47 protein-coding genes, 1 tRNA gene and 2 pseudogenes are annotated in these 55,338 nt (G+C 70.5%); 28 read left to right on the top strand and 22 right to left on the bottom strand.

What is annotated here, in order from left to right:
- Positions 1 to 62 precede the first annotated feature (62 nt).
- The 3 genes from ACTWQR_RS43930 to ACTWQR_RS43920 form a co-directional block, all read right to left on the bottom strand.
- Entirely contained in the window at positions 63 to 359 is a 297-nt protein-coding gene (locus ACTWQR_RS43930; protein WP_443232891.1) for a hypothetical protein, read from the bottom strand.
- A 118-nt stretch (positions 360 to 477) separates the two neighbouring features.
- Positions 478 to 2,763, bottom strand: coding sequence for a 4-alpha-glucanotransferase (gene malQ, locus ACTWQR_RS43925; RefSeq protein ID WP_443232890.1), 2,286 nt, complete (start codon positions 2,761 to 2,763; stop codon positions 478 to 480).
- Positions 2,764 to 3,015, bottom strand: coding sequence for a hypothetical protein (locus ACTWQR_RS43920; protein WP_443232889.1), 252 nt, complete (start codon positions 3,013 to 3,015; stop codon positions 2,764 to 2,766).
- Between the two features lie 264 nt (positions 3,016 to 3,279).
- Here ACTWQR_RS43920 and ACTWQR_RS43915 point away from each other — a divergent pair, with 264 nt between their 5' ends.
- From ACTWQR_RS43915 to ACTWQR_RS43905, 3 genes and pseudogenes are all read left to right on the top strand, one after another.
- Complete coding sequence (locus ACTWQR_RS43915) at positions 3,280 to 3,813, top strand: PadR family transcriptional regulator (RefSeq protein WP_443232888.1); 534 nt, start codon at positions 3,280 to 3,282, stop codon at positions 3,811 to 3,813.
- A pseudogene (locus ACTWQR_RS43910) lies at positions 3,810 to 4,560 on the top strand (ABC transporter ATP-binding protein). The gene ACTWQR_RS43915 and the pseudogene ACTWQR_RS43910 overlap by 4 nt, the downstream one beginning before the upstream one ends.
- Positions 4,557 to 5,846, top strand: coding sequence for an FtsX-like permease family protein (locus ACTWQR_RS43905; protein ID WP_443232887.1), 1,290 nt, complete (start codon positions 4,557 to 4,559; stop codon positions 5,844 to 5,846). The pseudogene ACTWQR_RS43910 and the gene ACTWQR_RS43905 overlap by 4 nt, the downstream one beginning before the upstream one ends.
- 109 nt (positions 5,847 to 5,955) lie before the next feature.
- On the opposite strand, the gene ACTWQR_RS43900 is transcribed toward ACTWQR_RS43905, so the two are convergent.
- On the bottom strand, positions 5,956 to 6,492 hold the full coding sequence (locus tag ACTWQR_RS43900) for an HNH endonuclease (protein ID WP_363105386.1): 537 nt from the start codon (positions 6,490 to 6,492) through the stop codon (positions 5,956 to 5,958).
- A 272-nt stretch (positions 6,493 to 6,764) separates the two neighbouring features.
- Here ACTWQR_RS43900 and ACTWQR_RS43895 point away from each other — a divergent pair, with 272 nt between their 5' ends.
- Positions 6,765 to 7,841, top strand: coding sequence for a mechanosensitive ion channel family protein (locus tag ACTWQR_RS43895; protein ID WP_443232886.1), 1,077 nt, complete (start codon positions 6,765 to 6,767; stop codon positions 7,839 to 7,841).
- Between the two features lie 286 nt (positions 7,842 to 8,127).
- Here ACTWQR_RS43895 and ACTWQR_RS43890 read toward each other — a convergent pair whose 3' ends face one another.
- Complete coding sequence (locus ACTWQR_RS43890; RefSeq protein WP_443232885.1) at positions 8,128 to 8,415, bottom strand: ferrous iron transport protein A; 288 nt, start codon at positions 8,413 to 8,415, stop codon at positions 8,128 to 8,130.
- A gap of 432 nt (positions 8,416 to 8,847) precedes the next feature.
- Between ACTWQR_RS43890 and ACTWQR_RS43885 the strand changes: the two genes are divergently transcribed.
- The 13 genes from ACTWQR_RS43885 to ACTWQR_RS43825 all read left to right on the top strand — a co-directional run bounded on the left by ACTWQR_RS43885 (position 8,848) and on the right by ACTWQR_RS43825 (position 26,908).
- On the top strand, positions 8,848 to 10,074 hold the full coding sequence (locus tag ACTWQR_RS43885; protein ID WP_443232884.1) for an ROK family transcriptional regulator: 1,227 nt from the start codon (positions 8,848 to 8,850) through the stop codon (positions 10,072 to 10,074).
- A 234-nt stretch (positions 10,075 to 10,308) separates the two neighbouring features.
- A complete protein-coding gene (locus ACTWQR_RS43880) occupies positions 10,309 to 11,640 on the top strand; it encodes an ABC transporter substrate-binding protein (protein WP_443232883.1) in 1,332 nt (443 codons plus the stop codon).
- A gap of 4 nt (positions 11,641 to 11,644) precedes the next feature.
- Positions 11,645 to 12,604, top strand: a complete 960-nt coding sequence (locus ACTWQR_RS43875; RefSeq protein ID WP_443232882.1) for a carbohydrate ABC transporter permease — start codon at positions 11,645 to 11,647, stop codon at positions 12,602 to 12,604.
- Positions 12,605 to 12,711: 107 nt separating this feature from the next.
- Entirely contained in the window at positions 12,712 to 13,527 is an 816-nt protein-coding gene (locus ACTWQR_RS43870) for a carbohydrate ABC transporter permease (RefSeq protein WP_443232896.1), read from the top strand.
- Entirely contained in the window at positions 13,524 to 14,795 is a 1,272-nt protein-coding gene (locus ACTWQR_RS43865) for a 6-phospho-beta-glucosidase (protein WP_443232881.1), read from the top strand. Before ACTWQR_RS43870 ends, ACTWQR_RS43865 begins: the two co-directional genes overlap by 4 nt.
- On the top strand, positions 14,786 to 15,760 hold the full coding sequence (locus tag ACTWQR_RS43860) for an N-acetylglucosamine kinase (protein ID WP_443232880.1): 975 nt from the start codon (positions 14,786 to 14,788) through the stop codon (positions 15,758 to 15,760). The genes ACTWQR_RS43865 and ACTWQR_RS43860 overlap by 10 nt, the downstream gene beginning before the upstream one ends.
- A 214-nt stretch (positions 15,761 to 15,974) precedes the next feature.
- On the top strand, positions 15,975 to 17,432 hold the full coding sequence (locus tag ACTWQR_RS43855; protein WP_443232879.1) for a hypothetical protein: 1,458 nt from the start codon (positions 15,975 to 15,977) through the stop codon (positions 17,430 to 17,432).
- 14 nt (positions 17,433 to 17,446) lie between these two features.
- The gene (locus ACTWQR_RS43850) at positions 17,447 to 18,460 is read left to right on the top strand and encodes a glutamate ABC transporter substrate-binding protein (protein WP_443232878.1); all 1,014 of its coding nucleotides are present in this window, start codon (positions 17,447 to 17,449) and stop codon (positions 18,458 to 18,460) included.
- Positions 18,461 to 18,535: 75 nt separating this feature from the next.
- Positions 18,536 to 19,858: a hypothetical protein gene (locus ACTWQR_RS43845; RefSeq protein ID WP_443232877.1), complete on the top strand. Its 1,323-nt coding sequence runs from the start codon at positions 18,536 to 18,538 to the stop codon at positions 19,856 to 19,858.
- Entirely contained in the window at positions 19,855 to 22,569 is a 2,715-nt protein-coding gene (locus tag ACTWQR_RS43840; protein WP_443232876.1) for a tetratricopeptide repeat protein, read from the top strand. Before ACTWQR_RS43845 ends, ACTWQR_RS43840 begins: the two co-directional genes overlap by 4 nt.
- Before the next feature lie 12 nt (positions 22,570 to 22,581).
- Positions 22,582 to 23,997 (top strand): PP2C family serine/threonine-protein phosphatase, encoded by a 1,416-nt coding sequence (locus ACTWQR_RS43835; RefSeq protein WP_443232895.1) that lies wholly within the window; start codon positions 22,582 to 22,584, stop codon positions 23,995 to 23,997.
- A gap of 142 nt (positions 23,998 to 24,139) precedes the next feature.
- A complete protein-coding gene (locus tag ACTWQR_RS43830; RefSeq protein WP_443232875.1) occupies positions 24,140 to 25,486 on the top strand; it encodes a vWA domain-containing protein in 1,347 nt (448 codons plus the stop codon).
- Between the two features lie 138 nt (positions 25,487 to 25,624).
- Positions 25,625 to 26,908 (top strand): FHA domain-containing protein, encoded by a 1,284-nt coding sequence (locus tag ACTWQR_RS43825; protein WP_443232874.1) that lies wholly within the window; start codon positions 25,625 to 25,627, stop codon positions 26,906 to 26,908.
- 180 nt (positions 26,909 to 27,088) lie between these two features.
- Here the strand turns inward: ACTWQR_RS43825 and ACTWQR_RS43820 are convergent, their stop codons facing one another.
- Positions 27,089 to 28,069 (bottom strand): methyltransferase domain-containing protein, encoded by a 981-nt coding sequence (locus tag ACTWQR_RS43820; RefSeq protein ID WP_443232873.1) that lies wholly within the window; start codon positions 28,067 to 28,069, stop codon positions 27,089 to 27,091.
- A 214-nt stretch (positions 28,070 to 28,283) separates the two neighbouring features.
- On the opposite strand from ACTWQR_RS43820, the gene ACTWQR_RS43815 reads away from it, so the two are divergent.
- From ACTWQR_RS43815 to ACTWQR_RS43790, 6 genes are all read left to right on the top strand, one after another.
- Entirely contained in the window at positions 28,284 to 28,688 is a 405-nt protein-coding gene (locus ACTWQR_RS43815) for a globin (protein ID WP_443232872.1), read from the top strand.
- A gap of 311 nt (positions 28,689 to 28,999) precedes the next feature.
- Complete coding sequence (locus ACTWQR_RS43810; protein ID WP_443232871.1) at positions 29,000 to 29,704, top strand: FadR/GntR family transcriptional regulator; 705 nt, start codon at positions 29,000 to 29,002, stop codon at positions 29,702 to 29,704.
- Between the two features lie 395 nt (positions 29,705 to 30,099).
- Complete coding sequence (locus tag ACTWQR_RS43805) at positions 30,100 to 31,542, top strand: four-carbon acid sugar kinase family protein (protein ID WP_443232870.1); 1,443 nt, start codon at positions 30,100 to 30,102, stop codon at positions 31,540 to 31,542.
- The gene (locus ACTWQR_RS43800; RefSeq protein WP_443232869.1) at positions 31,542 to 32,405 is read left to right on the top strand and encodes a class II fructose-bisphosphate aldolase; all 864 of its coding nucleotides are present in this window, start codon (positions 31,542 to 31,544) and stop codon (positions 32,403 to 32,405) included. The genes ACTWQR_RS43805 and ACTWQR_RS43800 overlap by 1 nt, the downstream gene beginning before the upstream one ends.
- A gap of 247 nt (positions 32,406 to 32,652) precedes the next feature.
- Complete coding sequence (locus tag ACTWQR_RS43795) at positions 32,653 to 33,579, top strand: NAD(P)-dependent oxidoreductase (RefSeq protein ID WP_443232868.1); 927 nt, start codon at positions 32,653 to 32,655, stop codon at positions 33,577 to 33,579.
- On the top strand, positions 33,576 to 35,069 hold the full coding sequence (locus ACTWQR_RS43790; RefSeq protein WP_443232867.1) for a GntT/GntP/DsdX family permease: 1,494 nt from the start codon (positions 33,576 to 33,578) through the stop codon (positions 35,067 to 35,069). Before ACTWQR_RS43795 ends, ACTWQR_RS43790 begins: the two co-directional genes overlap by 4 nt.
- A gap of 41 nt (positions 35,070 to 35,110) precedes the next feature.
- On the opposite strand, the gene ACTWQR_RS43785 is transcribed toward ACTWQR_RS43790, so the two are convergent.
- Genes ACTWQR_RS43785 through ettA form a run of 3 tightly spaced genes read right to left on the bottom strand, consistent with a single transcriptional unit; the run spans position 35,111 to position 37,913 of the window.
- Positions 35,111 to 35,830, bottom strand: coding sequence for a hypothetical protein (locus ACTWQR_RS43785; RefSeq protein WP_443232866.1), 720 nt, complete (start codon positions 35,828 to 35,830; stop codon positions 35,111 to 35,113).
- A complete protein-coding gene (locus ACTWQR_RS43780) occupies positions 35,827 to 36,246 on the bottom strand; it encodes an acyl-CoA thioesterase (protein WP_443232865.1) in 420 nt (139 codons plus the stop codon). The genes ACTWQR_RS43785 and ACTWQR_RS43780 overlap by 4 nt, the downstream gene beginning before the upstream one ends.
- A 2-nt stretch (positions 36,247 to 36,248) precedes the next feature.
- Positions 36,249 to 37,913 carry an energy-dependent translational throttle protein EttA gene (gene ettA / locus ACTWQR_RS43775; protein WP_443232864.1) on the bottom strand — a complete coding sequence of 555 codons (1,665 nt, stop codon included), beginning with the start codon at positions 37,911 to 37,913 and terminating at the stop codon, positions 36,249 to 36,251.
- A 288-nt stretch (positions 37,914 to 38,201) separates the two neighbouring features.
- On the opposite strand from ettA, the gene ACTWQR_RS43770 reads away from it, so the two are divergent.
- On the top strand, positions 38,202 to 38,606 hold the full coding sequence (locus tag ACTWQR_RS43770; protein WP_443232863.1) for a pyridoxamine 5'-phosphate oxidase family protein: 405 nt from the start codon (positions 38,202 to 38,204) through the stop codon (positions 38,604 to 38,606).
- Between the two features lie 170 nt (positions 38,607 to 38,776).
- On the opposite strand, the gene ACTWQR_RS43765 is transcribed toward ACTWQR_RS43770, so the two are convergent.
- The 4 genes from ACTWQR_RS43765 to ACTWQR_RS43750 form a co-directional block, all read right to left on the bottom strand.
- Positions 38,777 to 40,183, bottom strand: coding sequence for a Cys-Gln thioester bond-forming surface protein (locus tag ACTWQR_RS43765; RefSeq protein ID WP_443232862.1), 1,407 nt, complete (start codon positions 40,181 to 40,183; stop codon positions 38,777 to 38,779).
- 264 nt (positions 40,184 to 40,447) lie between these two features.
- Positions 40,448 to 40,924: a single-stranded DNA-binding protein gene (locus tag ACTWQR_RS43760; protein WP_443232894.1), complete on the bottom strand. Its 477-nt coding sequence runs from the start codon at positions 40,922 to 40,924 to the stop codon at positions 40,448 to 40,450.
- A gap of 186 nt (positions 40,925 to 41,110) precedes the next feature.
- Positions 41,111 to 43,132, bottom strand: a complete 2,022-nt coding sequence (locus ACTWQR_RS43755; RefSeq protein WP_443232893.1) for a GTPase — start codon at positions 43,130 to 43,132, stop codon at positions 41,111 to 41,113.
- A 5-nt stretch (positions 43,133 to 43,137) separates the two neighbouring features.
- A complete protein-coding gene (locus tag ACTWQR_RS43750; protein WP_443232861.1) occupies positions 43,138 to 44,745 on the bottom strand; it encodes a dynamin family protein in 1,608 nt (535 codons plus the stop codon).
- 311 nt (positions 44,746 to 45,056) lie between these two features.
- Between ACTWQR_RS43750 and ACTWQR_RS43745 the strand changes: the two genes are divergently transcribed.
- The 3 genes and pseudogenes from ACTWQR_RS43745 (at position 45,057) to ACTWQR_RS43735 (ending at position 47,213) form a co-directional block, all read left to right on the top strand.
- A tRNA-Arg gene (locus tag ACTWQR_RS43745) sits at positions 45,057 to 45,129 on the top strand.
- A gap of 174 nt (positions 45,130 to 45,303) precedes the next feature.
- Positions 45,304 to 45,759: pseudogene (locus tag ACTWQR_RS43740) on the top strand (transposase); the annotation flags it as partial.
- Between the two features lie 227 nt (positions 45,760 to 45,986).
- Complete coding sequence (locus ACTWQR_RS43735) at positions 45,987 to 47,213, top strand: cytochrome P450 (RefSeq protein ID WP_443232860.1); 1,227 nt, start codon at positions 45,987 to 45,989, stop codon at positions 47,211 to 47,213.
- 64 nt (positions 47,214 to 47,277) lie between these two features.
- Here ACTWQR_RS43735 and ACTWQR_RS43730 read toward each other — a convergent pair whose 3' ends face one another.
- The 8 genes from ACTWQR_RS43730 to ACTWQR_RS43695 form a co-directional block, all read right to left on the bottom strand.
- Positions 47,278 to 48,558, bottom strand: a complete 1,281-nt coding sequence (locus ACTWQR_RS43730) for a cytochrome P450 (protein ID WP_443232859.1) — start codon at positions 48,556 to 48,558, stop codon at positions 47,278 to 47,280.
- A complete protein-coding gene (locus ACTWQR_RS43725; RefSeq protein ID WP_443232858.1) occupies positions 48,555 to 49,202 on the bottom strand; it encodes a GTP-binding protein in 648 nt (215 codons plus the stop codon). The genes ACTWQR_RS43730 and ACTWQR_RS43725 overlap by 4 nt, the downstream gene beginning before the upstream one ends.
- Complete coding sequence (locus ACTWQR_RS43720; RefSeq protein ID WP_443232857.1) at positions 49,183 to 49,542, bottom strand: DUF742 domain-containing protein; 360 nt, start codon at positions 49,540 to 49,542, stop codon at positions 49,183 to 49,185. The genes ACTWQR_RS43725 and ACTWQR_RS43720 overlap by 20 nt, the downstream gene beginning before the upstream one ends.
- The gene (locus ACTWQR_RS43715) at positions 49,539 to 49,958 is read right to left on the bottom strand and encodes a roadblock/LC7 domain-containing protein (RefSeq protein WP_443232856.1); all 420 of its coding nucleotides are present in this window, start codon (positions 49,956 to 49,958) and stop codon (positions 49,539 to 49,541) included. Before ACTWQR_RS43715 ends, ACTWQR_RS43720 begins: the two co-directional genes overlap by 4 nt.
- A 186-nt stretch (positions 49,959 to 50,144) precedes the next feature.
- The gene (locus ACTWQR_RS43710; protein WP_443232855.1) at positions 50,145 to 51,818 is read right to left on the bottom strand and encodes an ATP-binding protein; all 1,674 of its coding nucleotides are present in this window, start codon (positions 51,816 to 51,818) and stop codon (positions 50,145 to 50,147) included.
- A 421-nt stretch (positions 51,819 to 52,239) separates the two neighbouring features.
- The gene (locus ACTWQR_RS43705) at positions 52,240 to 52,659 is read right to left on the bottom strand and encodes a nuclear transport factor 2 family protein (RefSeq protein ID WP_443232854.1); all 420 of its coding nucleotides are present in this window, start codon (positions 52,657 to 52,659) and stop codon (positions 52,240 to 52,242) included.
- 61 nt (positions 52,660 to 52,720) lie between these two features.
- The gene (locus ACTWQR_RS43700; protein ID WP_443232853.1) at positions 52,721 to 53,527 is read right to left on the bottom strand and encodes an MBL fold metallo-hydrolase; all 807 of its coding nucleotides are present in this window, start codon (positions 53,525 to 53,527) and stop codon (positions 52,721 to 52,723) included.
- A 91-nt stretch (positions 53,528 to 53,618) separates the two neighbouring features.
- Positions 53,619 to 54,239: a DsbA family protein gene (locus ACTWQR_RS43695; protein ID WP_443232852.1), complete on the bottom strand. Its 621-nt coding sequence runs from the start codon at positions 54,237 to 54,239 to the stop codon at positions 53,619 to 53,621.
- Positions 54,240 to 54,433: 194 nt separating this feature from the next.
- Here ACTWQR_RS43695 and ACTWQR_RS43690 point away from each other — a divergent pair, with 194 nt between their 5' ends.
- Positions 54,434 to 55,036, top strand: coding sequence for a TetR/AcrR family transcriptional regulator (locus ACTWQR_RS43690; protein ID WP_443232851.1), 603 nt, complete (start codon positions 54,434 to 54,436; stop codon positions 55,034 to 55,036).
- 168 nt (positions 55,037 to 55,204) lie between these two features.
- Here ACTWQR_RS43690 and ACTWQR_RS43685 read toward each other — a convergent pair.
- The coding region (locus tag ACTWQR_RS43685) for a D-arabinono-1,4-lactone oxidase (RefSeq protein WP_443232892.1) at positions 55,205 to 55,338 on the bottom strand (134 nt) is incomplete at its 5' end.

Genomic DNA, 55,338 nt, shown 5'->3' with positions numbered 1-55,338 from the left:
CGTACACGGCCGTGTACGTATGCGAGGACGGCTCCCTCGGAAAAATTCGGAGAGGACCGAGGTCAGGAGGCCTGAACCTGGTCCTTGCCCTGCATCTTGCCCTGCGCCTTGCCCCCGGGCTTCGGCCTCGGCTGCCGGTCGGTCGATCCGTCCAGAACCCAGACCAGGCCGGCGATGACCGCGAACAGCGCGATCGGCGCCGCGACATAGAGCCCCAGCGTCTCGATGACGCTCAGGCCCGGGCCCGGGTCGTCACCGTCGTCGCGGGTCACCGCGAGCGCGGGGGACGACATGAGCAGCATCATCAGCGTCGTACCGGCAGCCAGGGCGCCGGCGCGCAGGGCGTTCTTCTTGTCCACGGTGCAAACGTAGCGAACAGCGGAACAGGCCGCGCGCCCGGGGTGCCGTATGGGGCGGGCCGGCGGGGCCTGCATTCAAGGAATGTGACAGTTATGCGCACAACTGCCACGTTCCCAGCTACACCCACCCCCCGGCTCGCCCCCGCACCACGTCGAGCAGAGCGTGCAGCCTGGGTGATGCGGCGAGTTCCTCCAGGGTGACGGGGCGGCCGTCGGCGTCTGCGATGGGCAGGCGCCAGTTCGGGTACTGGTCCCAGGTGCCGGGCAGGTTCTGCGGGCGGCGGTCGCCGACGGTGTCCGGGAGCCAGACGCCGATCATGCGGGCGGGGGTGCGCAGCAGGAAGCGGTGCAGGGCCTGGATCTCCGCTTCCTCCGTCTCCTCCGACACCCCGCCGCCGGCCCCTTCGAGCAGTCCGAGCCGGGCGAGCAGGGCCAGCCACTCCGCCGCCTCCCTGGCCGCCTCGGCCCGCTCCTCCTCCGCCGGCCGGGTCAACAGGCCCAGCCGGTCGCGGAGTTCGACGTGGTCGCCGGTGAGCCGGGACGCGGTGGGCGGCAGGTCGTGAGTGGTGGCGGTGGCAAGGCAGTCGGCGCGCCAGCGTTCGGGGGGCAGCGGCAGGCCCGTACCGTCCCAGTCGCGTTCGAACCAGAGTACGGAGGTGCCGAGTACGCCGTGCTCATGCAGCGTTTCGCGCACGCCCGGTTCCACGGTGCCGAGGTCCTCTCCGATCACCAGCGCGCCGGCACGGGACGCCTCCAGTGCGAGGACGGCGAGCATGGCTTCGGCGTCGTAGCGGACGTACGTACCCTCGGTGGCCGGGCGGCCCTGCGGGATCCACCAGAGGCGGAAGAGGCCCATGACGTGGTCGATGCGGAGGGCGCCGGCGTACCGGAAGAGGGCACGGAGGAGGCGGCGGTACGGGGCGTAGCCGGACTCGGCGAGCCGGTCCGGGCGCCAGGGCGGCAGGCCCCAGTCCTGGCCCTGGACGCTGAACGCGTCCGGGGGTGCGCCGACCGACATGCCCGCCGCGAAGTACTCCTGCTGCGCCCACGCGTCGGCGCCGCCCGGGTGAACCCCGACCGCGAGATCGTGTACGAGTCCCACGCCCATTCCCGCGTCGCGCGCGCTGCGCTGTGCGGTGGCGAGCTGGGCGTCCGTGAGCCAGGCCAGCCGGCTGTGGAAGTCGACGCGGTCCATCAACTCGGCGCGGGCGCGGGCGGTTTCGGCCGAGCGTGGGTCGCGCAGGCCCTTCGGCCACTTCTGCCAGTCGGAGCCGTACACCTCCGCCAGAGCGCACCACGTGGCGTGGTCCTCCAGGGCTTCGCCCTCCTCGGCGAGGAAGTCGCAGTAGGCGGCACGCCGTCCGGGCCCGAGCGGCACGTCCCGTACCAGCTCCAAGGCCTCGCTCTTCAGCTCCCACACGGCGTCGCGGTCGATCAACGCGCCTTTGTGCAGCACGGATTCGCGTTGCCGGTCGGCGCGCTCCAGCAGCGTACGGATGCGGTCGCGGTCGTCGGCGTACGCGAACTCGGGGATGTCCTCGACGCGCAGGTACACGGGGTCGGGGAAGCGGCGCGAGGAAGGCCGGTACGGAGAGGGGTCGGTGGGCGTGCCGGGCACCGCCGCGTGCATCGGATTGACCTGCACGAACCCGGCCCCGAGTGCCCGCCCCGCCCAGGCCGTCAGCTCGGCGAGGTCACCGAGGTCGCCCATGCCCCAGGAACGCCGGGAGAGCAGCGAGTAGACCTGGACGAGCAGCCCGTACGTACGCCCCGGCGCCGCGGGCAGCCGCGTCGGCGCGACGACGACGTGAGCGCGAGCGGTCCGCCCGTCGGGAGCCGTCGCCTCCAACTCATGTACTCCTACGGGCAGTTGCTCAGCAGACGCACGCGTCTCACCCTGCTCGGTACGGATACGGAGACGCGTTCCCGGCGGTAGCGCGGCAAGCGCGGAGGCGAGGGAGGAGTCACTCGGGAATCCGGCCGGGGCGGTGGGGACCTGATCACCCTCCACCGGCCCGGCGCTGTCGACCGCCGGCACGGGACCGTCGGCCACCGGCCCGGCGCTGTCGACCGCCGGCACGGGACCGTCGGCCGCGGAGGCCGAGCCGCCGGGCGCAAGCCCATCGCCGCTCACCGCGGACGCGGCCCCAGTCCCGGTGGTTCCCGTTGCCGTTGCCGTTGCCGTTGCCGTCCAGCACACCACCGTCGGCGGCAGCAGTCTCTCCCGTAGCTCCCGCTCGCGCGCCGCGAGGGCGGTTCGGACGGCGTCAGGTGTGCTCGCGTTGACGCCGAGCGCGGCGAGGACGGCGATGACCGCGGCATCCGAGGCCGCGACCGTGCGGCCCGGGGACGGGCTGTAGGACGTGGCGACGCCGTGCAGCGCGGCGAGCCGGGAGAGCGGCATCTAGACCCCCGACGGGTCCAGGCCCGCGGCGGCGCCCGTGGAGGTGGGCTCGCTCGTCAGGGGCGCGGCGTCGGCGAGTGGGGGTTCGCTGGTGAGGGGCTCGGCGTCCGGCAGGGGCGGCTCGCTGGTGAGCGGCGCCTCGGCGCAGGCCCCTTCGGCGCTGAAGGCGCAGAGGTGCAGGTCGGGGTCGGCGGGCAGGTCCGCCGGGCGTTTGGAGAGGGCCGGGAGCAGAAGCTGTGCCGATGCGGCCACGGGGGCCTCCTTGTCGGAAGTCGTCGGGTGTCGTACGCGGGTCAGAACAGCCCTACCCAGCGGGCGAGCCCGCAGACGTGACAGCACGGACAACGTGTCCCTGGTCACATCCTGCCTCCGATGCGCGACTTGACCAAGGGTGCCCGGTCCGGGCGAGCGGCTTCCAGTGACCACCTCGGCAGGCGCACCTGGCGGGCCGCGGTGAAAAGTTCCTTCGCCGATCACTATTCACTCACTACATATACCGAGTACATAATGAGCGGCATGAGCACCCGCCACATCCTGCTGGGGCTGCTCGCCGGAGGTCCGAGCCACGGCTACGACCTCAAGCGACGCCATGACGAACGGTTCCCGCAGGCACGCCCGCTGGCCTACGGCCAGGTCTATACGACGTTGCAGCGCCTGGTCCGCGACGGTCTCGCCGAGGTCGACGGGACCGACTCGGACGGCGGTCCGGAGCGGACGCTGTACCGGTCGACCGACGAGGGGTCGAAGGAACTCACCCAGTGGGCGGGCGAGATCACCCCGCCCGCACCCTTCGTGACGAACGAGATCTTCGCCAAGGTCGTGTGCGCGATCCTCGCCTCGGCGGACCCGGCCCACTATCTGAGCGCCCAGCGCGCCGCGCACATGGCGCGGATGCGGGAGTTCACGGCGGTGAAGACCACGCCGGGCGCCGACCTCGCGACGGTCCTCTCGGCCGACTACGCCCTCAACCACCTTGACGCCGACCTGCGTTGGATGACCACCACCACCGCACGGCTCACCAATCTGACCGCGGAGGTCGACCCAGCATGAGCAGTACGCCCGTGAGCGGTACGCGCGTGAGCAGTACGCCGAAGGCCGTGCCGATCCTGGCGGCCCGAGGCCTCACCAAGACGCACGGCAGAAACCGGGCCCTGCGCGGCGCCTCGGTCGAGCTGCGCGCGGGCGAGATCCTCGCCGTCACCGGCGCGAGCGGCAGCGGGAAGTCCACGCTGCTGCACTGCCTGGCCGGGATCGTCCGCCCGACGAGGGTTCGGTCGTCTACGCCGAGCAGCACCTCGACCGACTGCCGGAGGGGCGGCTGAGCGAGCTGCGGCGTACGGAGTTCGGGGTGGTGTTCCAGTTCGGGCAGTTGATCCCCGAGTTGACCGCGCTCGACAACGTGGCGCTGCCGCTGCTGCTCGCGGGGACTCCCGCAAGGACGCCCATGAGCGGGCGGACGAGTGGCTGGAGCGGTTCGGCGTACGGGGCCAGGAGGAGCTGCGGCCCGGGGAGATGAGCGGTGGCCAGGCCCAACGGGTGTCGCTGGCACGGGCGTTGGTGACCGGCCCGAAGGTCGTCTTCGCCGACGAGCCCACCGGCGCGCTCGACTCCCTCGCGAGCGAGCAGGTGATGACGGCGCTGGTGCACACGGCCCGCGAGTCCGGCACGGCGGTGCTGCTGATCACGCATGACGCGCAGGTGGCGGCGTACGCGGACCGTGAGGTCGGGATGCGGGACGGGACGGTCGTCTCCGAGGCCGACGCCGACGCCGACGCCGCGGTGGAGGTGTCCCGATGAGGACCGACCTGCGGCTCGCGTGGCTGCTGACACGGGGGTCGGACCGGCGGGAGTGGTGGCGGGTGACGCTCACGGCGGTGGGGGCGCTGCTGGCGACGGGGTTCGCGCTCGGGGCCGTCGCGCTCGGCTCGCTTCAGGGGCAGTACTCGGTGTCGTTCGGCAACGGGCTGCTGTCCAACCCCAATGACCGTTCCGGTGTGATCATCGCGCTGGTGCTCCTGCTCGTACCGGTGCTCGGGTTTCTCGGGCAGTGCGCCCGCATCGGGGCCGTGCACCGTGACCAGCGGCTGGCGGCGCTGCGGCTGGCCGGAGCCACATCACGTCAGGTGCGGCGGATCGCGGCGCTGGAGGCGGGCCTGGCCTGCCTGGTCGGATCGGCGGTCGGGACGGTCTTCTGCGTACTGATGATGCTGCGCGAGTGGAGTGAGCCCACCGCCCTGGCCTGGGCCGGAATCGCCTTGGTGGCGTTCGCCGTACCGGCGCTGGGTGCGCTGGTGAGTGCCCTGTCGCTGCGCCGCGTGGTGTCCTCGCCGCTCGGCTGGGTGCGCAGGGTGGGGCCGACCCGGCGCCCGGGACGCGCGTTGCTGGTGGGGGTGCTGCTGATCACGGTCCTGGCGCTGCCCGTCTTCATAAGCCCGTACCTGGACATGGGCAGGGGCAGACCGCTCCAGTTCGCCACGGCACCACTGCTGGTCTTCGCCCTGGTGCTGGTGACCGGCGTGGGCGCGGTGTGGCTCTCCGGCGCCTCGGCCCGCCTGGTGGGCCGCCGCCTCGCGGCCCGTACCGAGAACCCCGCGGTGCTGATCGCGGCGGAGCGGCTGCGCGACGACCCGTGGGCCGGTGCCCGCACCCACGCGGCCGTACTCCTGGTGACGGTCGTGGGCATGGGCTTCCTGGGTGTCCGGGAGGTGCTGCTCGACACCGTCAACGGACGGGACGAGTTCGCCGAGAACATGTCCTACTACACCACCGGCATCAACCTGACCGGCGCCGCCATCCTGGTCGCCCTGGTGATCACGCTGTCCGGTCTCGCCGTCGGCACCGCCGAGTCGCTGGCGACCCGGCGCAGGGGGCTCGCGGCGCAGATCGCCGCCGGAGTACCGCGCGCGGTACTCGGCCGCGCGCTGCTCCTGGAGACCGCGCTACCACTGGCCCCCGCGACACTGCTGGCGGGCATCGGCGGAATGGGGCTCTGCGCCTGGTACGCCACCGTCCCAGAGGGGCCCACGCACGGGGTTCCCCTCCTCCGCCGCACAGCAAACCCGTCGGAGCTGCGCTTCACGTAGCTCAAAACAGTGACTGGCAGGTTTGGGACACGCATGGCCGGCGGCGAGCGTCCCAAACCTGCCAATCGCTCCTCTCCCGGGAAGCGGGGCAAGACGAAGGCCCGGATCGTTAGGCGGAGATGCCGTCGATCCGGGCCATCGCGTCCTCCGCGCCGTACGGCTGCAGGTAGGGCAGCCAGCGCGGGTCCCTATGGCCGGTTCCGATGATGCGCCAAGCCAGCCCCGACGGCGGGGCCGGTTTGTGGCGCAGGCGCCAGCCGATCTCGACCAGGTGACGATCCGCCTTCACGTGATTGCAGCGGCGGCACGACGCCACCACGTTGTCCCAGACGTGCTGACCCCCGCGGCTGCGCGGGATGACGTGGTCGACGCTGGTTGCGACGCCACCGCAGTACATGCACCGGCCGCCGTCGCGGGCGAAGAGCGCCCGACGGGTCAGCGGAACGGGCCCCCGGTAAGGGACCCGTACGAACCTTTTCAGCCGGACCACGCTGGGAGCGGGGACAGTAACGGTCGCGCTATGCATGAAGGCGCCGGATTCCTCGAGGCAGACAGCCTTGTTCTCGAGGACGAGGACGAGCGCGCGGCGGAGCGGTACGACACCGAGGGGCTCGTACGACGCGTTGAGGACCAGGACATGCGGCACGGATGGCCTCCTTGTACGCCGGCGGCGCGTGGCTCGCGCCGGGACGATCTGTGGCCAGTGTCCCCTCATGCCTGGTGGAAGCGCCACCATGTCCCGGTAACGGGCTGGGAGTGTTTTCGACCACACCCTCTTCTTCCCCACGTGAGCACGGTCTCTCCCTCGAACATTGCAACGATCCACACAAGATGCCCCGTTAGTGTGGTGGTTCCGCCCGTCGGCACTTCACCCGATGTCCCTGCCCGGGCGGACCGCTACGCCTGGAGGTACCTGCCGTGTTCTTGTCCGTCCTGTCGGCCGCCGATCCCACCGACGAACCGACGGCGCCAACGCTCCAGGACGCCCAGGAAAGCGCGAACAACGCCGCCAGCTGGGTCGAGCAGAACTGGTCCACCTGGCTCAGCATCGGCCTGCGGGTGCTGCTGATCGTGGTGATCGCGGGAGTGCTGAGATTCGTCATCCGGCGGTCCATCACCAAGCTGATAGACCGCATGAACCGCACGGCCCAGGCGGTCGACGGCACGGCCCTCGGCGGCCTCCTGGTCAACGTCGAACGCCGCCGCCAGCGCTCCCAGGCCATCGGCTCGGTCCTCCGCTCGGTCGCGTCCTTCCTGATCATGGGCACGGCCGCGCTGATGATCCTCGGCACGTTCGAGATCAACCTGGCCCCGCTGCTGGCCTCCGCCGGTGTGGCGGGCGTGGCGATCGGTTTCGGCGCCCGCAACCTGGTCACCGACTTCCTCTCCGGCGTCTTCATGATCCTGGAGGACCAGTACGGGGTCGGGGACACCGTCGACGCGGGCGTCGCCTCCGGCGAGGTCATCGAGGTGGGCCTGCGCGTCACCAAGCTCCGCGGTGACAACGGCGAGATCTGGTACGTCCGAAACGGCGAGGTCAAGCGCATCGGCAACCTCTCCCAGGGCTGGGCCACGGCCGGCGTGGACGTCACCGTCCGCTCGGACGAGGACCTGGAACGGGTCAAGGCGACCCTCACCGCGGTCGGCGAGACCATGAGCAAGGACGAGCCCTGGAACGAACGCCTCTGGGGGCCGATCGAGGTCCTGGGCCTCGACAGCGTGCTGTTGGACTCGATGGTGGTCCGCGTCTCCGCCAAGACGATGCCCGGCAAGGCCCTCTCCGTGGAACGCGAACTCCGCTGGCGCATCAAGCAGGCCTTCGACGCCGCGAACATCCGCATCGTGGGCGGCCTCCCGGCCCAGCCGGAGGAGGCACCGGCCGCCGACCCGACGGCGGGGATGGCAGCTCCGTCGGCGTACTCGAACACGGGGTCACCTCAGGCGCAGGCGGCCTCCCCGCTGGCTCCGGCAGCGCCGCCGAATGTGACGAAGTAGGGGAGAGAGCCTTCTCATATGTGGGGGGCGGTGCCCGGGTGTTCCGGGCACCGCCCCGGTCGTCAGCCAGCTGAGCATGAACAAACCCCTCATCAGCCTTGAGACCGCGGCCCGCTGGCCCCGCCGCGCGTTAGGCCACCGAGTCCCGCCGCCCCTGTCCCGGACACGGTCGACCCCTTCAACTCATGGCGTCCGGAGGCGCCGGAGCGAAGCGGCCGACGCGTGGTGCGTACGGGCGGAGGGTCACCCGACCGGCTCCGTCGCCTCCTTGGTCAGGTAACGATGGTCAGGTGTCGGTGGTCAGGTAGCGGTCCCAGATCTCCGCACCGCGGTAGGGACCAGAGCCGTCATTGTCGACCTGGGGCTCATCGAAGCGGATCCAGTAGACCAGCTCGCCCTCCCGTGCCGACGCGTGATCCACCGGGAACGGCGGACGCAGATCGTCCACCGTTCCCCAGAACTCCACCGGCCACGGGCCGGCCCAGGCGGGATCCTGGATGACACGGACACGCGTGCCCACCGGCCAGGCGTTCGCCGGCCAGTCAGGGGAAGGCCGGTCGGCCTCCTTGTTCATCACTTGCCTCATTTCGTGGTGGTCGTGCCGAGGACGCTCTGACCGGCCGCCTACTCGTCCGCTTACGTTGCCGTCAGTGGGGCCGCTTCCGGTTCGCCGGAGCGGTGAGCTGATCCGACAAGACGGAAGAGTCGGAGCCGACGGAACCGAAGGCGCTCCTCCCACAGCACCGGCGGGAGCCGCGGCGCGGCCGCCTCAGCTCCCCGCCGGGTCATCGGCTCCCCACCAAATCATCCGAGTAACGCGCGCCCCTCACTCCGCCCCCGCAGGTAACGACTCTGTTGCCGCGGTGGCGTCCTTATTGACGCCCTCCACGCCCTGGGCCTACTTTCCTCCCACCGATAGGAAACTTTCCTAACAGTGACAGAGCAGGTGGACTTCCCGGCCGCGTGGCTGGGAAGCTGGGCAGGCGAAGGGCAGGTGTAGACACACATGGCAGGATCCGCCGGTACGCCGGGCACCCCGCGCGTCCTGCGCGCCATGAACGACCGTGCCGCCCTGGACCTGCTGCTGGAGCACGGTCCCTTGTCCCGTACGCGGATCGGCAACCTCACCGGGCTGTCGAAACCGACCGCCTCCCAGCTCCTAGCCCGGCTTGAAACCGCCGGTCTGGTCCTCGCCACCGGCACCAGCGAAGGCAGACCGGGCCCCAGCGCACAGCTGTACACGGTGAACCCCGCCGCCGCCCGGGTCGCCGGGCTCGACGTCACCCCCACCGGCATCGAGGCCGCGGTCGCCGACATCACCGGCCGCACCGTCGGACGCTTCGAACTGCCGACCCCCGGCCGCAGCGCCCAGGGCGCCATCGACCGGGTACTGCAGGCACTGGACGGAGCGGTCAAGGACGCCGGCCTGCACCGCGCCGATGTGCACCGGCTCGTCATCGGCACACCCGGCGCCCTCGACCCCACCACCGGCAACCTGCGCTACGCCAGCCATCTACCCGGCTGGCACTCGCCCCGGCTGCTGGAGGAGTTGGCCGCCGCGCTCGGCCCGGTCCCCTTCGAGGTGGAGAACGACGTCAACCTCGCCGCCGTGGCCGAGCAGCGCATCGGAGAGGCGCGCGGCTGCGAGAACTTCACCCTCCTCTGGGTCGAGCGGGGCATCGGCGCGGCGGTTGTGATCGGCGGCCGGCTGCACCGGGGCGCTACCGGAGGCGCCGGCGAGGTCGGCTTCCTCCCCGTGCCCGGCGCCCCGCTGGTGCGTCAAGTCGCCCGCACCAACTCGGGCGGCTTCGACGAACTCGCCGGGTGCCGGACCGTACTGCGGCTGGCCCGCGAGCACGGGCTGACACCCCCGCCCGGCGGAAGCCTCGCCGAGAAGGCCTCGGCGGTGGTCACCGAAGCGGCGCGTACGGCCGACTCACCCGGACCGGGGGAAGCCGTCCTCGCCGAGTTCGCCACCCGTCTCGCGACCGGACTCTCCGCGATCGTCGCGGTGGTCGACCCCGAACTGATCATCCTGGCCGGCGGGTTGATCACGGCCGGAGGGGAGCCCCTGCGCTCCCTGATCCAGTCCGAGCTGGCCGAACTGGCCGTGCCCAGACCCGCCATCCGGCTCAGTACGACACCCGACAACCCCGTGCTGACCGGAGCCCTGCAGTCCGCCCTCGCAGCCACCCGCGACGAGGTCTTCGACACCACGGGTCGCACTCCCTGACCCGCACCACTCCCTGACCCGCACCACTCCCTGACCGCACCGCGGATCGCATCCCCTGATCCGCACCACGGACAGCAATCCCCTGATCCGCGGGCATGATCCCGTCCCGCAACCCGCGGGCTCCCGTCCCCCTCAGACGCCATCCCCCACGTGGTCCCGCCTGCCTCCGGCATGCCCACGCACCGCAGTACTCGTCCCGCACTCGTTCCCGCCCCTGCCCCGAGGAGTTCCGTCATGCCCAGAATCACCCGAGTATGTCTCGCCGGTACGGTCACCGCGCTCGCTCTGACCGCCTCCGCCTGCACCGGTTCCAGCACGTCCGGCGCGACCGACGACGCGAGCAAGCCGTCCACCATCACCTTCTGGCACCCCTGGAGCGCCCCCAGCGAGGTCAAGGCGATCCAGGCCAACGTCGACGCCTTCGAGAAGGCGCACCCGAACATCACGGTCAAGGTCGTCGGCAACGTCGACGCCGACAAGGTGAACCAGGCGCTGCGCGCCGGTGGGTCCAACGCCCCGGACGTGGTGGCGTCCCCCGAGACCAGCAACGTCGGCAAGTTCTGCTCGTCCGGGGTCTTCGCCGATCTCGACCCGTTCCTCGAGAAGTCGAAGATCGACACCGAGAAGACGTTCCCCAAGCCGATGCTGGACTACACCCAGTTCGAGGGAACGCGGTGCGCACTGCCCCTGCTCGGTGACGCGTACGGCCTCTACTACAACAAGACGGCGTTCGAGGCGGCCGGGATCACGTCCCCGCCGAAGACGCTGTCCGAGTTCAAGGCCGCCGCGATCAAGCTGACCAAGTCCAAGGGCGACAGCTACTCACAGCTCGGCTTCATGCCGACCTTCCACGGCTACGAGGTCACCGTGCCGCACCTCGCGGCGCAGTGGAGCCCGGAGTACTTCACCAGCGACGGCAAGTCGAACGTCGCCAAGGACCCGGCCTTCGAGGAGCTGTTGACCTGGCAGCAGGACATGGTCAAGTCACTGGGCGGCTTCAAGAAGCTGGAGAAGTACCGCTCCACCTTCGGTGACGAGTGGTCCGCCCAGAACCCGCTGCACACCGGGCAGATCGCCATGAACATCGACGGCGAGTGGCGCGGCGGGATGATGAAGGACGCGGGCGTGGACTTCGAGGTGGGCGTCGCACCCTTCCCGGTCCCGGACGACCAGGCGGACACGTACGGCAAGGGCTTCCTGACCGGCACGATCATCGGCGTCGCGGCCACCAGCAAGAAGCAGAACGCCGCCTGGGAGCTGACGAAGTACATGACGACCGACACCGACGCGGTCGTCTCCTTCGCCAATGCCATCAACAACGTCCCCTCCACCTTCGCGGCACTGAAGTCCCCGAAGCTCGAGAACGACGCGACGATGCAGGCCTTCGTGAAGATCGCAGAGAACCCGAACAGCAGCACCGCGCCCGCCGCGGTCAACGGCAGCGCCTACCAGGAGACGCTCCAGAACCTGGCGTACGACTTCGAGTCCGGCAAGACGAAGGACCTGGACGCGGGCCTGAAGAAGACCGCCGCGCAGATCGACACCGACATCGCCAAGGCGAAGTAGCCCGATGACGACCCTCTCCGGCCACTCGGCGGCGCTTCGCTCGAAGCGCCGCCGGGAGGGGCTGCGTACGCTGGCGTTCCTCTCCCCCTGGCTCATCGGTTTCAGCGTCTTCTTCATCTATCCGCTGCTGTCGACCGTCTACTTCTCCTTCATGAAGTACGACGGCTTCAAGCCGCCCACGTACAACGGCCTCACCAACTGGACGTACGTCTTCAGCCAGTACCCGTTCTTCTGGGCCGCGATGCGCAACACCGTGTGGCTCGTGGTGATCATGGTGGCGTGCCGGGTGGTCTTCGGCCTCGGCATCGGCATGCTGATCACGAAGATCAAGACGGGCGCGGGGGTCTACCGCACCGCCTTCTATCTCCCGTACCTCGCCCCGCCCGTCGCGGCGACCCTGGCCTTCGCCTTCCTGCTGAACCCCGGCACCGGGCCGGTCAACCAGGTGCTCGGTGACCTGGGTCTGCCACAGCCCGGCTGGTTCAACGACCCGGCCTGGTCCAAGCCGGCGCTGACGCTGCTCGCGCTGTGGGGCATCGGCGACCTCATGGTGATCTTCATGGCGGCGCTGCTCGACGTGCCCAAGGAGCAGTACGAGGCGGCCGAGCTCGACGGCGCCGGGTCCTGGAAGCGGTTCCGCTTCGTCACCCTGCCGAACATCCAGCCCATCGTGCTGTTCGCCGTGGTCACCGGTGTCATCCAGACCATGCAGTACTACACGCAGCCGCTCATCGCCGGTAAGACGGCCAGCGGTGTCATCGGCGCCGGGGCCGGCCAGATCTACGAGCCCGGCTACCCGGGGAAGTCGACGCTGACCCTCCCCCAACTCGTCTACACCCTGGGCTTCCAGCGCTTCGACACCGGCTCCGCCTGCGTGGTCGCGCTCGTGCTCTTCGCTCTGTCCATGGCGTTCACCGCGCTGCTGATGCGCCGCCGCAGCGGCCTGATCTCGGTGGAGGACTGATCCTCGTGACCAACACCGTCACCGCGCGCCCGCCGACCCCGACCACGGGCGACCCGGCGCACGCGACCGGCCGGAGCCCGGCGGCCCGTGCCGCCCGCCGCAAAGAGCTGCTGCACTGGATCGCCGTGCACTCTCTCGGCATCGCCGCCGCGCTGTTCTTCATCATGCCGTTCGTGTTTATCCTGCTCACGTCCCTGATGGACGACCGGCAGGCGCTGACCAGCGCCCTGTGGCCACGCTCCTGGAACTGGGACAACTACTCGAAGGTCTGGAACGCCCCCGGCTTCCTCACCTGGTGGCGCAACACCCTGCTCTACGCGGGCCTTGGCACGGTCCTGACGGTCCTGTCCAGCGTCCCGGTGGCCTACGCGCTGGCCAAGTTCCGCTTCCGCGGGCGCCGGATCGCGATGATGCTCGTCATTTCCGCGATGATGCTGCCGCCGCAGGTGGTCATCGTGCCGATGTACCTGTTCTGGGCCAAGCAGATGCATCTGACGGGCACCCTGTGGCCGCTGATCATCCCGATGGCCTTCGGCGACGCCTTCAGCATCTTCCTGCTGCGCCAGTTCCTGCTGACCATCCCGGACGAGTACCTCGACGCGGCCAAGGTCGACGGCTGCGGCGACCTGCGCACCCTGCTGCGGATCGTGGTGCCGCTGGCCAAGCCGGGGATCGCGGCGGTCGCGCTGTTCCAGTTCTTCTACTGCTGGAACGACTACTTCGGGCCGCAGATCTACGCCAGCGACAATCCGGCGGCCTGGACGCTCAGTTACGGCCTTGAGTCCTTCAAGGACAACCACCATACGAACTGGAATCTCACCATGGCGGCGACGCTGCTCGTCATGGCGCCGGTGATCGCCGTGTTCTTCTTCGCGCAGAAAGCCTTCATCGAAGGCGTGACACTGACAGGAGTCAAAGGGTGAAGCTGGCAGTCGTCGGCGGGGGTTCGACCTACACGCCGGAACTGATCGACGGATTCGCCCGGTTGCGGGACACCCTGCCCATAGAGGAACTGACGCTCGTCGACCCGGCCGCCGACCGGCTGGAGCTCGTCGGCGGCCTGGCCCGGCGCATCTTCGCCAAGCAGGGGCACCCCGGCCGGATCGTCCTGACCTCCGACCTGGACGCGGGCATCGAGGGCGCCGACGCCGTCCTGCTCCAACTGCGCGTCGGCGGCCAGGCCGCCCGGGGCGAGGACGAGACCTGGCCGCTGGAGTGCGGCTGCGTCGGGCAGGAGACGACCGGCGCGGGCGGCCTCGCCAAGGCACTGCGTACGGTTCCGGTGGTGCTCGACATCGCCGAGCGCGTACGGCGTGCCAACCCGGACGCCTGGATCATCGACTTCACCAACCCGGTCGGCATCATGACCCGCGCCCTGCTCCAGGCCGGTCACAAGGCGGTCGGACTGTGCAACGTGGCGATCGGGTTCCAGCGGATGTTCGCCGGGTTCCTGGGCATCGCTCCGACCGATGTGCACCTCGACCATGTGGGCCTCAACCACCTCACCTGGGAAACGGGTGTGCGGCTCGGCGGCCCCGAGGGCGAGGACGTCCTGCCCAAGCTGCTTGCCGAGCACGGTGACGCAATCGCCGCCGAACTGCGCCTGCCACGCGATGTCATCGACCGCCTGGGCGTCGTCCCCTCCTACTACCTGCGCTACTTCTACGCGCACGACGAGGTCGTACGAGAGCTTCGTACGAAGCCGTCGCGGGCCTCCCAAGTGGCCGAGATGGAGCGGGAGTTGCTGACGATGTACGCCGACCCGGAGCTCGCCGAGAAGCCGGCGTTGCTCGCCAAGAGGGGTGGGGCGTACTACTCGGAGGCGGCCGTGGATCTCGCGGCGGCCCTGCTGGGCGGAGCCGGGGGAGGCAGTCCGTACCAGGTGGTGAACACGTACAACAAGGGGACGCTGCCGTTCCTGCCGGACGACGCCGTCATCGAGGTGCAGGCGGCGGTCGGCTCCCGGGGCGCGACGCCGCTGCCGGTGCCGCCGGTGGACCCGCTGTACGCGGGCCTGATGGCGAACGTGACCGCCTACGAGGACCTGGCGCTGGAGGCCGCGCTGCACGGAGGGCGCGAGCGGGTGTTCCGCGCGCTGCTCGCGCATCCCCTGATCGGCCAGCACGCGTACGCCGACGCCCTCACCGACCAGTTGATCGCGCACAACCGGGAGCACCTCGCGTGGGCGTGACCGCACGGATCCTCGCCATCGACGCGGGGAACAGCAAGACCGACGTCGCGGTCGTGGCGGACGACGGGAGCGTCCTCGCCACGGCGCGCGGCGGCGGGTTCCAGCCCCCCGTCGTCGGGGTCCGGCAGGCCGTGGACACGCTCGCCGAGGCCGTCGGCCGGGCCTTCGCCGAAGCGGGCGTCACCTCCGTGGACCATGTCTCCGCCTGTCTCGCCAACGCCGATCTCCCCGTGGAGGAGAAGCAGTTGGCCGCCGCGCTGCACGCGCGCGCGTGGGGGACGAGCGTGGAGGTCCGCAACGACACCTTCGCGATCCTGCGCGCCGGGATCGCCGAGCCGCGCGGGGTGGCCGTGGTGTGCGGCGCAGGTATCAACTGCGTCGGCATGCGGCCCGACGGGCGCGTCGCCCGCTTCCCGGCCATCGGCCGTCTCTCCGGTGACTGGGGCGGCGGGGGTGGCCTCGCCGAGGAAGCCGTGTGGCACGCGGCGCGGGCCGAGGACGGGCGCGGCGGTCCGACCTCGCTGGTCCGTGCCCTGCCCGCCCAGTTCGGTCTCGACTCCATGTACGCGCTGATCGAGGCCCTGCACCTGAAGCACATCGACTACGCGCGGCGCCACGAGCTGACGCCGGTCCTGTTCGCCACGGCGGCGGACGGCGACCCGGTGGCCCGCGCGCTCGTCGACCGGCTCGCGGAGGAGGTGGTGGCCATGGCTGGCGTCGCCCTGACCCGCCTCGACCTGCTCGACGAGGAGACCCCGGTCCTGCTCGGCGGCAGCATCCTGGCCGCCCGTCACCCCCAACTCGACGACCGGATAGGGGAACTGCTGGCCGAGCGGGCACCGAAGGCCGTACCCCAGGTCGTCACCGCGCGGCCGGTCCTCGGATCCGCCCTTCTCGGCCTCGACCACGTGGGCGCCCCGGCCCGCGCGCACGCCCGCGTGCGCGAGTTTTACGAAGGGGTCTGATCCAGGGGAACCGAACTGTTCGGGTTGGCGTATTCATCGTCAGGGGAGGTACGGGATCTTTCGCTGTGCTGCGACTGTGCTGCAATCCGAACAAGATCGAGTCAAGGCCTGTGCGGATGTCAGTCCCGGCGGCGATACTTGCGGCCGTGCACCTCTTTCCGGGCTCCCTGTCGCCGGGCGGAGGTGACCGGCCGATGACCATGGGGGAGGTCGAGTGACATACCAGCAGAAGGGCGGTGCGGCGCCACCGGGGACTCCGGCGCCCACCATGCCCGCGGTGCCGCCACAGGCTCCGCCGCCGGGGCCGCAGGGCCGCCCGCCCGCGTCCGATCCCGGGCCCCCGCGCCGTACGGCCTGGGCGGAGGGCGTCGACCGGCTGCGTGCCGCGGCGACCACGGAGCCCGGGCGGCTGCGCATCATCGGTGCCGTCCTCGCCCTCCTCGTCGTCTCGTTCGGCGCGGTCACCGCCTGGCAGATGACGGAGCGTTCGGCCGCCGCCGACGACGTACTGCACAGCAGTCAGCCGCTGAGCGCAGACGCGGCGGACATCTACCGCTCCCTCGCCGCCGCCAACACGGCGGCGTCCAGCGGCTTCCTCGCGGGCGGCCAGGAGACGGCCGAGTCCCGCAAGGACTACGAGGAGAACATCAGCGTGGCCGCGGAGAAGCTGGTGACGGCCGCGTCCAACTCCGAGCCCGGTTCCCCGTCCGAGAAGACCATCACCAAGCTCAACAAGCGGCTGCCCGAGTACAAGGGCCTGGTCGAGCGTGCCCGGGCCAACAACCGGCAGGGCTTCCCCCTCGGCGGCGCCTACCTGCGGTACGCGAACTCCAAGATGCAGGTGATGCTCGGCGACGCCGAGGATCTCTACAAGGTGGAGAACCAGCAACTGCGCTCCGACTACGACGCCGCGACGCCCTATCCGTGGATCGCGATCGGTGTGGGCGTCGTCGCGCTCGGCGGACTCGTCTGGGCCCAGCGGCGCAACTACCGGCGGACGAACCGGGTGTTGAACCAGGGCCTGGCCGCCGCCACGGCCGCCTCCACGGTCGTGCTGCTCTGGCTGGTCGTCGGCCACAGCGTCGCCCGCGCCGGGCTGAACGATTCGTACGACAACGGGGTCCGCTCGCTGAACACGCTGAACGACGCCAGGATCGCCTCGCTCAAGGCCCGGGGCAATGAGAACCTGACGCTGGTCGCCCGCGGTGCGGAGACCAAGACGGTGGGCACGGGCGAGAACGAGAGGGTCGTGGACGTCTTCGACGACGACTTCGAGCGGCAGATGACGGAGCTCACCGCGAAGCTGAGCGCCGCCGAGGACCTCGCTGACAACAGCGCGGGTGTGAAGCCGGTGGAGGCCGCGACGGCCAACATGAAGGTCTGGAAGGAACGGCACAAGGAAGCCCGCAAGGAGGACAACGCGGGCAACTACCAGGGCGCGCTGGACAAGGTGATCGGCTCCAAGGCGGACCAGCCGACGGGCGAGTGCTTCGACAACGTGGACATCGCCCTGAACAACGCGCTCATCCACGAGGCGGCCGAGTTCAAGCAGGCGGCCGGCGACGGCCGGGGCGCGATGAACGGCCTCGCGGTGGGCGCCGCGGCGCTCGCCGTGCTGGCCGCGGCGGGCGCGGTGCTCGGCATCGGACGCAGGCTGTCGGAGTACCGGTGAGAGGGGGCATGACGATGAACGCACGGCGTTTGCGGGCCAGCCTGAGGGGCTGGGGCGGGGTGGGCGCGATGGCGGTCGTCTGCGCCCTGGCGGTGGTCTTCGCACTGCTGCTGCCGGTGGCCCAGTCGCGCGAGGACGACAGCACGGGCGTCGGCGGCCAGGGAGTGGCCCAGGGCGAGCAGGCCAAGGCCGAGGAGTGCGAGAAACCCGAGGCCCAGAGCCTGGACCCGGCCTCCGGCGATCAGAACGGCGAGACGGTCCAGAAGATCAAGGACCGCGGCCAGTTGATCGTCGGCGTCGACCAGAACAGCTACCGCTGGGGTTACCGTGACCCGAACAGCACCTCGGATACCGCCGAGTTGGAGGGCTTCGACATCGACCTGGTGCACGCGATCGCGGACCAGATCGTCGGCGACAAGCCCAACAACGTCCGGTTCCAGGCCATCCCGACCAACGAGCGCATCCCGGCGATCCAGGGCGACAAGGTCGACATGGTGGTGCGCACCATGACGATCAACTGCAAGCGGCTGGAGGAGGTCGCCTTCTCGTCGCCCTACTTCAAGACCGGCCAGCAGGTGCTCGCCCCGAAGAGCTCGGACATCACCGGGTACGACGAATCACTGGCGAACCAGCGGATCTGCTCGGCGACGGGCTCCACCGCGTACGAGAAACTGGAAGCCGACAAGAAGAGCGGCGAACTCGTCGCGTCCGCCGACATCAAGACCACGGTGCCCAACCAACTCGACTGCCTGGTGAGGCTACAGCTCGGCGAGGTCGACGCGGTGGTGACCGACGGCGCGCTCGCCGCGAGCCAGGCCGCCCAGGACCCGACGGTCGAGCTCAAGGGCGAACCGTTCACCGAGGAGTACTACGGCGTGGCGATGAAGAAGGACTCGGTCGATCTGGTACGCCGGGTCAACCAGATCCTGGTGGACTACCGCAAGGACGGCTGGCAGAAGTCGTACGACGATTGGCTCGCCGCGAGCCTCGGCGCGTCGGCCGGACCGCCCCCGGTCCAGTACAAGTAACCGACGAGCCAACGGGGAACGTCCAGAACCAACGGGGAACATCCAACCGGCACAACCGAAAGTGAGAGGTGATCGATGGGCGTCACGGGACCCTCCGGGCCGGTGATGGACCGGGACGAGGTGGACCGTGCGCTGGCGCGGCTCGGCGCGGAGCACGAGGCCATCGAGACCTCGCTCCTCGCCCTCCAGGACCACGCGGGCCGCAGACTCCTCGAAGGCGCCGAGCTCACGGGCACGACCAAGGAGCGCTGGGGGGCCGCCGAGGCGTCGATCACGTTGCTGTGGGCGTATTTCGACGCCTACGCGGACGCGTTGCGCTCCGCGCGTGAGATCCGCTCGCGCAGACGCTGGTCGAACCGCGACGATCTCGTGGAGCTGACGGAGCTGCTGCGCGGCGAGAGCGTCACTGTGGCGGGCAGCGCGTCCGCCACGGCCTCGGCGCCCACGATGGCGGGCACGGGCAAGCTCAGCGAACGTTTCACGCTGGCCGAACTCGTGGACCGCATGAACCAGTTGTACGCGCAGTCGCTCGACATGGTCGTCGCGTCCGACGCGGTGTGGTCGGCGCTGCCCGCCCGGATCGATCTGCTCGCCGCGGAGTTGCAGCGCACCCGCCGGCTCGCGCACTCCGTAGGCGTACGCCCCGGTGAGCACCCGTCGGGCGACGACCTGGAGCGGATCACCCGCACGCTGACGTCGCTGCGCGAGCAGGTGATCTCCGACCCGCTGGACTTCTGGCTTCCCGCGCAGGGGAGTTCGGCGCCGGGCGGCGGCCGCCCCGACACCACGCGCTACGACCGGGAGGCGCGCGCTCTGGAGGAGGTGCGCCGCGAGATCGACGCCGTACTCACCGTGCGCCAGGACGCGGAGGCCCGCCTGGTGAAGCTGCGGGACGTGCTGAGCCGGGCGGACCGCACGCTGGCCGAGGCGAGAAGTGCCCGCGGCGAGGTGCTGGCGAAGATCGCCGCGTCCGAGGTGCCCGCGGTGAGCGGCCCGCCGACCGCGCTTCAGGAGCAGCTGGCGACGGCCTCCGAGTACCGCAGGCACGCACAGTGGCACCGCCTCTCGCCGCTTCTGGAGTCCCTGGAGGAGAAGGCCGAGTACGAACTGCTGCGCGCCCGCGAGTCGTTGACCGCGGTCACCGCGCCGCTCGCGGTCCGCGCGGAGCTGCGCGGCCGCCTGGACGCCTACAAGGCGAAGGTCGCCCGGCACGGCCTCGCCGAGGATCCACTGCTCGTGGAGCGGTACGACGCTGCGCGCCGCATGCTGTGGAGCGCGCCCTGCGATCTGCGCGTGGCGGAACAGGCGGTGCTGCGCTACCAGCACGCGGCCGCCGATTTGCTGGTGCCCAGGGTCCCCGACCAAGGCGGGCCACAGGACCGGAGGGGGGAACGATGACTCAGGAGAAAAAGTGCCAGCGGCCCGGTTGCTCGGGGTCGTACGAGGACGTGGGCGGCGGCGAGCTGTACTGCGACACGTGCGGTCTGGCGCCGGTCGTCTCAGCGAGCGGCATGGTGGGGTCCCCGCCGACCGGGATCACGGCGGGCGGCAAGAGCTCGCGTGGCTCACGCGGTTCCCGCGGCAGCAGCTCACGCTCCAGCTCCCGCGCGTCCTCCCGCTCCTCGTCCCGCTCCGCCCAGTCCCGGCGCTCGGTGTCGGGCCGGCTCTCGCGTTCCCTGTCAGGGAGCTCGACGGGCCGCTCGGTGTCGGTGCGCAGCTCCGGTTCGACGGCCGGGTCCTCCGGTCGCGGCCGGCTCGGCGTCGGCCTGGTGCAGGTCCCGGACGTGCCGCGGCCGAACCCGCGCGCGATGATCCAGGAGAACCCCGAGGTCCCGGAGCGCAAGCGGTTCTGCTCGCGCTCCGACTGCGGCGCCCCGGTGGGGCGTTCACGCGGCGACCGCCCCGGGCGCACGGAGGGCTTCTGCACCAAGTGCGGCCACCCGTACTCGTTCGTACCGAAGCTGACCACCGGCGACATCGTGCACGGGCAGTACGAGGTCGCGGGCTGCCTCGCGCACGGCGGGCTCGGCTGGGTGTATCTCGCCGTCGACCGAGCGGTGTCCGACCGCTGGGTGGTCCTCAAGGGCCTCCTCGACACGGGCGACCAGGACGCGATGGCCGCCGCGATCTCCGAGCGCCGCTTCCTTGCCGAGATCGAGCACTCCAACATCGTGCGGATCTACAACTTCGTCGAGCACCTCGACCAGCGCACCGGCTCCCTCGACGGCTACATCGTCATGGAGTACGTCGGCGGCAAGTCCCTCAAGGAGATCGCCAACGGCCGCCGGACGCCGGAGGGGAAGCGGGACCCGCTGCCGGTGGAGCAGGCCTGCGCGTACGGCATCGAGGCGCTGGAAGCCCTCGGCCATCTGCACAGCCGCAACCTCCTGTACTGCGACTTCAAGGTCGACAACGCGATCCAGACCGAGGACCAGCTCAAGCTGATCGACATGGGCGCGGTGCGCAGGATGGACGACGACGAGTCGGCCATCTACGGCACGGTGGGGTACCAGGCGCCGGAGGTCGCCGACGTCGGCCCGTCGGTGGCCTCCGACCTCTACACGGTCGCCCGCACGCTCGCGGTCCTGACCTTCGACTTCCAGGGCTACACGAACGTGTTCGTGGACTCCCTGCCCGACCCCGGCAACATCGAGGTCTTCCGCACGTACGAGTCCTTCTACCGGCTCCTCGTACGGGCCACCGACCCCGACCCGGCCCGCCGGTTCGCCTCCGCGCAGGAGATGGCGGAGCAGCTCACCGGTGTGCTGCGCGAGGTCGTCTCCGTGCAGACCGGGCGGGCGCGGCCCTCGCTGTCCACGCTGTTCGGGCCCGAACTGAGGGTCACGGACACGGAGTTGTTCGCCACCCTGGACGGGGATGTGTCGCGGCTCGGTGTTCGGATCATTCCCGTGCGAGGCGGGACACGGGAGAAGGTACTGGGGAGGGCCCTGGGCAAGAAGGGCGCGTCCGAGCTGTCCGCCGGGGCGAACGGCAGGCCGGCCATGCCACCGGCTCCCGGCCCGGCCCCCGCCCTCTTGTCGGCTGCCGCTTTCTCGTCGGCCTCCCCGACCGCTCCGGCCGCCTTCGTCAAGCCGCTGAACACCGCCGCCGCCGCGCTCGCGCTGCCAGTGCCGCGGGTGGACCCGGGCGACCCGAACGCCGGATTCCTGGCGGGTCTCATGGCGTCCGCGCCCGCGGAGCTGATCACCGCGCTGCACGCGGCGCCCACGGGCTCCCTGGAGCTGCGGCTGCGCGAGCTGCGGGCGCGCCTGGAGATGGGTGAACTCGGCAGCGCCACCAGGACGCTGGAAGCCCTGGAGGGGGATCATCCCGACGACTGGCGGGTGGTCTGGTACCGGGGCGTGGCGGCGCTCGCCACGGGCGACCACGAGGTCGCGGCGGTGTCCTTCGACGCGATCTACGACGCGTTCCCCGGCGAGCCCGCGCCCAAGCTGGCCCTCGGCCTGTGCGCGGAGGTACTCGGGCAGCTGGACAACGCCGCCGAGTACTACCGCCTCGTGTGGACCACCGACCCGAGCTATGTGAGCGCGGCGTTCGGCCTGGCCCGTGTACAGCTCGCGTCGGGCGACCGCCGGGGAGCCGTACGGACGCTGGAGTCGGTGCCGGAGGCGTCGATCCACTACACGGCGGCCCGCGTCGCCGCCGTACGGGCACGGCTGAGGCAGCGGCTGAGCGAGGCCACCCTGCCTTCTGGTCCAGGATCCGGACCAGGAAGCGGATCCGGGCCAGGAGGCGGACCAGGAGCCGGATCTGGAGTGGCCGACACTCCGTTCCTGGACGACCTCACCTCGGCCGCGGCCCAGGTCGAGGCGCTCAACGGGTACGGTCTGGACGCGGTCCGCCGCGAACAGTTGTCCACAGAGGTCCTCGGCTGTGCCCTGGACTGGGTACTCTCCGGTAGCCAGGGTTCCGCCCCGCCGAATACCGGAGCGCGAACCGTACTGCTCGGCAGTGACCTGGACGAGCGGGGCCTGCGCTTCGGACTGGAGCGCTCGTACCGGACACTGGCCCGGCTCGCCCAAGGTGGCGAGGAGAGGATCGATCTGGTGGAGCGCGCCAACCGCTACCGCCCCCGGACGTGGGTGTAATTCATGTCGCAGATGCCCCAGTTGCCGGCATTGTCGAAGTGTCCCAGCTGCGAGGAGCCACTGGAGTCGGGTGACCGCTTCTGCGGTGCGTGCGGGTACGACCTGTCGGCCGTGCCCGCGCCGCCGGACGACGGTCCCACGATCGCCATGAACGGCACGGCGGCGCGGCCCCCTGCGGCCGCGGCGTCCGTGGACTGGCCGGTCGCCCCCGAGGTGGACAGCTCGAACACACCCGTGCCCGTGGTCCTGCCGACGGACATCGAGGGCCGGGAGTCGGGCGAGTCCGACAGCCCCGGCGTACGGTTCGACCGGCCAGGGGCGCCGTCTGCCGTGCCGCCCGCCGCACCGCCCTTCGTCGCGCCCCCGGCACCGTCCTTCGCGCCGTCCGCCGCCCATTCCGGCGAACCTGACGAGTACCCGCTCGCCGCGCCGCTGCCGCCCGAGATGCCGTCCGCCGATCCGCGCACGGCCGGCGATCCCCGTACGGCCGGCTTCGCGACGCCCGCCGCGGGCACCAAGGTCTGCGTGGCCTGCCGTTCGGGCCATGTCGACCGGGACGGCTACTGCGAGAACTGCGGGCACGCGCAGCCGCGCGAACGCGACCACATGGAGCAGGAGCTGGCCGCGGTCGCCGCCGTCAGCGACCGGGGGTTGCGTCACCACCGCAACGAGGACGCGTTCACCGTGTCGTCGACCGCGCTGTCCGACGGTTCGCCCGCGGTCGTCGCGATCGTCTGCGACGGTGTGTCCTCGGCTACCCGCCCCGACGAGGCCTCCCTCGCCGCCTCCCGCGCGGCCAACGAGTCCCTCCTGGGCTCCCTGCCGCGCGGCACACACCCGCAGCAGGCCATGCACGAGGCGATCATCGCCGCCTCGGAGGCGGTCAACTCGCTGGCGGACCGGGCCCCTTCGCCCCACGAGCACCAACCGCACCAGAACGCCCCGGCGTGCACCATCGTCGGCTCCATCGTCACCCCCAGCCTGCTGATCGTCGGCTGGGTCGGCGACAGCCGCGCCTACTGGGTCCCGGTGGACCGGACCTCTCCCCCGGCCCGGCTCACCGAGGACGACTCCTGGGCCGCCCAGATGGTCGCCGCGGGCCTGATGAACGAGGCGGAGGCGTACGCCGACGAGCGCGCCCACGCCATCACGGGCTGGCTGGGGGCGGACGCGTACGAACTGGAGCCGCACACCGCTTCCTTCAAGCCGGACCGGCCAGGTGTAGTGGTGGTGTGCACCGACGGGCTGTGGAACTACGCGGAGTCGGCCGAGGAGATGGCCGAGGTCATCCCCCCGGACGCCGCGGCCCGGCCGCTGCACAGCGCCCAGGTCATGGTGGGTCACGCCCTGGACGGCGGGGGCCACGACAACGTAACAGTGGCCGTCCTGCCGTTCCCGGCCCCGCCGCAGGGGGCAGGATCCGCCTGAGGCCGATGCGGTATCGGCTTCAACGGCCGGACGGGATCGGCTCGCACAGGCCGATCGGGATCGGCCGAGGACCGGAGGGGACCGGTCCGCCTACCGACATCACCCACGCTTCGTGGGAGTCCTGAGGGGGAGCAGAGAAGGCATGGCCAATTTCTCGAAGTCCAACGTGCCGCAGTTCTCGGTGGATGTGTACCAGAACGAGTACCTGCCCGAGGGCGGCCGCGAGGTCAACGCGATCGTGACGGTGACCTCGACCGGCGGCGGCACGATCGGGAGCGCCGTCGCGGCGCCCCACCTGTACACACCCGGGCAGAGCCCGGACGCGGCCGTGGTGATCATGGTCGACTGTTCGGGGTCCATGGACTACCCGCCGACCAAGATGCGGGGCGCCCGCGACGCGACGGCCGCCGCGATCGACGCCCTCCGTGACGGCGTGCACTTCGCGGTGATCGGCGGCACGCACGTGGCCAAGGAGGTCTACCCGGGCGACGGCCGTCTCGCCGTCGCCGGCCCGGGGACCCGCGATCAGGCCAAGCAGGCGCTGCGCAAGCTCAGCGCGGGCGGCGGTACGGCGATCGGCACCTGGCTGCGGCTGGCCGACCGCCTGCTGTCCTCGGCGGACGTCGCCATCCGGCACGGCATCGTGCTCACCGACGGCCGCAACGAACACGAGTCGCCCGAGGACCTCAAGGCCTCCCTCGACGCCTGCGCGAGCCGCTTCACCTGTGACGCGCGGGGCGTCGGCACGGACTGGGAGGTCAAGGAGGTCACCGGGATCGCCTCCGCGCTGCTCGGCACCGCCGACATCGTGGCCGACCCGGCGGGCCTGGCCGCCGACTTCACGCAGATGATGGAGACGGCCATGGGCAAGGAGGTCGCGGACGTCGCACTGCGGCTGTGGACCCCGGTGGGCACATCGATCAAATTCGTCAAGCAAGTCGCACCCACGGTCGAGCAGTTGACCGACCGTCGCACGGAAGCGGGCCCGCGCGCCGGGGACTATCCCACCGGCTCCTGGGGAGACGAGTCCCGTGACTACCACGTGTGCGTCGAGGTACCCGAGGCCGGCATCGGCCAGGAGATGCTCGCCGCCCGCGTCTCCCTGGTCATCCCGCAGGGCGACGGGCCCGCGCAGAGCCTGGGCGCGCAGGGTCTCGTACGGGCCGTGTGGACCGACGACATGGCGGCATCCACGTCGATCAACCCGCAGGTCGCGCACTACACGGGGCAGGCCGAACTGGCGCAAGTCATCCAACAGGGTCTGGACGCACGCAAATCGGGAGACATCGACGGGGCAACGGCCAAGCTGGGCCGCGCCGTTCAGCTCGCCAGCGCCTCCGGAAACGCCGATACGGCGAAACTGCTTTCGAAGGTGGTCGACGTGGTCGACGCCGCGGCAGGTACTGTGCGATTGAAAGCGAAGGTCGCGGAGGCCGACGAGATGACTCTCGAGACACGGTCCACGAAGACTGTTCGTGTAAAGAAGTAGAGATGCAAGAGACGTAGTCGAGAAGCGGTAGAGCAGTACGGCTCCCTCGGGGCCGTCGTGAAAAGCAGCGATCCCGGCCCTTCGTGGGGCGGAGAACTTCGGCCCCCGGGCCGGAACAGGAGAGGGGGAAGCGCCGACATGCCGACCTGCCCGAACGGACACCAGTCGGGTTCCGACGACTGGTGCGAGGTCTGCGGTCACCGCATGGCCGGTGCCGTGCCCCCGCCACCTCCGCCGCCGCCCCCGGCCGCCGGTTACGGCTATCCGCCACCCGGCTCTCCTCAGCCGCCCGGCCAGGGTGGCCGCCCGCACCTGTCCGCGGTGCCCGACCCGGCACCCGAGCCGGAGCTCTGCCCGCAGTGCCGTACCCCGCGCGAGGGCGGGGCGCCGTTCTGCGAGGAGTGCCGGTGGAACTTCCTGACGAACACCGCGACTTCGTACACTCCGGCCGCGCCTCGGCCGCCGGGGCCCGGCGGTGGGCCCGGGCCCGGCTCCGGACCTGGTGGTCCGAACCCGGCGCTCCGGTTCCAGCAGCAGCCGCCCGGACAGGCCGGCCCCGGTCCTGTTCCTAATCATGGCGGGTACGACTACCAGGGCTCCCGGCCCTCGCAGATGAACCGGCCCGCGGAGCCGATCCCGCAGTACGGCGAGGAGCCGTCGGGGTACCCCGGCGATCCGTCACGGCAGGTTCCGCCGCCGCCCGGACCCGGGGGCAACGGGCCGGGAATGCCTGGGGGGTACGGCGGGCCCGGCGGGCAGAACGGTCCCGGTGCTCCGCAGGGGTTCCAGCAGGCCGGTCCGCCGGCTCCGCCCGGGTACCCGCAGCAGACCGGGCATCCTCAGTCGCCCGGTGGTCCGTCCTTCGGGGGCGGTGAGGACGACTGGGTGATCTCGCCGCCGTCGACGGGTGCGCCCGGTGGCCCTGGCGGTCCACCCGGCCCCGGTGGCGGACAGGGCGGCTACGGCTACCCGCAGCCCGGCTCGACCCAGGCGCCGCCCGGGTACCAGCAGCAGCCACTGGCGTGGAGCATCACGATCGGGCCCGACCGCGACTACTTCATGGCGATGATGCATCGCTCCGGGCCGGAGGCCGCGGGCCTCAACCTGCCCGCGTACTCGCCGGAACAGCAGCGCCCGCTCATCGGCAACCAGCTCACGATCGGCCGCCGCCGCCACTCCACGGGCGACACCCCGGACATCGACCTGTCGGTGCCGCCGGAGGACCCGGGCGTCTCGCATCAGCACGCGGTCCTCGTCCAGCAGCCCGACGGCGGCTGGGCGGTCGTCGACCAGAACTCCACCAACGGCACCACGGTCAACGGCGCCGAGGAGCCCATCCAGCCCTTCGTCCCCGTACCGCTGCAGGACGGCGACCGGGTGCACGTGGGAGCCTGGACGACGATCACAATCAGGCGGGGCTAGGCGGATCCGGGCCCCGTAAGGGCGCGGATCCGTATCGACATGCGGCTCCGCCGCGATGGGGATCCTCCTCGCTCATGCGGGCCCCCCGCTCGAGCGGAGCCGAGAGTGGGGGAGAAGCCGGAGTGGGGAGCGCCAAGCCCCCACCGGCCCGCGGCAAACGAACCGCACGAACAGCGGAGCTCACGGCAACGGCCAGGCGTACGGCCCTTCGGGGTCGTCCAGCCACGCCCACGCGCGCTCACCGCTGACCGTGATCCCGTACCGCCGGCGGTCCGGCTGGTCCTCGCGCTCCCACAGCGAGTACGCCTCGTACGGATCGAGGCGGCCCACCGTCAGCGTCAGCAGGAACCGGAACAGCTCGTCGGTCCTGGCCCGGCGCGGCAGGCCCTCCAGGTCCATGTCCGGGAGCTCCGGCCGGGTGTCGCCGCGCAGGGGCACGAAGTAGGCGGGCGTCTGCAGGAAGCGGCCCTCGGCGTGCCAGGCGTCCCGTACCCGCAGGGCGATCACCCCGGTGGCGAGCGGCGCGAGAATCCGGGCGCCCGGGCGGCACTGGGCCAGCCAGGCGCGCGGGATGGAGCCCATCGTGCAGGTGGCGATGATCCGGTCGAAGGGGGCGTGTTCGGGGCAGCCGCGTGCGCCGTCTCCGGTGACGACGGTCGGGTGGTGGCCGGCGGCGGCCAGGTGCTGTCGGGCGGACTCGGTGATCTCGGGATCGAGGTCGACCGTGGTGACCAGCTCGTCGCCCAGCCGGTGCGAGAGCAGGGCCGCGTTGTAACCGGTGCCGGCGCCGATCTCCAGGACCGCGTCCCCGTCCCGCACCTCCAGCTCGGCCAGCATCTTCGCCATCAAGGACGGCTGGCTGCTGGACGACACCAGCTCGCCGTCGCGCACCCTCGTGGCCAGCGGGGCGTCGGAGTAGGCGCCGCGCATCCAGTTCTCGCGCTTGCGTGGGCTGGGGTCCTCGCCCCACCTGCGCTCGTAGCCGCCCTGCACGCCGACGTAGTAGTACGGCACGAAGAGGTGGCGGGGGACGCTCGCGAAGGCCTCCCGCCAGACCGGGTCGGTGTCCCAGGCCCCACTCGCCTCGATCTCGCGCACCAGCGCCGCCCGTGCCGTGGCGGCGAGGTCGTCGAGGCCGTGGTCGATGGCGTGCGTGCCCATAACTCCACTGTGCTGCGGGACGGGCCGGGAGGCGAGCGGCGGAAGCGCCCGATCCGGAACCCATCCCTCAGGGAGGGTGGTCCTAAGCCTTGAGTCCTCGGTCTCCCCGTCTGAGACCATGAAGAGTGTGGCGGCAATTCCCGGGGGCCAGCCCCGGACCCCCGGCCGAAAAGACCAGGGGCTTACCCGAGCGACTTTTGTGAGGCCAACCAACGTGGTCGAGATTCGACGCGGCACGCTTCAGGAGCAGACCTTCTACGAGCAGGTCGGCGGCGAGGAGACCTTCCGGCGCCTCGTGCGCCGTTTCTACGAGGGCGTCGCCGAGGACCCGCTGCTGCGGCCCATGTACCCCGAGGAGGACCTCGGCCCGGCCGAGGACCGGCTCACGCTGTTCCTGATCCAGTACTGGGGCGGCCCGACCACGTACAGCGAGAGCCGCGGCCACCCCCGGCTGCGGATGCGCCACGCCCCCTTCGCCGTCGACCGCGCGGCACACGACGCCTGGCTGAAGCACATGCGAGCCGCCGTCGACGAACTCGGCCTCTCCGAGGAGCACGAGCGCACGCTGTGGAACTACCTGACGTACGCGGCGGCGTCGATGGTGAACACGGAGGGCTGAGACCTCCCCCCGTTTCTTACCTGCGTCCTGGGTCGGGTGCTCACCCGAGCCATGGGCGGGTTCCTACCTGAGTCCTGGGCGGGTTCTCAGCTGAGCCGCGGGGCGGGTTCGTACCTGCCCCCTCGCTTGATCCACCGCCGTAACCGAACAGCAATCCCGCAGAGGTATTGACGGGCCTCGACCCCGGTGTCATGGTTACGCGCATCGAGACATCAGATGTCTGACGTCAGATCTGTTGATCACCATCGCGATCACTTGATGACAGCCTTCTGATCACCACCCGCCGAGACCCGCCCGCCGGAGGCCCAACGATGTCGCTCTCCGAAGACCTCGCCGAGCAACTGCTCAGCGCGATCATCGACGGCACGTATCTGCCGGACGCCGCCCTCCCCCCGGAGGCCGAGCTCGCCGAGCAGTCGTCGGTGAGCCGTCTGACCGTGCGTGAGGCAGTGAAGCAGCTGCGCGCCCAGAACGTCGTACGCGTCGTCCGCGGGCGTGGCACCTACGTGAACCCGCCGGACCGCTGGACCGCCCTGGAACACGTGGTCCGCGCGGCGTCCCGCTCCTCGCACACCGCCCTCTCCGAGCGGCTCATCGAGGCCCGCCGCCTCATCGAGAACGGCGCGACGGAACTCGCCGCGGTCCGCCGCGGCGAGGCCGACCTCGCCGAACTGCGCGAGCACCTCGCGACGATGCGTGAGGCGGCCGACGCGGCGGACACGGAACAGTTCGTCCAGGCGGACATCGACTTCCACGCCACGGTCATGCGGGCGACCGGCAACCTCTTCGTCCCGCTGCTCTTCGAGCCCTTCGGCCCACTCCTGGCGGAGGGCCGCCGCGAGACCTCGGCGGTCCCCCAGATCCGTATCAACGCGATCGCCCACCACGAAGCGGTCCTGGTCGCCCTGGAGTCCGGCGACCCGGAGAAGGCCCGCCGCGCGATGGACGCCCATATGAACCAGACGGCGAACGACCTGCGCACGCACGTGATCAAGGATCCGAACCACCCCGGCTGACACGCCGACACCGAACTGCCGCCGCACACGGCTGCGGGCACCACCTCGCCCACGCCCCTGGCGCAGCCGTAGGCAATCGTGCCGCCGGCGCGCGGCCCATGCGGGCCCAGCCGCATCCCGCAACCGCGGGCAGGCGATCCCACCCGCAGACGGCTCACGACCCCAGCCACATCAGGGGCGCGGGGCTGTGACCACTTGCGGCTCCCTCCCCGCTCTCGGCTCCTCCCTCACTCGCGGCTTCGCTCGAAGCGGGGGGACTCCCATGAGCGGGGGCCCCATCGTGGCCGCGACCAGCCCACCCCAACACGCACAACCCGCAGCCGGCCGTACTCCCTACCCCACGCACCCCCGTCCCCGGGAACCCTCAAGCTCCCCGTCCCCACCCAGGAACCGCCATGCCCCTACCCCGCCATGCCCTCCCCGAGCCCGAAGTCCTCGCCGGCCTTCCCCCGGTCCGTGAGATCCCCGCCGCGGAAGTCGCCGCCAGAATCCGGTCCGCCCCCCGCCTCGTGGTCCTGGACGACGACCCCACCGGCACCCAGACGGTCAAGGACATCCCCGTCCTCACCACCTGGACGGTCGACGACCTCCGCTGGGCCCTGCGTCAGAACAGCACCGCCTTCTTCATCCTCACCAACACCCGCAGCCTCGCCCCCGACGACGCCGCCACCCGCAACCGCGAGATAGTCCGCGCCCTCCACGAGGCCTCCCAGGCCGAAGGCGTCCCCTACGCCATCGCCTCCCGGGGCGACTCGACCCTCCGCGGCCACTTCCCCCTCGAAACTGACGTACTGGCCGAGGAGTTGACGGCTCAGGGCGCTCCCACCCCCGACGGAGTCGTCCTCGTCCCCGCCTACATCGAGGCCGGCCGCCTCACCGTCGACTCGACCCACTGGATGCGCACGGCGGACGGCCTCCTCCCCGTCGGCGAGAGCGAGTTCGCCCGCGACGCCACCTTCGGCTACCGCTCCTCCCGCCTCCCCGACTGGATCGAGGAGAAGACGCAGGGCCGTACCCCCGCCGACAAGGTCCTGCGCATCACGCTCACCGACCTCCGCGTCGAAGGCCCCTCCCACGTGGCCGCGCTCCTCTCCACCCTCCGCGACGGCGCCCCCGCCGTGGTGGACGCGGTCCGCGACGACGACCTCCGCGTCCTCGCCCTGGCCCTCGCCGAGGCCGAGGAGAACGGCGCCCACCTCCTCTACCGCGTAGGCCCCTCCTTCGTACGTGCCCGCTCCGGCCAGTCCGCCCACCCCCCGCTCACCCCCGCCGAACTCCGTCCCCTGCGCGGCGACGCCCCGCACGGCCTCATCGTCGTCGGCTCCCATGTCTCCCTGACCACCCGCCAGTTGAACCGCCTGCGCGACCGGCACCACGACCTCACCGAGTACGAACTCGACGTCGCCCAACTCCTCGACGACACCCGCCGCGACGCTCACATCCACGAGCTCGCCTCCGCGGCGGCGGCCGCCCTGGAGACCTCCGACGCGGTCATCCGCACCACGCGCACGCTCGTCACCGGCACGGACCCGGGCACCAGCCTCGCCATCTCGCGGAGCGTCTCGGCCGCCCTCGTCGAAGCGGTACGCCTCGTCAACGCCGCCCGCCGCCCCGCCTTCGTCATCGCCAAGGGCGGCATCACCTCCAGCGACACCGCCACCCACGGCCTGGAGATCCGCCGCGCCTGGGCCCGCGGCACCCTGCTCCCCGGCATCGTCTCCCTCTGGCAGCCCGTCGACGGCCCGGCCGCCGGCATCCCGTACGTCGTCTTCGCGGGCAACGTCGGCGGCGACGACGCCCTCGCCGACGCCCTCGCCCTCCTGAGGAGCGCCGCCTGATGCTGCTGACCGGAACCGAAGGCCTGAAATCCCTCACAGAGGCATACCAGGCCGGGTACGCGCTCCCGGGCTTCGTCGCGTACAACCTGGAGACGGTCCAGGGCATAGTCGCCGCGGCGGAAGCCTCCGAAGGGCACCCGGTACTGATCCAGGCCGGCTCGAGCCCCTTCAAGCACGCGGGCCGCGAACCCCTGATGCGCCTCGCCCTCGACGCGGCCGCCCACTCCCCCGCCCGCCTCGGCGTCCACCTCGATCACAGCCGCGACCTCGACGAGATCACCGCCTGCCTGGCAGCGGGCTACACCTCCGTCATGGTCGACGGCTCCCATCTCCCGTTCGCCGAGAACATCGAGCTCACACGAGAGGCCGTACGCCGGGCCCGCGACCACGGGGCCTGGGTGGAAGCCGAGTTGGGTGCCCTGGCGGGCGACGAGGACGTCTCCACGAACGCCGACGCGACCGCCACCGCCATGACGGACCCGGCCCAGGCGGGCGAGTTCGCCGCCGAGACGGGCATCGACGCCCTGGCCGTCGCCGTCGGCAACGTCCACGGTTTCACCGCCCACGACGTCCACCTGGACCTCGCCCGCCTCGCCGCCATCCACGCGGCGGTCCCCGTCCCCCTGGTCCTCCACGGAGCCAGCGGCCTCCCCACCGCCGAACTCCACGGAGCCCTCACCCGAGGAGTGGCCAAGGTCAACGTCAACGCCGAACTCCGCCGCGCCTACCTGCAAGCGGTCGCATCCCAACTCCCGTCCGCCCTACCGGGTTCGGACGCGGTGAGCCTCTGGTCGGCGGGCCGCGACGCGGTTGCCCAGGCGGCGACCCGGGTCATCGCTCAACTAACCCCTCAGCCCGCGTAGTTCACGGCCACAGGCCGCTGGATTCCCGCACTCGCAGGCAACCGCACCACTGCGGAACGGCGCCCGCCGAGCCCGCCCACCGCCCAGCCCGCCCAGCTGTGGGCGTGCGTGCCCACGATCCCACCCGCGGAGAACCCACTGCCCCAGCCACATCTAGGGGCGCGGGGAACTGCGCGACCAGCCCCCTCCGACCCGCAGCCGTACTCCTTCCCCACGCCCCACGTCCCCTCCCCGAAGGACACCTCGAATGACAACCGCTCCCCGCACCGCAGTGATCGGCCTCGGCGCCATGGGCCTCCCCATGGCCACCCGCCTGGCCGCCCACCTCCCGGTCACGGCCTACGACATAGCCGAAACCCGCCGAGCCCTGGTCACCAAGGCGGGCGGCTCCGCCGCCACCTCCCCCGCCGAAGCCGCCGAGAACGCGGACATCGTCCTCCTCGCGGTCCGGGACCAGTCCCAGGTCGAAGGCGCCCTCTTCGCCAAGCACGGCGCAGCCGAATCCCTCCGCTCCGGCACCACCGTCATCCTGACCAGCACGGTCGGCCCCGAAGCGGCCCGCACCACAGCCGCCCGCCTCGCGGAGAGCGGCATCCTCACGGTCGACGCCCCGGTCAGCGGCGGCCCCGTCCGCGCGGGCGACGGCGACCTCCTCATCGTCGTCGGCGCCGAGGACAAGGCCCTGGACCTCGCCCGTCCGGTCCTGGACCTCCTCGCCTCCACCCTCACGGTCGTGGGCCCCCGGCCGGGCGACGGCCAGGCCCTCAAGGCCATCAACCAACTCCTCGCGGGCGTCCACATCGCCGCCGCCGCGGAGGCTGTCGCCCTCGCCCGCGGCCTGGGTCTCGACCCCGCGACGGTCGTGGAAAGCCTCCGTCACGGCGCCGCCGGCTCATTCATGTTCGCCGACCGCGGCCCCCGCATGGTCGAGACGTACGAGGACGGCCCGGACCCCGAGGTGAAGTCCCGCCTCGACATCTTCGTGAAGGACATGGGCATCGTCACCGGCATCGCCAGGGACGCCCATGTCCCGGTCCCCCTCGCGTCCGCCGCGCAACAGCTCTACCTCCTCGGCGAAAGCTTCGGCCTCGCCGCCCACGACGACTCGTCCGTGGTGACGGTCCTCTCCCCCCGGTCCATCAACTCCCCAGCCCAGAACGGAGACGGCCGATGAGCCACACCACCCTCCTCCTGATCGCCTTCGCCGGCGTCGCCACCCTCCTGCTGCTGATCCTCCGCGCCAAGGTCCAGCCCTTCGTCGCCCTGGTCGTCGTGTCCATCGGCGTCGCGCTCGCCGCGGGCGTCCCGGCCGCCGACCTGGTGAAGACCATCGAGGAGGGCATGGGCTCCACGCTCGGCCACATCGCCACGATCATCGCTCTGGGCGCGATGATCGGCCGGATCATCGAACTCTCCGGCGGCGCCCAGTCGTTCGCACACTCCCTCATCGACCGCTTCGGCTCCAAGCGCACCCCGCTCGCGCTCACCGTCGCCGGTTTCGTCCTCGGCATCCCGGTCTTCTTCGAGGTCGGCCTGATCATCCTGATGCCGATCGCGTACGGCGTCGCCCGCGCCTCCCGCAAGCCCCTGCTCGTGTACGCCCTACCAATGGGCGCCGCGATGCTCACCGTGCACGCCTTCCTGCCCCCGCACCCGGGCGCGGTCGCCGTCACCCAGGCGATCGGCGCCGACCAGGGCCTGGTCCTGCTCATCGGCATCCCGCTGACCGCGATCGTGGTCCTGCTCGGCTACCTGGTGTCGCGCCGCATGACCCGCCGCGAGTACCCGATGGATCCGACGGTGTACGCGGAGGTCTACGGCGACGACGCCCCGGCCGCCGACGTCTCCGAGGGCGGAGCCACCCCGGCTCCGGGCGCCGGCACCTCCGGATCCGCCAAGCCCACCACGGACGACGGCCACGGAACCGCCGTACTCACCAAGCCTTCCGCGACCCACACGACCGCCACGACCGCCGGACCCGCCGAAGTGCGCCCGCCTTCCTTCGGCATGGTCCTGGCCCTGATCGTCACCCCGATCCTGCTGATCCTCCTCGGCACCCTCGGCCAGAACCTCCTCGACGAGGGCTCCGCCCTGCGAGCCGTCCTCACGGTTCTCGGCGCCCCGATGGTGGCCCTGCTGATCGACGTCGCCCTGTGCGCGTACTTCCTGGGCGCCCGCCGCGGCTGGAACCGCAGCCGCATCGCCGAGGTCATGGGCTCCGCCCTGCCGCCCGTGGCGATGGTGATCCTGGTGGCGGGCGCGGGCGGCGTCTTCGGCAAGGTGCTGGTGGCGAGCGGCATCGGCGACGCGATCGCCGACGTACTCGACCGGACCGGCCTGCCCGCCCTCTTCCTCGCCTTCCTGATGGCGCTGACCCTGCGCGCGGCTCAGGGTTCGACGACGGTGGCGCTGATCACCACGGCCGGCGTCCTCGGCCCGCTGCTGGAGCGCGCCGACCTGTCCACGGGCCAACTCTCCCTGGTCGCCCTGGCCATGGGCGCCGGCGGCCTCGCCGTCTCGCACATCAACGACGCGGGCTACTGGATGTTCACCAAGCTCGCCGGCCTCGACGTGGCCTCCGGCCTGCGCACCTGGACGGTCCTCACGACCACGATGGGTGTGATCGGCTTCGGCCTCACGGCAGCGATCTGGCCCCTCATGTAGAGCCGATGCGGGGCCGATACAGAGCCGTTGAACCGAAGCCCTCAGCGGACGCTGACGTCCAAGGCTCCAAGTCCCGCCCTGCGTACGGCGATCGACCCGTACGGCGTACGCAGCCTGAGCCACGCGCCCGACGAGAGCAGCCCCAACGCGGCCTCGTCGGGTGCGGCCGTGTCTGATGCGGCCGTGTCAGGCGCGGGCGCGCGTACCGGCCGCAAGAACCCCAGCGACTGCGCCGCGTGCGCGGCCCGCACCGGCAGGTCCGTGTTCCCGACCGGCCTGGACCAGATCTCCCGCCCGATCCGGTCGAGCGCCGCCCGCGTACGCTCCTCGGGCGCCAACTCGTCGATACGTGAACGGAATTCGGCGACCGCCACCGCCACCATCGCCCGTACCGCGTCCAGTGCGGGCAACCCCGGCTCCGGCCGCCAGCCCCGGCGCGGCGGCAGCACCCCGGCCCACGGCGGGCCGGTGACGGCGGCGGGCACGGTCGCCGTGGCCGCCGCCTCGTCGAGGGATTCCAGGAGTTCGCCGGCCGAGACGGTCACGTCGAGCGAGACATCCAGACCGTCCTCGTACGGCTTCGCGAGCCGCGCCGTACGGATCGCGAGCACCTCGAACGACGGCGGCCTGCCGAACACCGCGAGCGTCCTCCCCGACGCCTGCAACCGCACGGCGGCCGCGCGATCGTAGTGGATCAGCCGGCCCAGGAAGGCGGCGAGGTCCGCCGCCTCCCCCTCGTCGGCGAGGTGCAGGGCCGTCATGCGGCGACGGCCCCCGCAGGATCGTCCTCGTCGTCCGCGTACTCCTCGAGGAACTCCCGCTCCTCAGCGGTGATGCGGCGCGGCCGCTGCGCCTCGAAGTCGAACGGCACGATCACCGTCTGAGCCCGGACATATACCTGGTCCGGGTCCTTGACCTCGTAGGCGATGGTGAACGACGCCGCCCTGATCTCCGTGATCCACAGCTCGACGTCCACCGGCGTGTGCCGGTGCGTCAGCTGCCGTTTGTAGTCGATCTCATGGCGTGCCACCACGGACCCCTGCTGGAAATCCTTGTCCGGGCGGAACAGGAAGTCGATGCGCGCCTCCTCCAGATAACGGAGGAAGACCACGTTGTTGATGTGGCCGTACGCGTCCATGTCCGCCCAGCGCAGCGGGCAGCGGTAGATGTGCCGCAAGATCAGCCCCGGGTCAGCTTCTTGTAGGTGGCTCGGTGCGGACGAGCGGCGTCAGGGCCGAGCCGCTCGACCTTGTTCTTCTCGTACGACTCGAAGTTGCCCTCGAACCAGTACCACCTCGACTCACCCTCGTACGCGAGGATGTGCGTCGCGACCCGGTCCAGGAACCAGCGGTCGTGGGAGATGACCACGGCCGCACCGGGGAACTCCAGCAGCGCGTTCTCCAGCGACGACAGGGTCTCCACGTCGAGGTCGTTGGTGGGCTCGTCGAGGAGCAGCAGGTTGCCGCCCTCCTTGAGGGTCAGCGCCAGGTTCAGGCGGTTGCGCTCACCACCGGAGAGGACACCGGCGGGCTTCTGCTGGTCCGGGCCCTTGAAGCCGAAGGCGGACACATAGGCCCGCGACGGCATCTCGACCTGACCGACGTTGATGTAGTCGAGCTCGTCCGAGACGACGGCCCACAGCGTCTTCTTGGAGTCGATGTTGGCGCGGCTCTGGTCGACGTAACTGATCTTGACGGTGTCGCCGACCTTGATCGCACCGGAGTCCGGGGTCTCCAGGCCCTGGATCATCTTGAACAGCGTGGTCTTGCCCGCGCCGTTCGGGCCGATGACGCCCACGATCCCGTTGCGCGGCAGGGTGAAGGACAGGTCATCGATGAGGACCTTGTCGCCGAACGCCTTGGAAAGGTTCTGGACCTCGACGACGATGGAGCCCAGGCGCGGGCCCGGCGGGATCTGGATCTCCTCGAAGTCCAGCTTCCGCATCTTGTCGGCCTCGGCTGCCATCTCCTCGTAACGGGCGAGGCGCGCCTTGGACTTGGTCTGACGGCCCTTGGCGTTGGACCGGACCCACTCCAGCTCCTCCTTGAGCCGCTTCTGACGCTTCTCGTCCTTGCGGCCCTCGACCTTGAGGCGGGTGGACTTCTTGTCGAGGTACGTGGAGTAGTTGCCCTCGTAGGGAATCGCGCGGCCGCGGTCCAGCTCGAGGATCCACTCGGCGACGTTGTTCAGGAAGTACCGGTCGTGAGTGACGGCGACGACGGCGCCCGCGTACTTCGAGAGGTGCTGCTCCAGCCAGTTCACCGACTCTGCGTCGAGGTGGTTGGTGGGCTCGTCGAGGAGGAGCAGGTCCGGAGCCTCGATCAGCAGCTTGCAGAGCGCGACGCGGCGCTTCTCGCCACCGGAGAGGGTGGTGACCGGCCAGTCGCCGGGCGGGCAGCCCAGCGCGTCCATGGCCTGCTCGAGCTGCGCGTCGAGGTCCCAGGCGTTGGAGTGGTCCAGATCGTCCTGGAGCTTGCCCATCTCCTCCATGAGCGCGTCCGAGTAGTCGGTCGCCATCAGCTCGGCGACCTCGTTGAAGCGCTTGAGCTTGCTCATGAGCTCGGCGGCACCGTCCTGGACGTTCTCCAGAACCGTCTTACTCTCGTCCAGCTGCGGCTCCTGCATGAGGATGCCGACGCTGAAGCCGGGCGACAGGAACGCGTCACCGTTCGACGGCTGCTCCAGCCCCGCCATGATCTTCAGCACGGTCGACTTACCGGCACCGTTCGGACCGACAACGCCGATCTTCGCTCCCGGCAGGAAGTTCAGGGTGACGTCGTCGAGGATCACCTTGTCGCCGTGCGCCTTGCGCGTCTTGCGCATGGTGTAAATGAACTCAGCCAAGAGAAACCGTCCGGACGCTTGAAATCGGCAGTGGGCAGATACACCCCATCTTGCCGTACCGCCACCCCTCGGGGGAAACCCGTTTGGCCGAGGGCCCCTGACCTGGACGTTCACAGGTCACCCCGTAGTTGACCTGTCACTGTCGGTCGTCGTCAGCTCCGCTCGTGATCGACCTGGACGACTGGCCCCGTGGAGGGTGGACTGGCCCCAGGGAAGTAGGACGCATGCCCGAGGCGTCTGGGGCGTCGGACCGAGGCGTTCTGGCCCGGGTGCGGGTGGGATGGGTGCATGGGTGATCCCGTAGTTCTGCCTGGGGCCGCTGTTCGCGACCGCTTGGCTCAGGAGAAGAACGTCTGGCTGTCCACCGTGCGCCCGGACGGCTCTCCCCATGTGACGCCGGTCTGGTTCGTCTTCTTGCGGGGCAGCTGGTGGATCGGTGCGGACGGAGATTCGGTCAAGGTCCGCAATGTCGAGACGTTCTCGCGGGTCTCCCTGGCATTGGAGGACGGCCGGTTTCCCGTCGTGGCCGAGGGAGAGGCCGTGCTGCACCGGGGCCTGTTCCCGGAGAAGATCACGGATGCCTTCGCCACGAAGTACAGGTGGGACGTCTCCGCGCCGCACAGGCCGGGTAGAGACCGCGTACTGCTCGAAGTTCCCGTACAGCGCTGGCTTCTGGCCGGTGTGGCTCAGTGATCGCCAGGCACGCCCGCCGGCGGGCGGCGGGCGGTCACTCACTGTCCAGTTGTCAAGGAGCTGTTTCTCCGTTCCTCCTCGGTTCCTCTTTCGCTCCTTCAGTCCCGTCAGTCCCGTCAGTCCCGTCAGTCCTGTCAGTCCTGTCAGTCCCGTCAGCCCCGTCAGCCCCGTCAGTCCCGCGTCGGCGCGTTCTGCTTGCGGACGAAGAGCACAGCGGCGCCGCCGAGCACGACCAGCGCGATCGCGATCCCCGCTATCACCGGGGTGGCACTGGAGGCGCCCGTTTCGGCGAGATCGGTGGTCGTGGTGGAGGTGCCGCCCGCGGTGGCCGGGCTGGGCTCGCTCAGTGTCTGGGTCCTCTCACCGTCGGCGCTGCTCCGCGTCTGACAGTCGAGTACGCCGGTGATCCGCTTCTCGTAGCCGTTCGGCCCCTTGATCATGAAGTCGTACGCCTGGTCCTCCTGAAGCGGGACCGTCACGGTTTGCGAGGTGCCGGCCTCGATGGTGTGCTCCAAGCCCATCAGCTCGAAGGTGAACGCCTCGTCACCCTCGTTGGCCGCCGTGATGTCCACGCCGCCTTTGGCGCAGTTCTTCACGGCCGACAGAGCGGGTATCGCACCCTGCTTGGCCCAGTTCGCCGTCGCCGTCGCGGAGACCGTCGACGCGCTGGAACCGGCGAGGATCTGGGTCTGGCTCCTGGTCTCGGAGGCGAAGGCCCGGCCGACCGGCACGGTGGTCGAGGCCTGCACCGTCAGCGCGGCCGAACCGCTCGCGGCACCCTCGGGGACGTCGAAGAACAGCTCGCTGCCGTCGGCCGCGGACGTGACCTCCTTGCCGTCCTTGTCCACGACCCTCACCCCGTTCGCCGCGTCGGCGGGCGGCGTCACCGTCACCCCATCGGCGTTGGTGTGCACCGTGACCGGGCCGAGCAGCTCACCGGTGCGGCCCGAGACCGCGGCCGGATCCAGGGTCAGCGAGGCCCGGGGCTCCGCGAGGTTCCGCGCGCTCCGCTGCAGATAGTCGGCGAGCCTCTCCGCCTGCGGGTCCACCGCTTCCACGTCGGCGCCGTCCGAGTACCGCCAGATCGCCACCTGCGTGCCCGCCGCCGCGTCCTGCTCGGTGAGGCCGCTCACGCCCGCCTTCTGGGCCAGCGCGGCGAGATCGTTCACCTGCGGGTAGGAGTTCTGCAGGATCCAGCGGATCCTGCCCGCATCGGGGTTGCCGTTCAGCGACGTACCGCTCCAGGGCATCTCCTGGTACTTGGCGTCCTTCTGCGTCGGGGTGTGGATGTCGACGCAGTAGGTCTGCAGAGTGCCGCCGTTGTCGACGGACATCTCGAACAGGCCCGCGGACACCTGCTGGTCCTCGCCGTTCTCGTGAATGACAGCAGTACCGGACGTCGTCAGGCCACCTATGGTGGCGGTCGCACCGCCCTGGCTCTGGGGGACCTCGTCGGCGACGGCCGTGCCCGCGAGGGTCAGGGCGCTCACGGCCACGAGTCCGGACACCAGCGCCGCCGCGGCGAGGCGGGCTGCCCCTCGCCCGGGCAGGGGCGACGCAGAGAACGAAGAAAACACAGAATTCCCCTTCGAGCAGGACCCGTTGGCGTGGGGGGTAACGGTCCCACCAGCAGAATCAGAAGCCCCGAGAGCTATGCCCGGCATCCTAAGGACGGGGCGCACCACCCTCCCCAGTCATGCCTTCGGATAAGCGATCCGACTCGGAATCGTTATCGCCAAGACCACGTTCTAGCTGGGCTTATCGACAAATCCATGGGACCGCTCGGAACGTATTAGCCGATAAGCCGCACTTCGGTCAGACGATGCGTCCGGCACCTGCCGTCACGTCACCAGAGCTGGTTCCTGCAGCAGTTGAGCGACTTCGTCCTGCTGGGCCGCCGGCTCCGTTTCCCAGCTGGGCTCCGGCCGGGACGGGGTGTCCGGCACCGTTGCGGCCTCCCCCTTGTACGCCCGCCGGAACGCCGAGCTGCCGCGCGCCAGATCGTGCCCGATCGCCGACGCCTCGATGTCCACGTAGGTCAATGACTGCCCGTCGCGCTTCTCGGTGCGCACCTTCAGCCGTCCGCGCACCATGAGCGGATCGCCGAGCGACACAGACGCCTGCACATTCGCCGCGAGCGCCCGACTGGCCCACACCGTGAAGAAATTGGTGTGCCCGTCCTTCCACGTGTCCTTCTCCCGGTCCCAGTACCGTTGCGTCACCGCCAGCCGGAACCTCACCGACGGGCCCGACGGCGTCTCCCGGTACACCGGCCGCGTGGCGACATTCCCCACCACGTGCACCATCGTCTCGTTCATCGCGAACCCTCCCTTGCCCACACGTACGGGCTCGTCCCGCACGGCTGCGTCTGTCACGGCGACCGCGTTGTGATCGCCGCGTCCTCAGACTGCCTCCGCCGGCCCGAGCCCGCTGAGCGCTGTGGGCTACCGCCCGGTTGTGGACAACTCCGTCACCCGAACGAGGGCCCCGAGCTTCACGTCACCTCACCTCACCGAAGCCCCAACCCCCGTAACCCGCAGGTACTGCTCCCGCACCTCCCGATACCGCAGCAACTCCGCAGCCAACGGATCGAGAACCCGTGCCCGACCGCACCCCGACGCCGCCGCCCGCAACCGCCGTTCCGCCTCAAGCCCGTACCGCCGTGCCGGCCCGCGCACCGCCAGCTTGCAGGCCCACTCCACACCCGGCCCGCCCACGATGCCGATCACCATCAGCAGCGCCGGTACCCCGAGGTTCGGCGACATGAAGCCGATGACCTGCCCCAACAGCCAGAGACCGCCGATGACTTGGAGGATCGTCATGGACGCCTGCGCGAGTACGGCGACCGGCCACCAGCCGGGCCGCGGCGGTCGCCCGGTCGGTGTCCCGGCCCGTACCGCCAGCTCGTCCAGCGCCTCGGACAACCCCTGCGACCCGCGTACGGCCGCCTCGCGCACCGCCTGCGCCCAGGGCGCGGGCAGGCCGCCGGACGCCTGCTCGGCCACCGTACGCACCGCCTGTTCGACACGCTGCCGTGCCGTGGCCTCCTCGTCGGCGTGCGCCCGCAAGGCGAGACGCCCGCTCTGCGGTTCGCCCTGATCCTGGCACCAGCGCCACAGCCGCAGCCAGGGCGTGCCGCACGCACGGTTGGCGTTGCGGCACCATGCGCGTTCCGCCGCCTCGCCGGCGGCCGTGGCGCCGACCGCGTCCGCGAGCCGGTCGGCGAACTCTTCGCGCGCCTCCTCGCTGAGTCCGGCCTGCCGCCGGTTGGCGTAGACGGGCCACAGCCGCGCCGCGGCCGCGTCCACGTCGGCGGAGATCCGGCGTGCCGCGGCTCCTCGCTCGGCCACGAAGTGGCCGAGCACCTCGCGCAGTTCAGCGATGCCGTCCCCGGTGAGCGCGGACAGCGCGAGTACGGTCGCTCCGGGCTCGCCGTACTCGCCGAGCGCGATCCCGTCCTCGTCGAGCAGCCGCCGCAGGTCGTCGAGGACCTGGTCGGCCGCCTCCCCGGGCAGCCGGTCGACTTGGTTGAGGACTACGAAGGTGACCTCCGCGTGCCCCGCCAAGGGCCGCAGATAGCGCTCGTGCAGCACCGCGTCGGCGTACTTCTCCGGGTCGACGACCCAGATGACGGCGTCGACGAGCGCCAGGACGCGGTCCACCTGTTCGCGGTGCTGGACGGCCGCGGAGTCGTGGTCGGGCAGGTCCACCAGGACGAGCCCGCGCAGCTGCGCCTCGGCTTCCGGGCTCTGCAGCGGTCGTCGCCGCAGCCGCCCCGGGATGCCGAGCCGGTCGATGAGGCTCGCCGCGCCGTCGCTCCAGGTGCACGCGATGGGCGCGGCGGTGGTCGGTCTGCGTACTCCGGTTTCCGAAATGGCCACCCCGGCGAGCGCGTTGAAGAGCTGCGACTTGCCACTGCCGGTGGCCCCGGCGATGGCGACGACGGTGTGCTCCCCGGAGAGCCTGCGCCGCGCCGCCGCCTCGTCCAGGACCTGTCCCGCCTCGGCGAGCGTCCTGCTGTCGAGGCGGGTGCGAGAGAGCCCCACCAGTTCACGCAGCGCGTCGAGACGGGACCGTAGCGGCCCGTCGTACGCCAGCGGGATCACGGTCGGCGGCCTGCTCTCCACAACTGCCTCCGGTACGGGCCTGGTGTGTCCCTCGGCCGTGGCGGCCACGCGCCGAGCGATCAGCCCGTCGTCCCAGGCGCTCCCGGAGTCCGCCGAATCCGCGGGGTTGGGGGTGTCGGTGGGGCTGGTGCCGGTGGGGCTGGGACTGGGATCGACGGAACCCGTGGGATCTGTGGGATCTGTGGGATCTGTGGGATCTGTGAAGTCCGTGGGTCCAGCCTCCTCGGCGTCCTTGCCGGTCTCCACGCGCGCGTGCCCGGAGTCGCCCTCCTCCTGGGGGGTCGATGTGTGTGTGGCCGCGGAATCGCCCTCCACGCGCGCGTGCTCACGGTTCTCCCGCCCTTCCTCGTCGTCTCCTGGGTGGTCGGCGTGATCCGTGCGATCCGTGACGGCAGTCACCACGGTCACCTCTCCTTCTGCAGTACGGACAGCGCGGCGATGAGTTCGGCCTGAGGTTCCGGGTGTACGTCGAGTGCGTCGAGCGGGGCGAGTCGCCGCTCCCTTTCGGCGTGCAGCGCCTTGTCGAGATAGTCGGTGAGCAGCCGGCCACCCTTGTCGCGCAGCCGCAGAGCGCGATGGGCACCGATCCGCTCGGCGAGCCCTTCGCCCGCGGAACGCGCCCGACGGCCGCCCAGGAGCGCCGTGGCGACCAGCGCGGCCACCATCTCGGCGTCGGGCGCGAGGCTCTTCTCGAGGCCGCGCACCTCCTCCTCGGCGTACTCCTCGAGGATCCGCCGCCAGCGTCGTACAGCCATCCCGACTCGATGCTCGGCGCTCTCCAGCGCCGGATCACGCCCCATCAGTCCCGGCGCGCCCGCGGCCGGTTCGCGCCGCCAGGCCTCGTCGATGCGCTCGTCGGCGGCTGTGACTGCGCACAGCAGGAGCGCGGCCAGGCTCTCGGAGAGCGCGTCGAGCAACTCGCCGGCGGTGCAGTCCAGCGGGTAGCTCCGCCACCGCTTGAGCGCGTCGCCCGCGAGCACCGCACCGGCCTGCAAACGGCCCCGTACGCGCGCGTGCTCGCTGTCGTACGCCCCGTCGACGGCCGCGGTGAGCCGCAGCGCGGCGGCGTACTGCGCGGCCGCCGCGCCGGCCAGCTCGGGCATCCGCGACTTCAGCGAGTCGAGCACCCCGTACGCCGTACGCGCCATCACCTGATGCCGGGCCCCCGGATCCTGCGCCTGCTGCGTGAGCCAGGCCCGCAGCGGCGCCACGGCGGTGGCCGGAAGCAGCCCTCCGCCCCAGGCGGACTCGGGCAACTCGGGCACGGTGAAGCGGGGTACGTCGCCGAGGCCGGCCTTGGCGAGCAGCGCGCCGTACTGCCGCGACACCTCGGACACCACCTGATGGGGCACCCGGTCGAGGACGGTGACGAGTGTGGCGTCATGCTCCTTGGCGGTGCGCAGCACATGCCACGGCACGGCGTCGGCATACCGGGCGGCCGTCGTGACCATGACCCAGATGTCGGCCGCGCAGATGACTTCGGCGGCGAGCACCCTGTTGTCGGCCACCAGGGAGTCGATGTCGGGCGCGTCGAGGAGGGCGAGCCCGCGCGGCAGGTTGTCGGCGGTCTCGATGCGCAGCACGCGCGTGCCGTCCTCACCCGGCAGCAGAGGATCGTCCCCGGCGTCTCGTTGGGGCACCCACACGCGCGTGAGGTTTGGCAGTACGCGCATCCCGCTGAACCAGTGATGGTCCTCCGGGTGGCACACGAGCACCGGAGTACGGGTCGTGGGCCGGAGCACACCGGCCTCGCTGACCCGGCGCCCCACAAGGGAGTTGACCAGTGTCGACTTGCCGGCTCCGGTGGATCCCCCGATCACGGCGAGCAACGGTGCTTCGGGCTCGCGCAGGCGGGGCACCAAATAGTCGTCAAGCTGTGCGAGCAGTTCGTCGCGGTTGGCACGCGCGCGTGGAGCCCCCGCCAGGGGCAGCGGGAAGCGTGCGGCGGCGACACGGTCGCGCAGGGCGGAGAGTGCGTCGAGCAGCTGAGGCCGTACGTCCAAGGTCACCACATGCGAAGAATGCCCAATTTTGGAGGCTTTCTGAAGCATATGAGCATGTCTGCGCGCCGATCAGACACATGGGACGGAAGGGACGACTGGGGCGCAGGCATAACGAGTGCACAACACCCGGGGCGTGAGACGCCAAAAGCGATGCACGATTCGCACCTGCCTGCGATTATCGGGACCGCTTCACTGAACCTCCACATCGAGCCACGGAGGAGAAGCACCAGGGACAGGGACCCGGGAGCCCTATCCTTGTCCCCGGCAAGGTCACGGACCCGCCCACACCCGGGCACCAGCACCACAGGCCGCCACACCCGGCCCCCGTAGCTCAGTGGATAGAGCAGGCGCCTTCTAAGCGCTTGGCCGCAGGTTCGAGTCCTGCCGGGGGCGCACCGCACTGTCCGCTTTTTCACAGGTCACATAGGTCATGGGCCCACAGAAAGCCCCTTTTGTGGCAGCGTGCTGAATGCCGCGCCCCGGAAGCTCTTCACTTCCAGTCGCACATCGCCACAGGTAGATGCGGCTTTCTGCGCGTTCTCCCCCGTGATCCTGCCGCACTGATGCCGCAAACCTCCAAAGATCAGCGAGATGCTGCCGCTGCTCCACCTGCATGGTCTGCCTGCCCGCCCTGGGGCAGTTGCCCCGCGGCTCGGCCGGGCTCCCACCGGCGACCGTCCCCCGGCTGACCCAGCAGTGGCAGGCCGACCATCAGGCCTTCGGCGAGCGTGGCCTGTCCGCCACCGACTACATCTATGCCGATGTCGGTGCCCATGTCTGAGTGGACGGCATCCACCTGCTCATACGCCTGGCTCAGGCCAAGCCGTGCTCGTGCTGATGGGCGTGCGCACGCACGGCACCAAGGAGCCGATCGCCATGGCCGACGGCTACCGCGAGTCGTCCGGCTCCCGAGCGGACCTGCTGCGCGGCTGCCGACGCGCGGAATGACGCCCTGTTTTCGCGGTCGGCGACGGCGCGCTCGGCTTCGTCCAGGTCCTGGCAGAGGTGTTTCCCGAGGCCAGGCATGGGCCATGGCTGAAGTTTCGACGACGAGGCCTGTGTGAGATCGGTTCGCCTCCTGGACTCCGGCGTCGGCGGAGTCCCTGACAGGCATGACAGGCATGGCGGGCATGGCGGGCATTGCGTGCGGGATTCGGCACGGTCTTCCGTGATCAGCACGGCCGTCTGGCCCTGGGTGGTCACGCTCAATAGCCTTGACAGGATTGTCCGTTGTTCAATGAGGGAGGCCCATGGCCACCGCGCAGCAAGTGCCCGACATCCTCTCGCCCGAGTTCGCGGCGAACCCGTACCCGGCCTACCGTGTGATGCGCGAAAGTGCTCCGCTGATCTGGCACGAACCCACCCAGAGTTACATCATCTCCCGCTATGCGGACGTCGAGCGCGCTTTCAAGGACAAGGAATCGGTCTTCACCACCAACAATTACGACTGGCAGATCGAACCGGTGCACGGCAAGACGATCCTGCAACTGAGCGGCCGCGAGCACGCGGTGCGGCGCGCACTGGTGGCGCCCGCCTTCCGGGGCAGTGAGCTGCAGGAGAAATTCCTGCCCGTCATCGAGCACAACGCGCGCGAGCTGATAGACACCTTCCGCGACGCGGGATCGGCCGAGTTGGTCGGTCAGTTCGCCACCCGATTCCCCGTCAACGTCATCGCCGACATGCTGGGCCTGGACAAGGCCGACCATGAGAAGTTCCACGGCTGGTACACCTCGGTCATCGCCTTTCTCGGCAATCTGTCGGCGGATCCGGAGGTCGCGGCCGCCGGTGAGCGCACGCGTGAGGAATTCGCCGCCTATATGGTCCCGATCATCCGGCAGCGGCGGGACAACCTCGGCGACGACCTGCTGTCGTCGCTGTGCGCGGCCGAGGTCGACGGCGTACGGATGAGCGACGAGGACATCAAGGCGTTCTGCAGTCTGCTGCTCGCGGCCGGTGGCGAGACCACGGACAAGGCCATCGCCAGCATCTTCGCGAACCTCCTCACCCACCCCGAACAGCTGGCCGCCGTACGCGCGGACCGCGGCCTGATCGACCGGGCGTTCGCGGAGACCCTGCGCTACACCCCACCCGTCCACATGATCATGCGTCAGACAGCGGCTGACGTCTCCCTCAGCGGCGGCACCGTTCCGGCCGGCTCCACCGTCACCTGCCTGATCGGCGCGGCCAACCGCGACCCCGAGCACTACGCCGACCCCGACACCTTCAACATCTTCCGCGACGACCTGACGACGACCCGCGCCTTCTCCGCGGCCGCCGATCACCTCGCCTTCGCGCTGGGCCGGCACTTCTGCGTCGGCGCGCTGCTGGCCAGGGCCGAGGTCGAGACAGGCGTCAACCACCTCCTGGACGCGATGCCCGACCTGCGCCTCGATGACGGTGTCGTGCCCACCGAGGAGGGCGTGTTCACCCGCGGCCCGCGGCGGCTGCCGGTGCGGTTCACTCCTGCCGGAGGCTAGCCGTATCGGCGAACCTTCAGTCAGCCGTATCGGCGGACCCTCAGTCAGCCGTATCGGCGGGCCCTCAGGAGGAGGAAAGGGGGGCGGGCGTGAACTGCACAGGCAGCGAGGTCAGCCCCCGCATCCACACCGAAGGGCGCCAGGTCAGCTCGTCCGGCTCGACGGTGAGCACGATGTCCGGCAGGCGCTCGAGGAGCGCGTCGATGGCCGTACGGGCGATCACGTCGGCGAGTAGCGGAGCGGGGTAGGGACAGCGGTGCTCTCCGTTGCTGAAGGACAGGTGGGCCGAGTTCGCGGCGGCGCCGACAGGGCCCTCGGGCCAGATCTGCGGATCGGTGTTGGCCGCGGCGAGCCCCAGGACCAGGCAGTCGCCCTCGCGGATCTGGCGACCGCCGAGCTGGGTGTCGCGCACGGCCCAGCGGCCGATGAAGTTCTGCGTGGGGGTGTCCAGCCACAGCACTTCGTTGAGGGCCTCGCCCACGCTGAGCCGGCCCCCGGACAGGTCGAGGGCGAACCGGTCGTCGGTCAGCAGCAGCCGCAGGGTGTTGCCGATCCAGTTCGCGGTGGGCTGCTGGGCCGCGGCGATGACCGAGATCAGGTCCTGCACGATCTCCTCGTCGCTCAGCCCGGCCGCATCGGTGAGCATTCGGGAGGTCACGTCCGCGGCCGGCCGTGCCCGCCTGTCCTTGACCAGTTGCTGGATCCGCGCCCCGACCCTGCCGTAGGCAGCCACCGGATCCTCGCCCTCGGCGGCGTCCAGGGACATGCGCAGGTCGTCGACGAGTTCGTCGGTGTCCGTGCCGGAGACCGGCATGCCGCACATCTGCACCGCGGCTCGCATCGCCAGCGGGTGGGCGAAATCGCCCTTCAGATCGGCCACGCCGCTGCCGACGAAGCGGTCGATGAGCACATCGGCGATCTGGCGGCAGCGCGCCTCCAGCTCGAACTGGTCGACCCCTTCCAGCGCGTCACTGATCACACCCGCCCGCCGGTGGTGTTCCGCCCCCTCGGTGAACAGCACCGATGGCTGGTACCCGACGAACGGCAGCAGCGGCCAGTCCGCGGGTATGGAATCCCAGGCGTTCCAGCGCCGCGAATCCCGCGCGAACAACTCGTCGTGACTGGTGACGAAGTGCATCTCGGAGTAGCCCAGCACCAGCCAGGCCGGGATGCCGCCGTCAAGCAGGACCGGCGCGACGGAGCCGTGTTCCTGCCGTAGTTTGCGATACAACCGGTCCGGGTGCTGCTGGTATTCGAGCCCGCCCAGCGGCACGGCCCCGGGATGAACGGGGCAGCCCGCGGCGGCGGACTCGGGCGTGGCGGAGGAGGTCAGCGGGTCGGTCATGGTGTCAGCTCCCGGGCCGTGGACAGCTTGTACAAGTGGTTGACGAGAGTGACCAGCACGTCTTTGCTGGACGGCCGCCGGCGCGCGTCGCAGTCGATCATCGGTATGTCGTCGGGAAGTGACAGCGCCTTCCGGATCTTGTCCAGTGGGTGCGCGGGGGCGTCGTCGAATCGGTTGACGGCCACCACGAACGGTGTGCCGTGATGTTCCAGCCGGTCGATGGCGTACCAGGAGTCGGACAGAGCGCGAGGGTCGACCAGGACGACCGCCCCGAGTGTGCCGCTGAAGAGCCGGTCCCAGAGAAACCAGAAGCGTTCCTGGCCGGGGGCGCCGAAGAGATACAGCACCATCTGTTCGTTGAGGCTGATCCGGCCGAAGTCGAACGCCACGGTGGTCGTGGTCTTCCGGCCCGTCTTGGGAGGCTCGTCGATGCCGACGCCGGCCTGCGTCATGATCTCCTCGGTGCTCAGCGGCCGGATCTCGCTGACCGAGCCCACCAGCGTCGTCTTGCCCGCGCCGAAGCCGCCGACCACGACGATCTTCAGCCCCGTGTCGGCGGCCTGTCCCAGCGGAGTGCGGGCCACAGCGTCGGAGCCGGCGACGGGGACGGAGTCGGCGACGGGGTCAGAGCTTTTGCAGTCCATCGAGAACCTGCTTCAGAAGAGCGGAGTCGGGCAGTTCGGCACGGGCGGGTGCCGCTCGCGGATGACGGGCGGTGATCTTCCGCGTCGCGAGGAGGTCACTGAGGAGGATCTTCACCACGGTCACCGGCAGGGCCAGTTCCGCCGATATCTCCACCACCGAGGTCGGATGCCGGCACAGCTGAAGGATGTGAAGGTGCTCCGACTGCATGCCGGGAACCGGCTCGCACTCGCTGACGATCAAGGTGACCAGGTCGAACGAGTCGTCATCCACCCGATGCCGACCACCGGTGACCATGTAGAGCCGGTCGGGATCACCTGTGTCGACAGGCCGCCGGGTCATGACTCGGGGTTCTCCGGCAGCGGCGACCGAGGCGCGGCACTGAGGTGGTCGGCCAGCTGTTCCACCATCTCGTTCATACGGTGGCCGACCACGCCGGGATCAGTGGTGTCGTCCGCGACCACGGCCAGGTGCGCCCCGTCACCGGCTTCGATGATGAACAGCAGGCCGCCGTAGAACTCCGTCATCGACTGCCGCACTCCGCCGGAGCCGTCACCGAACTCGAGCGAGGCTCCGTGGGCCAGGCTCTGCATGCCCGACGCGATGGCCGAGAGCTGATCGGCCTGGTCCGCGCTCAGCCGCTCGCTCCAGCACAGCTTCAACCCGTCCTTCGAGAGGACGAGCGCGTGCCGGGCGCCCGGGGTCCGGGACAGCAGGTTCTCCAGCAGCCACGTCAGGCTGCGATCTGTCGTCTGCATCGTGGTCGTAGCCTGGCCGGCCGAACTGAGCGGCCGGCCAGGCCGCCTCCAATCTTGAAGCGGGGAGGGAGCCACTACGAGCACCCGCCCGATGCGTATATCGGGTGCGAACAAGGCTCAGCGAACAAGCCCGAGCGAACACAGCCGCAGGGCTACTGAACCCGAGGGCTCACCGAGCCCCGAGACCTACGGAGCCGGCGGCTGCGCGGCCGAGTCGGGATCAGCTGGTCCGTCCTCGACGGAACGACCCTGGCCGGCCTGGTGGAAGGCGCGGAAACGGCTGCCGGTGTCGTCGGGTGAACGCGGCGGTGCGGCCGGGGGCGTCTCGCGAGTCTGACGGCGCGAAGCCGCGGCGAGTGTCGCGCCGCGAGTGCGCTGGGGCAGCTCGTCCATCGCCTCCGCCTGCGCCGCTGGTGCCGGGCCATCCGGGTCGGCCTCCGCGTCCGCCACTTCGGGTGCTGCCCCCGGATCCGCGTGCGCGTCCGTCTCCCCGGAGGTGACCGCCCTGACGGCGGCGGAAACCGGTGCGGCGGGGCCGGGGCCTGCTGAGGCTGCCGCTCCGGTGGAACCGGTGCCGCGCTGCTGTGCGAGCAGTTGCTGCGGGATGAGCACCACGACGCCGGTGCCACCGCGCGAGGAGGGCCGGTAGGTCACGGTCATGCCGAACTTGCGGGCCAGGAAGCCGACGACCGGCAGGCCCAGCCGGGTACCTTGCAACGACGCCAGGTCCGTGTGCTTGCCGGACACCACCTCTTCGGCCCGCCGCAGGGCGCCGTCGGACATCTGCATGCCGCCCTCGACGGTCACCACGATGCCCGCGATCCGCTCCTCCGCGTACACATGCACCTCGTCGATGGGCGGCGAGAAGCTCGTGGCGTTGTCCATGAGCTCGGCCAGCAGGTGCATGACGCCTTCGGCCGCGTACCCGGCGATCGCCGCGGTGCTGGTCGAATGCAGCCGTACGCGCCGGAAGGCGGCGATCCGGCCCAGCGCGCCGCGCAGGACGCTCTCCATCACGATGGGTTTGGGCCATGCTCGGCTGGACCGCCCGCCCACCAGCAGGGCCAGCCGGTCGGCCAGCAGGCCCAGTTGCGAGGTGCTGTGGTCGAGCTTGAGCAGGTCCCCGAACACCTCTTCGCTCTGGCCGTGACGTTCCTGCATCTCACGGAGGTCGGCGAGAATGGCGGTTGCCGTCGCCTGTACCCGGCTCAGGGCCTTCGCGCTGGCCGCCATCGCCGCCGCGCTGCGGCGCTCACTGGTCGCGAACTCGGTGATGATCGTCCTTTGCAACCGCCTGAGCTGAGCGTCGACCGGCTGGGTGACCTCCATCAGTACGGTCTCCGCCGAGGATCCCTGGCGCAGCCGCCCCATCGCGTCCGGCAGCGTGTCCCTCACCAGGTCCTCGACCTCCGCCGTCCACTGCGCCAGTTGCTCCCTGGCCGCGGTGCTGTCCGCCACCGCGGCGGCGGTGCACTGCTCACTGGCGGCCAGCGAAGTGGCGGACACGTGCAGGATCTGCCGGAGCTGCGGATCGGCGGGCGACCGGACTTCGGCGAGCGTGGCGTCGACCGAGGCCCCGTCGTGGAGATGCCTCGCCACGGCCGGCAAGGTGACGTTCGCGAGCTGGGCGCTGTCCGTACTGGCGTGTGCCGAGTGGGCCCTCAGCTGTTCGAATTCCGAGCGTACGGCTCCCAGGCGTCTGGCATCACGCCGCACGATCCAGGCGATCACCGCCGTGAGGATCACCATGCACGTTCCGGCCACGGCCGCCGTCACACCGACCCAGACTCTGGCGGCCTCCGGCGCCGCGGCGGCCACCGCGACGCCGGCGATGGCGATCACCAGCGCGGTCAGGGGCACTGCGAGAGATGTCCGACGAGCCGCCGGAACCGCTGGAGGGTGGGAAGTTAATGGTACTGACATCAATCGGTCCTCTGAGCTCAGGCTGGAGGAAAGCGGAGCCGACCAGGGCACACCGCCACCGCCGTACGGCCGCGCGGCAAGCAGGCCGAGGTGATCCACCGTGCCACGCCTGGGGCGCATGTTACTAGTGGGGAGCCACAGCTCGTACGATTGTCAGCCCGCATCGGAGAATGGCCGTACGGGATGGGCGAGTTGGCCGAGTTGTGACGCAAGCCTGAGCCCGTACGGTCTGTTCCCCTCCCGCCTTTCCCGTCCCGCCCCCTTCCGGTCCCGCCCTTCCGGAATGTCGCGTGCGCCTGGCCGAGTCGCTCGCGGAACTCGCCCGAAGCGGAAGCCGTGAGCGCGCGGTGAAAGTGAGTCAGGCAGCCATCGCCTCCCGGACCTTGGCGGTGTCCACGAACTGTTCGAAGCGGACGATGCAGCCGCCGCGGACGACGAAGTGGTGGGCGACGCGGACGTTGATGTCCTTGCCGGTGGCCTTGTTGGTGGCCGTGTAGCGGGCGAGGACCACGACGTTCTCCCCGTCGACGACGTAGGTGTCGTCATGGGCGGTCCAGTTGTCCCACTCCTTGCCCAGCCGTTCCATGACCGCGGAGGTGACACCGTCGGGGGTGCGGTACGTGCCGGCCAGCGGGAAGCCCGCCATCTCGGTCCATTCCACGTCGTCGGCCAGCGTGGCCCGCAGGGCTTCGAGGTCGCCGTGGGCGGAGGCGAGGTACTGGCGCCGCACCACGTCGGCCGGGGCGGTGGAGGTGTGGAAGTCGGTCGTCTCTGTCATGGGTGGTGTGGCCTTTCCGGAGGGGTGCGGGAGGGAGGCGGCGCCAGTGCGGCGGGTCGGTTCAGCCCCAGGTCATCTCACCCTTGGCGACCTTCGCTCCGAGCTGGGCCGCGATGAGCATGCCGGCCTCCGGGTAACGGGCGACCAGCGCCTTGGTCAGCGCCTCGCCGGTCTCGGCCCGGCCCAGTTCGGCCTCGAACACGGTGAGGTAGTCGCGGGTGTAGGCGATCGGGCTCGCGTCGAGGGTGGTTGTGGGCAGCCGGTGGCCGGGGACGGCGAAGGCGGGGTCCAGGGCCGTCATCTCGTCGAGCAGCTCGATCCACACGGCGCGGTCCTCGGGCTTGGCGGTGTCGGCGACCCAGACGTGCTCGTTCTGGAAGAGCAGAACACCGGCGACGATCGCCCGGTGCTCGGCCTGCCACAGGTAGTGGCGGTCGGGCAGGCCGGGGTGGCCGCCCTTGAGCTGGAACACCTGGCCCTCGAAGGTGATGTCACCGGTCAGTTCGGCCATCTCGACCAGCCGGGTGGGGCGGTTGGCGCCGACGGCCTCCCAGGCCTTGAGCTTGCCCTCGTACGCGGCCTCGATGTGCTCGATCACCAGCGGCGTGGCGACGATCTCGGCCTCGGGGAAGGCGTCGGCGATCACCTCGGCGCCCCAGTAGAAGTCGGGGTCGGCGTGGCTGATGAAGACCTTCGTGAGCGCCTTGCCGGAGTCGAGGATCTCGGCGACCAGGCGGTGGCCGTCGGCGCGGGTGAACCCGGCATCGATCAGGAAAGCCTCCTCCTCGCCAGTGATCAGGGTGGCGGTCTTGTTCTTGGCGCCGACAGGGAAGTCCAGGTCGATGACCTTGAAGTCGAGAGTGCTCATGGTGAGTCCTTCCAGGGGACGGGAAACGATGACGAAATGGGGTTGGCGCGTGGAGAAGGCGATCAGGACACGGCGGCCCGAAACACGGCGGTCAGAACACTGCGGTGAACGCGCCCAGGCGCCGGTCGATGTGGTCGGCGGTGGCATGTCCGACGGCCAGGGCTGTGGTGCGCTCGCCCTGAACGGCCAGCAGGGTGGGGAAGCTGTCCACGCCCAGGCCGGCCGCCCGCGCGAAGTCCTCCTTGGCGGCGGCGGCCGAGCCCGGCGCGCCGAACGCGCCGACAACGGCGTCCGGGTCCAGACCGGCCGCTTCGGCGACCGCGCGGTAGGTGGCCGGGTCGGACAGGCTCAGGCCGTCCACGTAGAACGCGTGCTGCAGCGCGGCGGCCAGTTCAACGATGCGGCCGGGCGCGACCTGCCGCAACGCGGCCACACCCCGTGCGGCCGCCTCGGAATCCATCACGAACGAGCCGTCCGCGATCAACCGCGCGTAACCGGTCCCGAACGTGACCCCGGTCAGCTGACTGATCTCGGCGTTGGCCCCCTGGACGTACCCGAACTCCCGGACCGGCACGCGTCGCGAGCCGGTGAACAGCCCGCCGGACACCACCTCCACGTCCAGGCCGGGATGACGCCGGACCACTTCGTCCAGGGTCGGCGCGAACCCGTACGACCAGCCGCAGTACGCGTCGAAGGCGTAGACGAGCTTCATGGGAAGGTGCCTTTCGATTACGGACCCGTCTCTTCTACGGGCCGTTCGACTGACACAACAGTATCTGACGAGTCAGGTATTCCCCAACGGCACCACGCGCACACCGAGCCACCTTGGTCAATCGTCCAAGACGCCGGGATAGCATGGAGCGGCGAACGCAGGTGACCTAGAGGAACGGCAGCCGAATGTCCCGCATGGCGGCGAAGGATCGACGAGAGGCGTTGATCGGGGCGGCCATCCGCGTGATGGTCCGCGACGGAGTCACGAAGGCCACGACGCGCGCCATCGTCAACGAGGCCGGTATGCCGCTGGGCGTCTTCCACTACTGCTTCGACTCGCGCGAGGAGCTCCTCCAGCAGGTCATCACGCGCATTACGGACAGCAGTAGCGCCGCGGCGCGGAAGACGTTCGCCGGAGAGGGTGACCTCCGCTCTCGCATCACCAAGAGTCTGGACGTGTTCTGGGAGGGCGTGGAGCTGGCCCCGGGCGAGCACCAGGTGGGATACGAGCTCACCCACTACGCCTTGCGCCAGGCGGGCTTCGAGGAGTTGGCACGCCGTCAGTACGCCCGGTACCTGGAGGTTCACGAGGAACTGCTGATGGCGGCCGCAACGAGCGCCGGCATCCGGTGGGCGGCGCCCGTTCCCGTCCTCGCCCGTTACCTGAACGCCGTACTGGACGGGGTCACCCTGTTCTGGTTGGTCGACCGTGACAGCGAGCGCAGCCGGGAGGTCCTCCAGCTGACGGCCGAACACCTCATGACCCTCGCCGGCCGCCCCACCCCTCTCCCGGGCTGAAGCCCGCGGAACCGGTCACCGCGCCGTCGGTCGACCGCGCCATCGGTCAACCGCGCCATCGGTCAACCGCGCCATCGGTCAACCGCGCCGTCGGTCAACCCCGTCGCCCGACCGAGTCGACAGCCGGACACGGGCGATTCCGCATCTCCGCACTTCAGCAACTTCCCCTCAGTCCCCCAGCACCCGCCGCAAGTAGTCGTTCCCGAACCGTCGTTCCGGGTCGAGCCGGTCTCGCAGGGCGGTGAACTCGGTGAAGCGCGGGTAGGTCTTGGCGAGGTGGTCGGCGCCGCGTGTGTGGATTT

Source organism: Streptomyces sp. 2A115 (assembly GCF_052245575.1).
Taxonomy (GTDB): domain Bacteria; phylum Actinomycetota; class Actinomycetes; order Streptomycetales; family Streptomycetaceae; genus Streptomyces.
This window is presented reverse-complemented; position numbering and strand designations above follow the sequence as displayed.

What these genes read in the sequence shown, in the direction of transcription:
- ACTWQR_RS43690 (WP_443232851.1), top strand. Translation starts at nt 54,434, where the DNA reads ATGGCGGCGAAGGATCGACGAGAGGCGTTGATCGGGGCGGCCATCCGC.
- ACTWQR_RS43905 (WP_443232887.1), top strand. Translation starts at nt 4,557, where the DNA reads ATGAGGACCGACCTGCGGCTCGCGTGGCTGCTGACACGGGGGTCGGAC.
- malQ (WP_443232890.1), bottom strand. Translation starts at nt 2,763, where the DNA reads ATGCCGCTCTCCCGGCTCGCCGCGCTGCACGGCGTCGCCACGTCCTAC.
- ACTWQR_RS43890 (WP_443232885.1), bottom strand. Translation starts at nt 8,415, where the DNA reads ATGAACAAGGAGGCCGACCGGCCTTCCCCTGACTGGCCGGCGAACGCC.
- ACTWQR_RS43795 (WP_443232868.1), top strand. Translation starts at nt 32,653, where the DNA reads ATGACAACCGCTCCCCGCACCGCAGTGATCGGCCTCGGCGCCATGGGC.
- ACTWQR_RS43810 (WP_443232871.1), top strand. Translation starts at nt 29,000, where the DNA reads ATGTCGCTCTCCGAAGACCTCGCCGAGCAACTGCTCAGCGCGATCATC.
- ACTWQR_RS43805 (WP_443232870.1), top strand. Translation starts at nt 30,100, where the DNA reads ATGCCCCTACCCCGCCATGCCCTCCCCGAGCCCGAAGTCCTCGCCGGC.
- ACTWQR_RS43830 (WP_443232875.1), top strand. Translation starts at nt 24,140, where the DNA reads ATGGCCAATTTCTCGAAGTCCAACGTGCCGCAGTTCTCGGTGGATGTG.
- ACTWQR_RS43715 (WP_443232856.1), bottom strand. Translation starts at nt 49,958, where the DNA reads ATGCAGACGACAGATCGCAGCCTGACGTGGCTGCTGGAGAACCTGCTG.
- ACTWQR_RS43885 (WP_443232884.1), top strand. Translation starts at nt 8,848, where the DNA reads ATGGCAGGATCCGCCGGTACGCCGGGCACCCCGCGCGTCCTGCGCGCC.
- ACTWQR_RS43760 (WP_443232894.1), bottom strand. Translation starts at nt 40,924, where the DNA reads ATGAACGAGACGATGGTGCACGTGGTGGGGAATGTCGCCACGCGGCCG.
- ACTWQR_RS43835 (WP_443232895.1), top strand. Translation starts at nt 22,582, where the DNA reads ATGCCCCAGTTGCCGGCATTGTCGAAGTGTCCCAGCTGCGAGGAGCCA.
- ACTWQR_RS43735 (WP_443232860.1), top strand. Translation starts at nt 45,987, where the DNA reads ATGGCCACCGCGCAGCAAGTGCCCGACATCCTCTCGCCCGAGTTCGCG.
- ACTWQR_RS43820 (WP_443232873.1), bottom strand. Translation starts at nt 28,069, where the DNA reads ATGGGCACGCACGCCATCGACCACGGCCTCGACGACCTCGCCGCCACG.
- ACTWQR_RS43840 (WP_443232876.1), top strand. Translation starts at nt 19,855, where the DNA reads ATGACTCAGGAGAAAAAGTGCCAGCGGCCCGGTTGCTCGGGGTCGTAC.
- ACTWQR_RS43720 (WP_443232857.1), bottom strand. Translation starts at nt 49,542, where the DNA reads ATGACCCGGCGGCCTGTCGACACAGGTGATCCCGACCGGCTCTACATG.
- ACTWQR_RS43785 (WP_443232866.1), bottom strand. Translation starts at nt 35,830, where the DNA reads ATGACGGCCCTGCACCTCGCCGACGAGGGGGAGGCGGCGGACCTCGCC.
- ACTWQR_RS43850 (WP_443232878.1), top strand. Translation starts at nt 17,447, where the DNA reads ATGAACGCACGGCGTTTGCGGGCCAGCCTGAGGGGCTGGGGCGGGGTG.
- ACTWQR_RS43875 (WP_443232882.1), top strand. Translation starts at nt 11,645, where the DNA reads ATGACGACCCTCTCCGGCCACTCGGCGGCGCTTCGCTCGAAGCGCCGC.
- ACTWQR_RS43845 (WP_443232877.1), top strand. Translation starts at nt 18,536, where the DNA reads ATGGGCGTCACGGGACCCTCCGGGCCGGTGATGGACCGGGACGAGGTG.
- ACTWQR_RS43800 (WP_443232869.1), top strand. Translation starts at nt 31,542, where the DNA reads ATGCTGCTGACCGGAACCGAAGGCCTGAAATCCCTCACAGAGGCATAC.
- ACTWQR_RS43730 (WP_443232859.1), bottom strand. Translation starts at nt 48,558, where the DNA reads ATGACCGACCCGCTGACCTCCTCCGCCACGCCCGAGTCCGCCGCCGCG.
- ACTWQR_RS43700 (WP_443232853.1), bottom strand. Translation starts at nt 53,527, where the DNA reads ATGAGCACTCTCGACTTCAAGGTCATCGACCTGGACTTCCCTGTCGGC.
- ACTWQR_RS43725 (WP_443232858.1), bottom strand. Translation starts at nt 49,202, where the DNA reads ATGGACTGCAAAAGCTCTGACCCCGTCGCCGACTCCGTCCCCGTCGCC.
- ACTWQR_RS43880 (WP_443232883.1), top strand. Translation starts at nt 10,309, where the DNA reads ATGCCCAGAATCACCCGAGTATGTCTCGCCGGTACGGTCACCGCGCTC.
- ACTWQR_RS43695 (WP_443232852.1), bottom strand. Translation starts at nt 54,239, where the DNA reads ATGAAGCTCGTCTACGCCTTCGACGCGTACTGCGGCTGGTCGTACGGG.
- ACTWQR_RS43825 (WP_443232874.1), top strand. Translation starts at nt 25,625, where the DNA reads ATGCCGACCTGCCCGAACGGACACCAGTCGGGTTCCGACGACTGGTGC.
- ACTWQR_RS43770 (WP_443232863.1), top strand. Translation starts at nt 38,202, where the DNA reads ATGGGTGATCCCGTAGTTCTGCCTGGGGCCGCTGTTCGCGACCGCTTG.
- ACTWQR_RS43915 (WP_443232888.1), top strand. Translation starts at nt 3,280, where the DNA reads ATGAGCACCCGCCACATCCTGCTGGGGCTGCTCGCCGGAGGTCCGAGC.
- ACTWQR_RS43790 (WP_443232867.1), top strand. Translation starts at nt 33,576, where the DNA reads ATGAGCCACACCACCCTCCTCCTGATCGCCTTCGCCGGCGTCGCCACC.
- ACTWQR_RS43705 (WP_443232854.1), bottom strand. Translation starts at nt 52,659, where the DNA reads ATGACAGAGACGACCGACTTCCACACCTCCACCGCCCCGGCCGACGTG.